Origin of the sequence: Dietzia sp. NCCP-2495 (assembly GCF_026011735.1) — a bacterium.
In the GTDB taxonomy this organism is placed as follows: domain Bacteria; phylum Actinomycetota; class Actinomycetes; order Mycobacteriales; family Mycobacteriaceae; genus Dietzia.
The window spans coordinates 1-56,936 of sequence record NZ_BRVN01000015.1 but is presented as its reverse complement, the minus strand read 5'-3'; the positions used below and the strand labels follow the sequence as shown (position 1 = coordinate 56,936).

50 protein-coding genes, 1 pseudogene and 1 riboswitch (1 of these 52 running past the window's edge) are annotated in these 56,936 nt (G+C 69.4%); of the genes and pseudogenes, 25 read left to right on the top strand and 26 right to left on the bottom strand.

Features of this window, described 5'->3' with window-relative positions; all coding sequences use genetic code 11:
* Both OPF83_RS12705 and OPF83_RS12700 read left to right on the top strand, forming a co-directional pair.
* Positions 1–291, top strand: partial view of an HtaA domain-containing protein gene (locus OPF83_RS12705; protein ID WP_264887831.1) — the 3' portion only. Its footprint begins 1,200 nt before the window's first position; 291 of the gene's 1,491 nt are visible here — the last part of the coding sequence; the start codon falls outside the window, past its left edge; its stop codon occupies positions 289–291.
* 1 nt (position 292) lies between these two features.
* Entirely contained in the window at positions 293–997 is a 705-nt protein-coding gene (locus tag OPF83_RS12700; protein WP_264887830.1) for a hypothetical protein, read from the top strand.
* A gap of 182 nt (positions 998–1,179) precedes the next feature.
* Here OPF83_RS12700 and OPF83_RS12695 read toward each other — a convergent pair whose 3' ends face one another.
* From OPF83_RS12695 to OPF83_RS12685, 3 genes are all read right to left on the bottom strand, one after another.
* The gene (locus tag OPF83_RS12695; RefSeq protein ID WP_264887829.1) at positions 1,180–1,818 is read right to left on the bottom strand and encodes a heme oxygenase (biliverdin-producing); all 639 of its coding nucleotides are present in this window, start codon (positions 1,816–1,818) and stop codon (positions 1,180–1,182) included.
* 212 nt (positions 1,819–2,030) lie between these two features.
* Complete coding sequence (locus OPF83_RS12690; RefSeq protein ID WP_264887828.1) at positions 2,031–2,801, bottom strand: HtaA domain-containing protein; 771 nt, start codon at positions 2,799–2,801, stop codon at positions 2,031–2,033.
* A gap of 233 nt (positions 2,802–3,034) precedes the next feature.
* Positions 3,035–4,183 (bottom strand): MalY/PatB family protein, encoded by a 1,149-nt coding sequence (locus OPF83_RS12685; protein WP_264887827.1) that lies wholly within the window; start codon positions 4,181–4,183, stop codon positions 3,035–3,037.
* A 205-nt stretch (positions 4,184–4,388) separates the two neighbouring features.
* Here OPF83_RS12685 and OPF83_RS12680 point away from each other — a divergent pair, with 205 nt between their 5' ends.
* The 4 genes from OPF83_RS12680 (at position 4,389) to OPF83_RS12665 (ending at position 10,806) form a co-directional block, all read left to right on the top strand.
* The gene (locus OPF83_RS12680; RefSeq protein WP_264887826.1) at positions 4,389–5,822 is read left to right on the top strand and encodes an MFS transporter; all 1,434 of its coding nucleotides are present in this window, start codon (positions 4,389–4,391) and stop codon (positions 5,820–5,822) included.
* Positions 5,819–7,936 carry a molybdopterin oxidoreductase family protein gene (locus OPF83_RS12675; protein ID WP_264887825.1) on the top strand — a complete coding sequence of 706 codons (2,118 nt, stop codon included), beginning with the start codon at positions 5,819–5,821 and terminating at the stop codon, positions 7,934–7,936. Before OPF83_RS12680 ends, OPF83_RS12675 begins: the two co-directional genes overlap by 4 nt.
* Before the next feature lie 29 nt (positions 7,937–7,965).
* Positions 7,966–9,549 carry an FAD-dependent oxidoreductase gene (locus OPF83_RS12670; protein WP_264887824.1) on the top strand — a complete coding sequence of 528 codons (1,584 nt, stop codon included), beginning with the start codon at positions 7,966–7,968 and terminating at the stop codon, positions 9,547–9,549.
* Between the two features lie 66 nt (positions 9,550–9,615).
* A complete protein-coding gene (locus OPF83_RS12665) occupies positions 9,616–10,806 on the top strand; it encodes a uroporphyrinogen-III synthase (RefSeq protein ID WP_264887823.1) in 1,191 nt (396 codons plus the stop codon).
* 136 nt (positions 10,807–10,942) lie between these two features.
* Here the strand turns inward: OPF83_RS12665 and nirD are convergent, their stop codons facing one another.
* From nirD to OPF83_RS12640, 5 genes are all read right to left on the bottom strand, one after another.
* Positions 10,943–11,416, bottom strand: a complete 474-nt coding sequence (gene nirD, locus OPF83_RS12660) for a nitrite reductase small subunit NirD (RefSeq protein ID WP_309297784.1) — start codon at positions 11,414–11,416, stop codon at positions 10,943–10,945.
* Between the two features lie 79 nt (positions 11,417–11,495).
* The gene (gene nirB, locus OPF83_RS12655; protein WP_264887822.1) at positions 11,496–14,060 is read right to left on the bottom strand and encodes a nitrite reductase large subunit NirB; all 2,565 of its coding nucleotides are present in this window, start codon (positions 14,058–14,060) and stop codon (positions 11,496–11,498) included.
* A 147-nt stretch (positions 14,061–14,207) separates the two neighbouring features.
* A complete protein-coding gene (locus OPF83_RS12650; protein WP_264887821.1) occupies positions 14,208–14,894 on the bottom strand; it encodes a DUF3239 domain-containing protein in 687 nt (228 codons plus the stop codon).
* Between the two features lie 174 nt (positions 14,895–15,068).
* Positions 15,069–16,736 (bottom strand): DNA repair helicase XPB, encoded by a 1,668-nt coding sequence (locus OPF83_RS12645; protein WP_264887820.1) that lies wholly within the window; start codon positions 16,734–16,736, stop codon positions 15,069–15,071.
* Between the two features lie 533 nt (positions 16,737–17,269).
* The gene (locus OPF83_RS12640; RefSeq protein WP_264887819.1) at positions 17,270–19,891 is read right to left on the bottom strand and encodes a helicase-associated domain-containing protein; all 2,622 of its coding nucleotides are present in this window, start codon (positions 19,889–19,891) and stop codon (positions 17,270–17,272) included.
* Between the two features lie 348 nt (positions 19,892–20,239).
* Between OPF83_RS12640 and OPF83_RS12635 the strand changes: the two genes are divergently transcribed.
* Complete coding sequence (locus tag OPF83_RS12635) at positions 20,240–20,437, top strand: hypothetical protein (protein ID WP_375546266.1); 198 nt, start codon at positions 20,240–20,242, stop codon at positions 20,435–20,437.
* 306 nt (positions 20,438–20,743) lie between these two features.
* Here OPF83_RS12635 and OPF83_RS12630 read toward each other — a convergent pair whose 3' ends face one another.
* The gene (locus OPF83_RS12630) at positions 20,744–21,367 is read right to left on the bottom strand and encodes a transglycosylase family protein (protein WP_264887817.1); all 624 of its coding nucleotides are present in this window, start codon (positions 21,365–21,367) and stop codon (positions 20,744–20,746) included.
* 13 nt (positions 21,368–21,380) lie between these two features.
* Positions 21,381–21,534: riboswitch (cyclic di-AMP (ydaO/yuaA leader) on the bottom strand.
* Positions 21,535–21,717: 183 nt separating this feature from the next.
* Entirely contained in the window at positions 21,718–22,020 is a 303-nt protein-coding gene (locus OPF83_RS12625; RefSeq protein WP_264887816.1) for a hypothetical protein, read from the bottom strand.
* A 128-nt stretch (positions 22,021–22,148) separates the two neighbouring features.
* Between OPF83_RS12625 and OPF83_RS17430 the strand changes: the two genes are divergently transcribed.
* The gene (locus OPF83_RS17430; RefSeq protein ID WP_309297785.1) at positions 22,149–22,556 is read left to right on the top strand and encodes a cold-shock protein; all 408 of its coding nucleotides are present in this window, start codon (positions 22,149–22,151) and stop codon (positions 22,554–22,556) included.
* A 168-nt stretch (positions 22,557–22,724) separates the two neighbouring features.
* On the opposite strand, the gene OPF83_RS12615 is transcribed toward OPF83_RS17430, so the two are convergent.
* From OPF83_RS12615 to OPF83_RS12605, 3 genes are all read right to left on the bottom strand, one after another.
* Positions 22,725–23,234, bottom strand: a complete 510-nt coding sequence (locus OPF83_RS12615; RefSeq protein WP_264887815.1) for a DUF2771 domain-containing protein — start codon at positions 23,232–23,234, stop codon at positions 22,725–22,727.
* Positions 23,235–23,340: 106 nt separating this feature from the next.
* Positions 23,341–24,756, bottom strand: coding sequence for an MFS transporter (locus OPF83_RS12610; protein WP_264887814.1), 1,416 nt, complete (start codon positions 24,754–24,756; stop codon positions 23,341–23,343).
* Positions 24,749–25,687 carry a glutaminyl-peptide cyclotransferase gene (locus tag OPF83_RS12605; protein WP_264887813.1) on the bottom strand — a complete coding sequence of 313 codons (939 nt, stop codon included), beginning with the start codon at positions 25,685–25,687 and terminating at the stop codon, positions 24,749–24,751. Before OPF83_RS12605 ends, OPF83_RS12610 begins: the two co-directional genes overlap by 8 nt.
* 57 nt (positions 25,688–25,744) lie before the next feature.
* Here OPF83_RS12605 and OPF83_RS12600 point away from each other — a divergent pair, with 57 nt between their 5' ends.
* The gene (locus OPF83_RS12600; protein WP_264887812.1) at positions 25,745–26,761 is read left to right on the top strand and encodes a DUF3027 domain-containing protein; all 1,017 of its coding nucleotides are present in this window, start codon (positions 25,745–25,747) and stop codon (positions 26,759–26,761) included.
* 28 nt (positions 26,762–26,789) lie between these two features.
* On the opposite strand, the gene OPF83_RS12595 is transcribed toward OPF83_RS12600, so the two are convergent.
* The 5 genes from OPF83_RS12595 to OPF83_RS12575 form a co-directional block, all read right to left on the bottom strand.
* Complete coding sequence (locus tag OPF83_RS12595) at positions 26,790–27,236, bottom strand: SRPBCC domain-containing protein (protein ID WP_264887811.1); 447 nt, start codon at positions 27,234–27,236, stop codon at positions 26,790–26,792.
* A 26-nt stretch (positions 27,237–27,262) separates the two neighbouring features.
* On the bottom strand, positions 27,263–27,604 hold the full coding sequence (locus OPF83_RS12590; protein ID WP_264887810.1) for a helix-turn-helix transcriptional regulator: 342 nt from the start codon (positions 27,602–27,604) through the stop codon (positions 27,263–27,265).
* 95 nt (positions 27,605–27,699) lie between these two features.
* A complete protein-coding gene (locus OPF83_RS12585; protein ID WP_264887809.1) occupies positions 27,700–28,206 on the bottom strand; it encodes an SRPBCC domain-containing protein in 507 nt (168 codons plus the stop codon).
* Positions 28,203–28,679: a metalloregulator ArsR/SmtB family transcription factor gene (locus OPF83_RS12580; RefSeq protein WP_309297783.1), complete on the bottom strand. Its 477-nt coding sequence runs from the start codon at positions 28,677–28,679 to the stop codon at positions 28,203–28,205. Before OPF83_RS12580 ends, OPF83_RS12585 begins: the two co-directional genes overlap by 4 nt.
* Before the next feature lie 120 nt (positions 28,680–28,799).
* Positions 28,800–29,327, bottom strand: coding sequence for a DUF2530 domain-containing protein (locus OPF83_RS12575; RefSeq protein ID WP_264887808.1), 528 nt, complete (start codon positions 29,325–29,327; stop codon positions 28,800–28,802).
* Between the two features lie 75 nt (positions 29,328–29,402).
* Here OPF83_RS12575 and OPF83_RS12570 point away from each other — a divergent pair, with 75 nt between their 5' ends.
* From OPF83_RS12570 to OPF83_RS12560, 3 genes are all read left to right on the top strand, one after another.
* Positions 29,403–30,872: an NCS2 family permease gene (locus tag OPF83_RS12570; protein ID WP_264887807.1), complete on the top strand. Its 1,470-nt coding sequence runs from the start codon at positions 29,403–29,405 to the stop codon at positions 30,870–30,872.
* A gap of 75 nt (positions 30,873–30,947) precedes the next feature.
* Positions 30,948–31,784, top strand: coding sequence for an RNA methyltransferase (locus tag OPF83_RS12565; RefSeq protein WP_264887806.1), 837 nt, complete (start codon positions 30,948–30,950; stop codon positions 31,782–31,784).
* Between the two features lie 142 nt (positions 31,785–31,926).
* On the top strand, positions 31,927–32,259 hold the full coding sequence (locus OPF83_RS12560; protein ID WP_264887805.1) for a recombinase family protein: 333 nt from the start codon (positions 31,927–31,929) through the stop codon (positions 32,257–32,259).
* Between the two features lie 131 nt (positions 32,260–32,390).
* Here the strand turns inward: OPF83_RS12560 and OPF83_RS12555 are convergent, their stop codons facing one another.
* Positions 32,391–32,783, bottom strand: a complete 393-nt coding sequence (locus OPF83_RS12555; RefSeq protein WP_264887804.1) for a hypothetical protein — start codon at positions 32,781–32,783, stop codon at positions 32,391–32,393.
* Between the two features lie 131 nt (positions 32,784–32,914).
* Complete coding sequence (locus OPF83_RS12550; RefSeq protein ID WP_264887803.1) at positions 32,915–34,756, bottom strand: alpha/beta hydrolase family protein; 1,842 nt, start codon at positions 34,754–34,756, stop codon at positions 32,915–32,917.
* Between the two features lie 99 nt (positions 34,757–34,855).
* Here OPF83_RS12550 and OPF83_RS12545 point away from each other — a divergent pair, with 99 nt between their 5' ends.
* A complete protein-coding gene (locus OPF83_RS12545) occupies positions 34,856–35,167 on the top strand; it encodes a WXG100 family type VII secretion target (RefSeq protein WP_264887802.1) in 312 nt (103 codons plus the stop codon).
* Positions 35,168–35,396: 229 nt separating this feature from the next.
* Here OPF83_RS12545 and OPF83_RS12540 read toward each other — a convergent pair whose 3' ends face one another.
* From OPF83_RS12540 to serC, 4 genes are all read right to left on the bottom strand, one after another.
* Complete coding sequence (locus tag OPF83_RS12540; RefSeq protein ID WP_264887801.1) at positions 35,397–35,726, bottom strand: YnfA family protein; 330 nt, start codon at positions 35,724–35,726, stop codon at positions 35,397–35,399.
* Complete coding sequence (locus OPF83_RS12535; RefSeq protein WP_264887800.1) at positions 35,723–36,805, bottom strand: DUF6928 family protein; 1,083 nt, start codon at positions 36,803–36,805, stop codon at positions 35,723–35,725. The genes OPF83_RS12540 and OPF83_RS12535 overlap by 4 nt, the downstream gene beginning before the upstream one ends.
* An 8-nt stretch (positions 36,806–36,813) precedes the next feature.
* Positions 36,814–38,049, bottom strand: coding sequence for a septation protein SepH (gene sepH / locus OPF83_RS12530; RefSeq protein ID WP_264887799.1), 1,236 nt, complete (start codon positions 38,047–38,049; stop codon positions 36,814–36,816).
* 282 nt (positions 38,050–38,331) lie between these two features.
* Positions 38,332–39,456 (bottom strand): phosphoserine transaminase, encoded by a 1,125-nt coding sequence (gene serC / locus OPF83_RS12525; protein WP_264887798.1) that lies wholly within the window; start codon positions 39,454–39,456, stop codon positions 38,332–38,334.
* Between the two features lie 222 nt (positions 39,457–39,678).
* Between serC and pdxH the strand changes: the two genes are divergently transcribed.
* The 3 genes from pdxH to OPF83_RS12510 all read left to right on the top strand — a co-directional run bounded on the left by pdxH (position 39,679) and on the right by OPF83_RS12510 (position 42,423).
* A complete protein-coding gene (pdxH, locus tag OPF83_RS12520; RefSeq protein ID WP_264887848.1) occupies positions 39,679–40,329 on the top strand; it encodes a pyridoxamine 5'-phosphate oxidase in 651 nt (216 codons plus the stop codon).
* Positions 40,330–40,610: 281 nt separating this feature from the next.
* Positions 40,611–41,900 (top strand): citrate synthase, encoded by a 1,290-nt coding sequence (locus tag OPF83_RS12515; RefSeq protein WP_264887797.1) that lies wholly within the window; start codon positions 40,611–40,613, stop codon positions 41,898–41,900.
* Between the two features lie 166 nt (positions 41,901–42,066).
* Positions 42,067–42,423, top strand: coding sequence for an FKBP-type peptidyl-prolyl cis-trans isomerase (locus OPF83_RS12510; protein ID WP_264887796.1), 357 nt, complete (start codon positions 42,067–42,069; stop codon positions 42,421–42,423).
* Positions 42,424–42,758: 335 nt separating this feature from the next.
* On the opposite strand, the gene OPF83_RS12505 is transcribed toward OPF83_RS12510, so the two are convergent.
* Both OPF83_RS12505 and OPF83_RS12500 read right to left on the bottom strand, forming a co-directional pair.
* Entirely contained in the window at positions 42,759–44,693 is a 1,935-nt protein-coding gene (locus OPF83_RS12505) for an acetate--CoA ligase (RefSeq protein WP_264887795.1), read from the bottom strand.
* 65 nt (positions 44,694–44,758) lie between these two features.
* Positions 44,759–46,354, bottom strand: a complete 1,596-nt coding sequence (locus tag OPF83_RS12500) for an acetyl-CoA carboxylase carboxyltransferase subunit alpha/beta (RefSeq protein WP_264887794.1) — start codon at positions 46,352–46,354, stop codon at positions 44,759–44,761.
* A gap of 119 nt (positions 46,355–46,473) precedes the next feature.
* Between OPF83_RS12500 and OPF83_RS12495 the strand changes: the two genes are divergently transcribed.
* The 9 genes and pseudogenes from OPF83_RS12495 to OPF83_RS12455 all read left to right on the top strand — a co-directional run bounded on the left by OPF83_RS12495 (position 46,474) and on the right by OPF83_RS12455 (position 56,651).
* Positions 46,474–46,809, top strand: a complete 336-nt coding sequence (locus OPF83_RS12495; protein ID WP_264887793.1) for a helix-turn-helix domain-containing protein — start codon at positions 46,474–46,476, stop codon at positions 46,807–46,809.
* Positions 46,806–47,633, top strand: coding sequence for an ImmA/IrrE family metallo-endopeptidase (locus tag OPF83_RS12490; protein ID WP_264887792.1), 828 nt, complete (start codon positions 46,806–46,808; stop codon positions 47,631–47,633). The genes OPF83_RS12495 and OPF83_RS12490 overlap by 4 nt, the downstream gene beginning before the upstream one ends.
* A 580-nt stretch (positions 47,634–48,213) precedes the next feature.
* Complete coding sequence (locus OPF83_RS12485) at positions 48,214–48,960, top strand: enoyl-CoA hydratase (RefSeq protein WP_264887791.1); 747 nt, start codon at positions 48,214–48,216, stop codon at positions 48,958–48,960.
* Between the two features lie 147 nt (positions 48,961–49,107).
* On the top strand, positions 49,108–50,742 hold the full coding sequence (locus OPF83_RS12480; protein WP_264887790.1) for a hypothetical protein: 1,635 nt from the start codon (positions 49,108–49,110) through the stop codon (positions 50,740–50,742).
* A gap of 265 nt (positions 50,743–51,007) precedes the next feature.
* Positions 51,008–51,298, top strand: a complete 291-nt coding sequence (locus OPF83_RS12475; protein WP_264887847.1) for a DUF485 domain-containing protein — start codon at positions 51,008–51,010, stop codon at positions 51,296–51,298.
* Positions 51,298–52,917 (top strand): cation acetate symporter, encoded by a 1,620-nt coding sequence (locus OPF83_RS12470; RefSeq protein ID WP_264887789.1) that lies wholly within the window; start codon positions 51,298–51,300, stop codon positions 52,915–52,917. The genes OPF83_RS12475 and OPF83_RS12470 overlap by 1 nt, the downstream gene beginning before the upstream one ends.
* Before the next feature lie 119 nt (positions 52,918–53,036).
* Complete coding sequence (locus tag OPF83_RS12465; RefSeq protein WP_264887788.1) at positions 53,037–53,606, top strand: hypothetical protein; 570 nt, start codon at positions 53,037–53,039, stop codon at positions 53,604–53,606.
* A 538-nt stretch (positions 53,607–54,144) separates the two neighbouring features.
* On the top strand, positions 54,145–55,227 hold the full coding sequence (locus OPF83_RS12460; protein ID WP_264887787.1) for an IS110 family transposase: 1,083 nt from the start codon (positions 54,145–54,147) through the stop codon (positions 55,225–55,227).
* Between the two features lie 359 nt (positions 55,228–55,586).
* Positions 55,587–56,651: pseudogene (locus tag OPF83_RS12455) on the top strand (plasmid pRiA4b ORF-3 family protein).
* Positions 56,652–56,936 lie beyond the last annotated feature (285 nt).

Genomic DNA, 56,936 nt, shown 5'->3' with positions numbered 1-56,936 from the left:
GCTGGAACCCCGATGACCGCCGGCACGGTGGGCGCAGTGGCCGCGAACTCGAGTGGTGGCTCTGCCGGGGCCAGCAGCCCCGCTCCGTCGAGCTCCGCGCCGGCGTCGGTCGCGGACCCCGGCACCACGCCGGTCGCCGCGACCCTGCCGTTGACCGACGTCGTCTACTCCAATGCTTCCGCCTCGCCCGAGGCGGGAAACACCCTCCCGCAGTGGCAATGGTGGGTCGGTGGGATCCTGCTCGCGCTCGCGGCAGGCCTCTTTTACCCGGCAGTTCTCAGAAAGGACTGATGTGACGTCTTACCCTGATAGGTTTGCCCGCGCAGCTCGACGGTGCACGGCGCTCGGCGCCGCCGCGGTGATCGCCGGCGTCGCACTGGCCCCTGCAGCCAATGCGGACGACGCGACGACCGGCACCCTGGCGGACACACTCCTGCAGACCCTCGCCTCCGCCTCCGCGGCGGGTGCCGGCGAGGCCGCGCAGGACGAATCCCAGCAGGCGCAGGGCCCACGGGTGACTCTCTCGCAGTCGGTGATCAGCGCGACCGGCGAGCACGAGATCACCGTCAACGGGACCGGCTTCACGGACGCCGGTGTCGTGGGAACCCGGCCGCCGCTCGCGGGCAGGAACCCCGGCGTCTACGTGGTCCTGGGCGTGTTCGCCGATGAGTGGAAGCCCTCCGAGGGCGCACCCTCGTCCGCTCGACAGGTCATGACGCAGCACTGGGCCGTCAACGCCGAGGACGTCGAGACGATCGGCGGCGCCGACAGGGGCGCGATTGTGTTGGGCGCCGACGGCACCTTTACCGTGACGTTCACGGTGTCCAAGGCGCTCGTCGAGGACCGGGCGGGCGAGTCCGCCGGCACCCTCGGCATCTACACGTACGCCGGCAGCGGCGCGAAGCACGCGGCCTGGGAGACCTCCCAGCCGATCAGCGTCGCCGAGCCCGCGACCGGCCCGTTCGGCAGCCTGGCAGGGCTCTTCCCTCTCGCCTGATCGGGACACCGGTCAGACAGCACTCGGCCCCGACACCCCATGAGTGGGTGTCGGGGCCGCGGTGTCACTGCGGGTGGTGGGTGGTTGAGCAGGGAGGGACGACGACAACGCCCCGGAATTCAGGGTGTTGCGGGGATCGCTAGGACCCGCCCACCTAACCCGGGGCGTTGACACGAGACGCATCACCGGACGCCGGCGGCCTCCAGGTCGAGGAAGATGCGGTGATTGAGGTCGAAGGCGCGGGTGGCGGCGTCGAGTGCCTCCTGCCGGTCCTCCTCGCTCAACGGGAGAGTGTTGAGCGCACTGCGGTAGGCGTCCTTGTAGACCTTGGGCTTGTCGATGGTGAACTCATAGAAGCTCAGTCCGTCCTCGAGCCCGTAGTGGCGGCGGACCATGGTCTTGATGATCTGCCCGCCCGACAGGTCGCCGAGGTAGCGGACATAGTGGTGCCCGATCAGCGCGGCAGCGTTGCCGGAGCAGGACCGCAGCTCGGCCACGTAGCTCTCGACAGCGGGCACCGTCGCCTCGAATGTCCGGCCTTCGCTCCTATGGAACTCCAGGTCGGCTCGCAGTGCGGCAGTGCGGTCGAGCCGCGGATCGAGGATCGGTGTGATGCGTGGATCGGCACCGACTTCCCGGCACGCCGTCTCCAGTGCCTCGTACACGGGCAGCGACTGCCGGAGGAGGGCCACCAGGCCGCCCAACGAGCCCTCCCCGCCCATCAGTCGTGTGATGAACGTGGCTGTCTCGGCGCGCTCGTGTGCGTCCATCGTGGAATCGTGAAGCGCGGCGGATAAGGGGGAGGGAATTGTGGTCTCCATGAGTTCTCCATGATGGTGAGGCGTGCCAGGTGAGAATACGTTATCGACAGCCATTAATCCATAGTGAAATGTCGAATCCAATGGGCGGTCGGCGAGTGTTATTGCGATAAGAACCGGCCTCCGAACGGGGTGGGAAATCGTTCGAGCCCAATCCCTATCCGGAGGCCGTCTTTTGTACGCGCGGAATAACGCGCTACCTCATTCGTCCGCTGTCAGAGTCCCAGGGATCCGAAGAGGGTGCCGAGCGAGCCGAAGATGCCGCCGCCGGTGTTGTCGCCGCCGTCGTCGCCATCACCGGGCTCGCCGGTGTCGCTGCACGAGGAGGTCACGGTCAGGGAGGCCGTCACCGGGTCGAGAGTCGAACCGGAGGGGTAGCTGCCGAAGACCTCGACGAAGTCGTCGCCGATGATCGACGGGCCCGAGGTGAGGGTGGTGGTTCCCTCGTTGTGGAGGTCGGGCGCGGCGGTGAGGTCGAAGGTCGCTGCGACGACCTGGGTGCCGGTGAGGGGGACGGGGGTTCCACCGGACGTGTCGAACTGGTTGCCCTCGTAGTCCAGCTTGAGGACGCCCTCGGTGCCGTTGATCTCGATGGTGGGGTTGGACAGGGTGGTGTCCAGGGCGCCACCGTGTGCGTTGAAGTTCGCGTCGCCCGTACCCGAGGCGGTCGCAGAACTGGCCGAGGTGACCGAGCCGGAGGTCACCGGCCACACGATACGGCCGTCTGCGGCCGTTTGTCCGCCTTCGAACGTGACGCCCTCGGAGGTGGTGAGCTCGCCGTGCGCGAACCCGCCGAAGAAGTAGCTGCGGAACGACTGCTTGAAGCCCCACTCGATGGTGCCGCCGGTGACGGAGTAGGTCACGTCCTCGGGGGCGCAGGCGGTGTCGTCAGCGGTGGCGACGGCGGGGATGGCGAGAGCGGACAGGCCGACGAGGGCGGCCGAGGTCAGGGCGACGGCGCCGGAGCGGGAGGCGGAGCGGAGCATGGAGGGATCCTTCGTGGTTGGTGGTGCCGGGCATCCGATGTGCCCGGGTCGGCAACCTCAAGTGAGGTGAGCCTAACCTTAACGAAAGAAGGGGAGCCTTACCTTAACTAGCGGTATGTGATTTGTGTCATACCCTGGTGTGGGCGCCGCTGGACCCATGACAGCCGACCGCCGATGTGGTCGGCATCGTCGCAGGTAGTGAGCATGTAGACCGTCGCGGAGCCGCGCCCGACTCAGTGGGCCGCGGCGACCCGGCCCATCCGCGCAAATGCCTCGGTGAGGATCTCTTCTGAGCACGCGAAGTTCACGCGCACGAATCCCTTGCCCTCGGTGCCGAACGCGGGGCCGGGGCTCAGCGCCACGCGACCCTCGTCGAGGAACACCGCGGCCGGGTCGTCGCCGAGGCCCGGGTAGGCGCGCAGATCCAGCCAGGCAACGAACCCGGCATCGGGGCGTCGCCACCGCGCGCGCGGGAGGTGCTCAGCCAGGAGACGCTCCATGAGGTCCAGGTTCGACGCCAGCGCCGCGCGCATCGACTCGAGCCAGTCCACCGAGTCGACCATCGCCGCCTCGCCCGCCAGGGCGCCGAAATGTCCCGTCGAGCCGGACAGTGCTGACCGCCTGACCGGGAACTTCTCCGGATTGCCGTTCACGACGAACGCGCACTTGAGTCCCGCCAGGTTGAACGCCTTGGACGCCGACGAGACCGCCAGCCCCACCTCGCGTGCCGTCTCGGATACGGCCAGGAACGACCGGAATTCGACGCCCGGCATGGTCAGCGGCGCCCAGATCTCGTCCGAGACCACCACGGCGTCGTACGACTTCGCGAGCTGGGCGAGCTCGGCCAGCTCGGCATCCGAATGCAGCACGCCGGTCGGGTTGTGCGGGTGGCTCAGCAGAACGCCCTTGGCGCCCTCGGAGAGAGCGCGCTCGATCCCGGGCAGATCGAGGCGCGGGTTGTCGTCGTCGTGATCGATCAACGGCACCGCCACGGGTGAGAATCCCACCCGGCGGATCCACGGGCCGAACGGCATGTACACCGGCGGTGTGTAGACCACGGGGGCACCGGCGGGGAGGATCCGGGCGAGTGATTCGCGGACGCCGACACCCACGTCGTTGACCGGGACGACCGACTCCTCGGGGACGTCGAACCCGAAGCGGGAGTAGAAGCGTGCGCAGACGCCGGCGAAGTGGGCGATCTCCTGGAAGTAGCCGGTGTCGCCGTCGGCGACCGCGGCGGCGAGGCGGTCGCGGATGGCGGGCGCGAGCAGCACGTCGGTCTCGGCGACGAAGAGCGGCAGGACGTCGGCGGGGTAGGCCTGCCACTTCTCGCTCCGGCGCTTGCGCAGCACAGACTCGGGAACATCCAGGGGGAACGGCACGTGGGGTCCTTTCGACCGGGGCGGGCAGGACTTCCAGGTTAGTCCCCGGTGGGGAAGTCGGGCCCCTCACGGCCCGAACGCCGCCGGGTGAGGACACCGTAGCGGCGCCGTCATCGCCCGTATCGCCGGGGAAACAGCGGCTCCCTACTGTCAGCGGCACAGAGCGCCGGAACAGGCGCCGACGTCGAGCGGGAGGGTCTGGGACATGACGCGATCACAGACAATCGAGAACTGGAATCCGGAGGACACCGCGCAGTGGGATGCGGGCGGCCGGCGGATCGCGATGCGGAACCTGCGGTGGTCGGTGTTCGCCGAGCACGTGGGGTTCTCCGTCTGGACGCTGTTCGCCGTGCTGGTGCTGTTCATGCCGGAGGAGGTGTACGGGCTGGACGCGCCGGACAAGTTCCTCGTCTCCGCGGTGGTCACCCTCACCGGTGCGGTCCTGCGCGTCCCGTACACACTGGCCACGGCGGTGTTCGGTGGCCGCAACTGGACCATGTTCTCGGCGTTCGTGCTGCTCATCCCGGCCACGGCGATGCTGTGGATCATGGCCAACCCGGGCCAGCCGCTGTGGATGTACCTGGCGGCCGGCGCGATCGCGGGCCTGGGCGGCGCCAACTTCGCCTCCTCGATGACCAACATCAACGCCTTCTTCCCGCAGCGTCAGAAGGGCTGGGCGTTGGGCCTCAACGCGGGCGGCGGCAACCTGGGCGTGGCGACGATCCAGGTGGTGGGGCTAATCGTGATCGCGCTGGCCGGCAACCGGTCGCCGCACTGGGTGATCGGCCTCTACCTGGTGCTGCTGGCGGTCGCGGGTATCGGCGCGGCGCTGCGGATGGACAACCTGTCGCACCAGCCGGTCGACGTGCAGTCCATGAAGGACGTCGCGCGCGACAAGGACGGCTGGGTGCTCTCACTCCTCTACATCGGTACCTTCGGCTCGTTCATCGGCTTCAGCTTCGCCTTTGGCCAGATGCTCACGATGACCTTCCTCGCGAACGGGCAATCGCCGGGTGAGGCCGCACTGCACGCCGCGCAGCTGACCTTCCTCGGGCCGCTGCTCGGTTCGCTCACGCGCATGGGCGGCGGCCGGCTGTCGGACAGGGTCGGCGGATCGCGTGTGACGTTCTGGACGTTCTGCGCGATGGCCGTGACCACCCTGGCGCTGGTCTACACCTCGACGCTGCAGTCGGGCGGCGACGGCACCCTGTCGGGCGGCGGTCTGGTCCTGTTCTTCGCCGCGTTCCTGACGCTGTTCGCGCTGACCGGGATGGGCAACGCCTCGGTGTACACGATGATCCCGGCGGTGTTCGAGGCGCGCAGCCGCGGCCTCGGGCTGGGCGAGTCCGAGCGGGCCGCGTGGTCGCGGTCGCACGCCGGTGCGTTGATCGGGGTCGCCGGCGCGGTAGGTGCGCTGGGCGGGTTCGCGATCAACATGACGCTGCGCGGTTCGTACCAGGCGTCGGGGTCGGCCACCACGGCGTTCGTGGTGTTCGCGGTGTTCTACATGATCGCCGCGCTGGTCACCCGGGTGGTGTACCTGCGCCGGCCCGGGGTGGGTGAGGTGTCGGTGATGACGACGACGACAACGTCGTCCGGGTCCGCGGTCACCGGAGACGAACCGGCGGTGAGTCGATGACGGCGATCGCGGAAGTGCAGGGCACGCCTGCCGAGCACACCCACTGCCCGTACTGCGCGCTGCAGTGCGCGATGACCGTCACCGAGGCCGACGGCGGCTCGTACGTGGAGCCGGTGTGGTTCCCCACCAACCGCGGCGGGCTGTGCCGTAAAGGTTGGACCTCTGCGCAGCTGCTCGACCATCCGGGCCGCCTGGAGACCCCGCTGCTCCGGGTCGGCGGCGAGGGCCGGCTCGAGCCGTGCAGCTGGGACACCGCGCTGGACCATGTCGCCGCGGGGATCAGGCGGGCCCAGGCGACGGGCGGGCCCGACGGGGTGGCCGTGTTCGGCGGGGGAGGGCTGACCAACGAGAAGGCGTACCAGCTGGGGAAGTTCACCCGGCTCGCGCTGGGCAGTCGGCTGATCGATTACAACGGCCGCTGGTGCATGTCGAGCGCCGCCGCGGCCGCAAACCGTAGCTTCGGCGTGGACCGCGGCCTCCCGTTCCCGGTCTCCGACCTGTCCTCGGCTCGGGCGGTCCTGCTGATCGGCGCCAACCCCGCCGACACCATGCCGCCGTTCCTCCAGCACCTCGCCACCGCCGCGGACGCCGGCGGGCTGGTGGTGGCCGATCCCCGGCTCACCGCCACAGCGCGGCGCGCACTCGACGGCGGCGGCGTGCACCTGCGCTTGCGACCCGGCACGGACGCGGCACTGCTGCTGGGGCTGCTGCACCTCGTCGTCGTCGCAGGGAGACTCGACACCACCTACATCGCGGCGCGCACCACCGGTTTCGACGAGGCGTGGGGCCACGCGGCGGCGTGGCTCCCCGAACGCACCGAACGGGTGACCGGCGTGTCGGTGGCGCAGCTCGAACGCGCCGTGGCGCTGCTGGCCGACGCGCGCGACGCCGACGCCGGCGCCTACGTCCTCACCGCCCGCGGCGCGGAACAACACGCGGACGGATCCGACGTGGTGGGCGCGGCCATCGCACTGGCGCTCGCACTCGGCCTGCCGGGCCGGCCCCGCGCCGGATACGGCACCCTCACCGGCCAGGGCAACGGGCAGGGCGGGCGCGAACACGGGCAGAAGGCCGACCAGCTCCCCGGTTACCGGTCCATCGCCGATCCGGCGGCCCGCGCGCACGTCGCCTCCGTGTGGGGCGTCGAGCCGGAGGAGCTCCCGGGCGCGGGCGTGTCGGCGTTCGAACTGCTGGACTCGCTGGGGCGGGAAGGTGGACCGTCGGCGATGCTGCTGCACGCCTCCAACCCGGTGGTGTCCGCTCCGGACTCGGGCCGGGTCCGCGAGCGGCTCGGCGCGCTGGACATGCTCGTGGTGTCGGACTTTGTGCTCTCGGAGACCGCGGCGCTGGCCGACGTGGTCCTGCCCGTGCCGCAGTGGGCCGAGGAGGAGGGCACGCTCACCAGCCTCGAGGGGAGGCTGCTGCGGCGCCGCCGGTCCGTGACCCCGCCCGACGGCGCGCGCGACGAACTGTGGATCTGGCGCGAGCTGGCGCGGCGGCTCGATCGCGGACCGGAGCGGTTCCCGGTCGACCCGCGCGTGGTGTTCGACGAGCTGGCCCGCGCCTCCGCCGGCGGGAAGGCCGACTACTCCGCGATCTCGTGGGACCGGCTCGATGCGGGCGAGGCGCTGCACTGGCCATGCGGGGCCGACTCGCCGGACGGGACGCCGCGGCTGTTCACCGAGCGGTTCGCCACCGAGGACGGGCGCGCGCGGTTCGCCGTGGCCGCCGTCCGGCCGCCCGCCGAAGCCCCCGACGCGGCGTTCCCGCTGTACGGCACGACCGGTCGCGTGCTCTCGCACTACCAGTCCGGGGCGCAGACCCGGCGGGTGCCCGAGCTAGTCGCCGCCGAGCCGCGGGCGTGGGTACAGGTGCATCCGGTCGTGGCGGCCGGGGCCGGGCTCGACGACGGCGACGCCGCCCGCGTCGTCTCCCGCCGCGGCGCCGTAGAGGTGGCCGTCCGACTCGACGAGGACATGCGCACCGACACCGTCTTTCTGCCGTTCCACTTCGGCGGGACTGGGCGGGCGAACATCATGACGCTGCCCGAGCTGGACCCGGTGAGCAGGATGCCCGAGTTCAAGGTGTGTGCCGTCCGGATCGAGGCGCTGTGATTCGGGGGCGGTTGACGGTGGCCGGGCCCGTGGCCGATGCGAGTGCCGCCGGTGCGGCTCGGCCTGGGGCGCCGCGGCGCGTGGTGATCGTCGGCGCGGGCATGGCGGCCGCGCGTCTGGCCGAGGAGTTGCGGGCCGGGCAGCCCGACTCGGCGGCGCTCGAAGTGACCGTCCTCGGCGCCGAGCCCGACGAGCCGTACAACCGGATCATGCTCTCGCACGCGGTGGCGGAGGGCGGTGCGAACGCGGGCGGTGCCACGGCGGGCGGAGCGGCGATGTCCGCTGTCGCGCGGCTCAAGCCGACCGGCTGGTGGGAGCGCAGCGCCGTGGAGCTACGCACGTCCGCGCAGGTCATCGCCATTGACCGGGCTTCGCGGGAGGTGATGCTGGCCGACGGATCGCGCATTGCCTACGACCACCTGGTGCTGGCGACCGGCGCGCAACCGAGGATTCCGCCGATCGCCGGGATCCGGGTGGAGCGTGCGGAGAGCGTGGGTCCGGACGGCGCAGCCCTCGCCCCGGGCGCCTTCACCCTCCGCGACGCCGCCGACGGCCGTGCCCTCACCGCGCATCTCGCCGCGACGCCCGGTCCGGTCGCGGTGGTGGGCGGCGGGTTCATCGGCCTCGAGGTCGCCTGCGCACTGGCCGCGGCGGGCCGCGAGGTCACCGTCGTCCATCCGCGTGACCGGCCCATGAACAGCGTCCTCGACGCGGGTGCCGGCGCCGTGCTGGTCCGCGCGCTCGCCGCGCTCGGCATCCGGGTGAGAACGCGTGTGCGCGCCACCGTGTGGGATGGGCGCGGGTTGGTACTGGATGACGACGACGTCGTTGTCGCCTCCACAGTCGTTCTGACCGCCGGACAGGCGGCTCGTACCGACCTCGCGCGGGACGCCGGCCTGGAGGTGGGCGACGGCATCGTGGTCGACGACGAGCTCGCGACCAGCGATCCCGCGATCAGCGCGATAGGCGACTGCGCCGAACACCGGGGCAGCGTCGGCGGGGTGGTGGCCCCCGCGTGGGAGCAGGCGACCGTGCTGGCCGCGCGGCTGACCGGCGACGATCCCGGTGCGCGGTATGTGGGCGCGACGCAGGTGACCAGGCTCAAGGCGTTCGGGCTCGACGTGGTGGCGCTGGGCGAGTTGGCGTTGGGGGAGCTGGCGGGCGGCGACGTTGGCGGAGTGGGCGCTGGCCGCGCGGCCGAGTGCGACTGCTGCCGCGTGGAGTCCACCACGATCAGCGAACCCGCCCGCGGCCGCTACGCCCGCGTCGACGTGGCGGGCGGGAAGGTCGTGGGCGCGGTGCTGGTGGGGCATCCTGAGCCGGTCGGCACGCTGACCCAGCTGTACGAGAGTGCCCTGCCCGTGCCCGACGACGTGGTCTCGGTGATTCTCGGTCGGGCCGAGGCGGTCTCGGCAGCTACGCCGGCGACCATGCCGGCCGCGGCCGTGGTGTGCCGATGCAACGGGGTGAGCAAATCGGACCTCGTCGCGGCGTGGGGTGACGGCGCGCGGGATCAGGCAGGGCTGGCCGAGCGGACGCGCGCGGGGACCGGGTGCGGCGGGTGCGCGTCGGCGGTCGAGGGGATCTGCGGCTGGCTCCGCGACGCCAGTTGAGGGCGGGCAACATGCCTGCCAGGCGGGTGAAACACGGCGGAAACACAGGTGGGCCATGATGGGGGCGTGACCGACGTAGAGGACCCCGCATCCGAGCCCGGCCGACCCGCCGCTGAAGCGTCTGGCGATCCGGCCGGCGATCAGGCCGGCGCGCAGCCGTTGCTCGGTCGGACGATCGCCGTGACCGCCGCGCGCCGCGCCTCCGAGCAGCGCACGCTCCTCGAGCGCCGCGGCGCGACCGTGCTCCACGCACCCGCGATGCGGATGATCCCCATCGCCGAGGACTCGATCGTCCGGGAGGCCACCGAGCGCGCGCTGTCCACGCCCGCCGACATCATGGTCCTGAGCACCGCCGCCGGGATGCGCTGGTGGCTGCAGGTCTGCGAGGAATGGGGCCTGGCGGAGGATCTGGTGGGACTCATGGCGCGGGTCCCGATCTATTCGCGCGGACCCAAGACCACGGGCGCGATCCGGGCCGCCGGCCTGCGAGAGTTCGCTTCCGCCGCCAGTGAGGCCAGCCCGGAGTTGCTGGAGATGCTGCTCGACCGCGGCGTCGCCGGTCAGACGGTCTGCGTCCAGGTGCAGGGGTCCGGGTCGAACTGGAATCCGATGCGATTCCTGCTCGACGGCCTGCGGGAGGCGGGTGCCGAGGTGATCGAGGTGCCGGTCTACCGCTGGGAACTGCCCGAGGACCTCGACGCACTGGACGACCTGGTGCGCACCATCGCGCGCGGGGGAGTGGACGGCGTGACGTTCACCGCGGCGCCGGCGATCAGCGCGGTGCTCGAGCGGGCCGGGGCGATCGGCGTGTACGACGACCTGCTCGAGGCGTTGCGCGGCCCGGTGGCCACGTTGTGCGTCGGACCGGTGACAGCGGCCCCGCTCGCCGAGCTGGATGTGCCGTTCACCGCTCCCGACCGGATGCGGCTCGGGTCCCTCATGCGGCACACCACCGACGAGATCGCGGCCAGGACCGCCCCGATCCGGATCGCGGGGCACGACCTCACGGTCTGCGCAGCGTCCGTCTTGCTCGACGGCGAGTTGGTCGATCTCTCTCCCGCGCAGGTCGCGTTGCTGCGTGAATTGTCCAGGCGCCCCGGGGCGTGCATCAGCCGGTCCGACCTCCTGGCCGCGCTTCCCGGTGACGGGTCGGACCCGCACGCCGTGGAGACCGCGGTGGGCAGACTGCGCCGCGCACTCGGCGTGCCCGACCTGGTCTCGACCGTCATCAAGCGCGGATACCGCCTCAACATCTGACGACATCAGCAGAGGACCAGCGCACCCTGTGCGGGAGTGCGCTGGTCCTCTGCTCTTCGGCTCCGGCGGGGTTGAGCCGGGCCGGCGGAGGGCCGTCGATCAGGACGACGGCCGGGTCTCAGGCGACTGCCAGGTCTCAGGCCGCGAGGGTGTGACGGATCGCGGCCTCGGTCGCGACGAGCACCGTGCCGTCCGCGGCGACGCGGGCCGGGAACACGGAGACCCCGTGCTCGGGATCATCGATGCCTCGTCCGTCGGCGAGCGAGTACGCCTGCTTGCCGATGGGGGAGATGACCGCGGGGACGCCGGAGCGGTCGCCGACCAGGCCGCGGCTCATGACGGCGGCGCGGGCGACGGGGTCGATATTGCAGACGGCGTAGACGGTGCCGTCGATCAGGTACACCGCGACCTGCCGGCCGTCCGGGAGCAGTGCGGCGACGCCGCGGCCGCCGATGAGCGATTCCACTGGGCAGACGGGGATCTCGCCGCGGAAGGTCGAGGTTCGGGGCGCCGAGGACCGGTGCGAGGTGCCCAGGGGCGCCGAAGTCCCGGACGTCGAGGCGCGGCGCGCCGAGTCGAGGTCAGTGGTGGGGTTCAGTGTCGAGGTCATGACGGTTCTCCTTCGGGGATGGAACGGAAGGTGGATGAAACGGTGAGCGGATAGATCGGGAAGCGGATGGATCGGGAGGTCAGACCCGCGCCGGCATCGCGGGCGAGCCGAGCAGGACGGGCACCTTGCGGCCGTCGCGCTCCTCGAACTGCACGGTCGGGTCCGGCGAGCCGGGCGCGTTGACGAACGAGACGAAGCGCGCGAGCTTGTCGGGGTCGTCGAGCACCGCGGACCACTCGTCTACGTAGCCGGCGACGTGCGCTTCCATGCGGCCCTCGAGTTCGGCGGCCAGTCCGAGGGAGTCGGAACACACGACGTCCCGGAGGTGGTCGATGCCACCGTCGAGCCCCTCGAGCCACGGCGCGATCCGCTGGAGTCGGTCGGCGGTACGGATGTAGAACATCACGGTCCGGTCGATGTATCGGATCAGCTGGTCGTCGGTCAGATCCCCGGCGAGCAGGGTGGCGTGCCGGGGCGTGGCGCCGCCGTTACCACCGATGTAAAGGTTCCAGCCGGTCTCGGTGGCGATCACGCCCACGTCCTTGCCGCGGGCCTCGGCGCATTCGCGGGCGCAGCCGGAGACGCCCATCTTGATCTTGTGCGGCGCCCGCAGTCCGCGGTAGCGGTTCTCGAGGATCACGGCCATGCCGACGGAGTCCTGCTGGCCGTAGCGACACCACGAGGTGCCGACGCAGCTCTTGACCGTGCGCAGCGACTTGCCGTAGGCGTGACCGGATTCCATGCCGGCGTCCACGAGCCGCCGCCAGATCACGGGCAGATCGTCGACGCGCGCGCCGAACAGGTCGATGCGCTGACCGCCGGTGACCTTGACGTACAGGTCGTGCTCGCGGGCGATCTCGCCGATCACGATGAGCTGCTCGGCCGTCACCTCGCCGCCAGGCATCCGCGGAACCACCGAGTAGGTGCCGTTCTTCTGAATGTTGGCGAGGAAGTGGTCGTTGGTGTCCTGGAGAGAGGCCTGCTCGCCGTCGAGGACGTGCTCGGAGCTGGTCGAGGCGAGGATCGAGGCGACGGTCGGCTTGCAGATCTCGCAGCCGGATCCGGTGCCGAAGCGGCGGATCAGCTCGGCGAACGAGCGGATGCCGGTCACGGTCACCACCTCGAACAACTCCGCCCTCGACTGCTCGAAGTGCTCGCACAGGGCGGTGGACTGCTCGATCCCCTCGGCCTCGAGCACCTGCTTCATCAGCGGCAGGCACGATCCGCACGAGGTCCCGGCGCGGGTGCAGCCCTTGAGCGCGGCCAGGTCGCAGGCGCCGCCGCAGATCGCCTCGCGCAGGTCGCCCTTGCTCACCGCGTTGCACGAGCAGATCTGCGCGTCGTCGGGGAGCGACTCCACGCCGACGCCCACGTCACCGCCGGCGGTGGCGGGGGTGAGTAGGGACAGGGGCGACGACGACGGCAACGTCCGCCCCAGCAGTGGCTTGAGCAGCTGATAAGGTCCCGCGTCTCCCACGAACACCCCGCCGAGCAGGGTCTGGGAGTCGGGGCTCATGACGAGCTTGGAGTAGGTCCGTGCGATCGGATCGTCCACCACCACCTCGAGGCAGTCCGGAGTGGCTGCGTGGGCGTCGCCGAAGCTGGCCACGTCGACACCCAGCAGTTTGAGCTTGGTGGCGAGGTCGGCACCGGTGAACTCGGGGCCCTCGTCGGTGGAGTCGGCGTCGAGGGCACTCGCGATGCGGGCGGCCGCGACCTCGGCGGTGGCGTAGCCCGGCCCGACGAGTCCGTAGCAGGTGCCCTCGATCGCGGCGCACTCGCCGATCGCGTAGATGTGCGGGTCCGAGGTGAGGCAGCGCCGGTCCACGAGGACGCCTCCGCGCTCGGCCACCTCGAGTCCGGCGTCCCGGGCGAGGTCGTCGCGGGGGCGGATGCCGACGGAGAACACGACGAGGGCTGCGTCAATGACGGTGGTGGCGGGCTCGTTGTCGTCGTCGGCTCCGGTCAGGGACACTCGCACGCCGGCGTCACCCGGCTCGATCACGGTGCTCACCACACCCAGGTGCACGTCGATCTCGCGGTCGCCGATGAGGTCGCACAGCAGGGCCCCGCCGCGGCCGTCGACCTGGGCGGGCATGAGCCGGTCGTTACGCTCTACCACGTGCGGCCGCAGGCCGAGCTCGCTGAGTGCGTTAGCGGCCTCGAGGCCGAGCAGTCCGCCGCCGATCACCACGCCGTGGGCGCCCTCGCCCGCGCGGTCGGCGTCGGCGCGGAGGGCGTCCAGATCGTCGAGCGTGCGGTAGACGTGGCATCCGGGCAGGTCGTGGCCGGGAACGGGCGGCACGAAGGCGTATGAGCCGGTGGCCAGGACCAGTGTGTCGTATGTGAGCTGCTCACCGGAGCCGAGCGTGACGGTGCGCGCGCCGCGATCGATCGCCGTGACGCTCAGGCCCGAGCGGACGGTGACGCGCGGGTCGGCGGTGTGGCGGGCGTCCTCGAGGTGGAGGGACGGCCGCTCCCACGTGCCGACGTAGGCCGAGAGGCCTACCCGGTCGTAGGCGGGATCGGCCTCCTCGCCGATCACCGTGACGGTGACGTCGGCGCCTGCGTACCGCGAGCCGAGGGTGGAGACGAAACGGTGGGAGACCATCCCGTGTCCGACGACGACGATGTGCTCACTCATTTGAGGGTCCTCCTTCTGGCCTATGCGGATCAGGCTAGGAAGACCGTGTTGCGGCTCTGTGGCGGTGGATCACGGGTCTGTGACGTTCATTTCACACCGCGGCCGGGGGCGTGTGCAGGCGCGTGGGCGGCGGCCGACTCCGGATGCTCAGTCCAGGTCGAGCACGTTGGTTGGAAGCGCCGCGACCTCGTCGTAGCGGTCCATGTTCTGCCGGAGCTTCTCCCATTCGCCGGTGGGGATCTCCTTCTCCACCCGCCGCAGGACGGCCTTGTCGGAGGTGGCCCAGGCGACGGGCATCGGCGAGATGAAGTGGTAGGTGTTGTCCGTGCTGCGGGCGCTGCGATTGCCCACCACGGCCACGCAGGGCACGCGTTCGCCGACCTTCACGTCGTGACCCTCGAGCTTCTCGCAGCTCCGGACGGTCAGCGCGGGCAGACTGCCGGCCCGGCGGTCGACGGCCCGGTCGACCAGCGCGAGCAGGGTCAGGCCGCGCGGCCGGACGTCGGCGATGATCGCCGGGACGAGTTCGGACGTCGCGTAACTCTCCTGCATCGAGCCCATCTTGCGCGGGATATAGACGATCATCGCCAGAGAACCCAGTGCGAAGAGCGCGGCCATGGCGCCGACGATCCAGCCCCACGAAGCCATGCCGGAGAGCACCACGGTCGCGACGCCGGCAGCCAGGACCACCACGCCGAGGATCGCGGCCGACCACTGGAGCCGGCGGACCTCGAAGAGATTCTCGTTGTGCTTGCGGACCCACGCGTCATCCACGGGGATGTCGGTGAGTCGGTACTGCTCGTGCGGTGCGCGGGGGGTGCGATCGGCGGCCATGGGCACCAGTATCCCAGGCGGATACGACACCCCGCGCGTGGCCGTCGTCGGTGGGGCACGAGAGTCATGCCGCGTGGCCTGCACCGGCGCCCCATGCCGCCTCAGACCACCTCGGGGGAATTAGCCCTCCTCGGGGTTTAGCCCACCCTGGGGGACCTGGCCACCTCGGGGGAACTAGCCCACCTCGGGGATCTCCGGGCCGAGGATGTCGTCGGCGTCCACGATCCGGTACGCGTAGCCCTGCTCGGCGAGGAACCGCTGGCGGTGGGCGGCGTACTCGGCGTCGAGGGTGTCGCGCGAGACCACCGAGTAGAAGTGCGCCTGCCCGCCGTCGGACTTGGGGCGCAGCAGCCGACCGAGCCGCTGCGCCTCCTCCTGCCGCGAGCCGAAGGTGCCGGAGACCTGCACGGCGACGCTGGCCTCGGGCAGGTCGATCGAGAAGTTCGCCACCTTGGACACCACGAGGGTGGAGATCTCACCGTTGCGGAACGCGTCGAACAGCTTCTCGCGCTCCTTGTTGCTGGTGGAGCCCTGGATGACGGGCGCGTCGAGCTCGTCGCCGAGTTCTTCGAGCTGGTCGAGGTAGGCGCCGATCACCAGCGTCGGAGCGCCCTCGTGGCTGGCGAGGATCTTCTTGACCACGGGGATCTTGGTGCGGGCGGTCGAGCACAGCTTGTACTTGTCCTCGTTCTCCGCGGTCGCGTACATCATCCGCTCGTTCTCGGTGAGCGTCACGCGCACCTCGACGCATTCGGCGGGCGCGATCCAGCCCTGTGCCTCGATGTCCTTCCACGGCGCGTCGTACCGCTTGGGGCCGATGAGGGAGAACACGTCGCCCTCGCGCCCGTCCTCGCGGACGAGGGTCGCCGTGAGACCGAGACGACGACGACTCTGCAGATCCGCCGTCATCCGGAACACGGGCGCGGGCAGAAGATGCACCTCGTCGTAGATCATCAGTCCCCAGTCGCGGGAGTCGAAGAGCTCCAGCGCGCGGTGCACACCCTTGGTCTTGCGGGTGATCACCTGATAGGTGGCGATGGTGACCGGGCGGATCTCTTTGCGCTCGCCGGAGTATTCGCCAATCTCGTCCTCGGTGAGCGACGTGCGGGCCAGCAGCTCACGCTTCCACTGCCGCCCGGCGACGGTGTTGGTCACCAGGATGAGGGTGGTGGCTTTGGCCTTGGCCATCGCGGCGGCACCGACCATGGTCTTGCCGGCGCCACAGGGGAGCACCACCACGCCGGATCCGCCGGCCCAGAAGGAGTCGGCGGCCATCTGCTGGTAGTCGCGCAGCTCCCACTCCTCCTGCTCGGTGGACAGCGCGATCTCGTGGGCCTCGCCGTCGACGTATCCGGCCACGTCGTCGGCGGGCCAGCCCACCTTGAGCAGTTCCTGCTTGAGGCGGCCGCGCTCGGAGGGGTGCACCACCACGGTGTCCGCGTCGATGTCGGCACCGAGCATGGGCTTGATCTTCTTGTGGCGCTTGACCTCGGCCAGCACCGCGGGGTCGAGCGAGACCAGGGTCAGGCCGTGGACGGGGCTCTTGACCAGCTGGAGCCGGCCGTAGCGGTCCATGGTCTCGGCGATATCGACCAGCAGCGGCTGCGGAACCGGGAACCGGGAGTAGGTGATCAGCACGTCGACGACCTGCTCGGCGTCGTGGCCGGCGGCGCGCGCGTTCCACAGGGCGAGCGGGGTGATGCGGTAGGTGTGCACGTGCTCGGGGGCGCGTTCGAGTTCGGCGAACGGGGCCAGTGCCTGGCGGGCGTCGTCGGCCTGGTCGTGGTCGATCTCCAGCAGCACTGTCTTGTCGGACTGGACGATAAGCGGTCCACCACTCACAACTGGCCTCCTTGAAAACGCATCCGCCGGGCCAGCCGAGGCCCGACTTGTCCATTGTCCTGGAAATCGCGGGCCGCGTCGGGTCGGGCATCGTGTCGGGCCTCTGGCCAGCACTTGGGGGCCTGCGCTCGGGCCAGCCCTGAGCAGCCGCCGCTTCGACCCGCAGATGACCCGCCCAACCTCCCGACGCCAACCGGACCCAGCGCCGCCTATCGGACCCCACGCCGCCAATCGGACCCCACGCCGCCAATCGGACCTCACGACGCCAACCGGACCCCACGACGCCTATCCAATTCGCCTACGCCTATGGAACTCCATGGGTTTAGACGAATCGGATGGGCGTCGTCGGGTTGGACGGGCATTTCCCGCAGCTGCGTCGCCGGCGGGGCTGCGGGTTCCCGGTCTACGGCCGCGATTCACCGCGCGCACCGGCTTAGCGCCACCGCGATTCACCGCGCGCAGCCACGCAGCCACGCAGCCACGCAGCCGCACAGAGCAGCCGCGCCCCGCTGGCGACGGCCGCAGGCTCACGCTCAGCGCGTCGGGTCGACGTCTGCCACGGAGATCACCCGGTGCAGCGGCAGCGTGACGGCCTCGGCCGTGTCGGGCTCGATGCCCTCGATCCGGCCCCCACCGACGGAGGCGGGCACCACCAGTCGCACCGTCGAGCGGCCCTGGGCGTCGACCACCGACACGGTCACGGCGGTGCCGGTGGAGGCGGCCTCGTGCAGGCGGGCGATAGCGGCCTCTCCGGTGTACGCACCCGCGCCGTCGGAGCCGGAGCCGGAGCCGCCGCTGCGGGCCGAGCGCACGCGGTCGTTGGCGCGCATGGCCGTCACGGCGGCGCGCAGGTCGGCCGGTCCGGGCACACGGGCGGGGATGCGCGGGGTGCGTCGGGTCGGGCTCGGCTGGACGCGGGCGACGGGCCTGGTCAGCGCGACCACCGAGCCGGAAGTGTCCTCCACGACGGGCGCGTAGCCGTCCTCGCGCAGGGCTTCGACCAGGTCGAGGGGCCGGGCCTGCGAGATGAGCACGGTGGGCGCGACCATTCGCAGCGCGCAACTGTCGGCGGCGGGGGAGCCGAGGACCTGGGCGATGAGCGAGGGGTCATCGCAGCGGAGGAACGACATCGCCGTCCCCACGCGCAGCCTGCCGTGCCGCCGCGCGACGTCCTCGACGAGGTAGTCCAGCGACTGCGGCACCGGCGTGATCGAGGTGCGGGCGAGCAGGTCGCGGAGTCCGGAGGCGGTGCGTCCGGCGTCGAGGGCGCGACGGAGCGAGGTCTCGGTGACGCGGTAGGTGGTGGCGGCGCCGGCTGATTCGACGTCGGCGAGCAGCGCGAATTCGGCGGCGAGGTCGGGCACGAGCGGTCCGGGCGCGAGGATCGTGAGGTCGGCCTGGACGATCACCTCGGAGACCGCCTCGGGGAGCGCGGCCGCGAGGATCGGCTCGAGGTCCTCGACCGTGGGGCCGGTGTCCTCGGTCCCGACGCCCGCGCCAGGAGCCCCACTGCCGACGCCCGCGCCTGGAGCCACACCACCGACGCCCGCGCCTGGAGCCACACCGCCGAGCGGGGAACCGGTGCTGCCGGCCAAAAGCCTGGCGGCGCTTGTCGCGGTGGTGACGACGACGAGGCCCATCCTGCGTGCCTCCGCCACCGTTTCGGTCACGGGCGTGGCACCTGCGCGCGAGAACCAGAGGGGGGAGAACCAGCGGACTGCTTCGTTCAGCTTTGCGTCACCGGGCTCGGCCGCGGGGTCGAGCGCGGCGAGTGCGCCCAGGACGCGGGTGCGTTCGGTGGTCGGGGGCGGGCCGATCGGGTCGCCTAGGACGGGGACGGTGCCACCGCCCTCGAGTTCGGCGCCCACTCGCCAGGGCGCTCGGGGCATCTGCCACCAGGCGAGGACGAGTTCGGCCCAGCGTCGGGCGGGTTCGCGGGCGGACCAAATGTCGGCTGCTTCGGTGGGGGCCCAGACGGAGTCGTAGGCGATGTCGGCGACGTCGGTGTCGCCCACGGCGATGAGCCCGGCGGCGGCGAGCACCTCGAGCAGGAGGGGGAGTTCGTCCGGGTCGAGGTCGGAGGCCTTGGCGAGGCGACGCATCTCGCGCACGCCGACGCCGCCGGCCTTGAGCGTGGCCAAGGGGACCGTGGACAGGGCGGTGAGGACGGCGTCGCAGCGGTGCAGCAGATCGAGCGCGGCGACGCCTCCCGACGCGTCCGCGCTGGTGGCGGACCCGCTGGTCTTGCTCGCCGAGCCGCCGGCGGCTTTGCTTGCGGTACCCCCGGAGGCCTTGCTTGCGTTGGCGCCGCGTGTGCTGCCGCTGGATGCGGTGGCCTCAGCCCAGGTGGGGAGGTGCAGGAGCGTGGAGCCTGCCGCGCGGGCTCCGTGGCGGGCGCGGTCGAGGGCGTGAGCGCGCGGGACTACGGACTCGCCGGTGGAGGCGTTGGCGCTGGAGGCGCCGGTTGAGGCGTTGCTGGAGGTGCCTGCGGAGGCGGTGTTGGGGGAGGCGGTGTTGGTGGAGGCGGTGTTGGTGGAGACGACCTCGGCCAACCCGGCGTCGGCCAACTCCCGGGCAGCGGAGCGGACGGACTCCGACGCGTCGGCACCCAGCGCACCTACCGGTGACCGGCCACGGGCGATCGCCTCGAGGATCCCCGACGCCGGTGCGGACAGTCCGGCCCACGCCTTCTCGAGCGTCGGCCCCGCGGGTTCGCCCGGATGAGGCGCCACCACCGGTGCCGTCGCGATGGCCGACGCGGTGACCGGAACCATCCGGACATGATCGGTATCGCCCCAGAGCAGAGCGAGATCCCGGAGTCGGGTGAGGGCGGAGTGGAAGGCGGGCTCGTCGTCGTCGACCTCGAGGCGTCCCGCGAGCGCACCCACCGGGACGGCCCCGGAATCGGCGCCCACCGCGGCGGCTGCGGCGAGCACGAGCAGTTCGGGCCAGGTCAGCGTGCCCAACGCCCGCGCCGTGGACGCCGGCAGACGCAGGCGCGAGGCCAGGACGTCGAGCGTGGCCGGGGCGGGTGTGGCGACGTCGGGGCGGAGGGTGCACAGGCGGACGAGGGCGTCGTCGGACAGTCCCGCGAGCCAGGCGGGGAAGCCCGGATCGCCGGCGCTGGGGCGGGACGTGGCGCGGGAGGTCGACATGATCCGTCCCAGCCTAATGACGTCGGCGCGCGCGTGCGTCGGGTGCCGATGCGTGGGTGCGGATGCGCAGGTGCGGGTTCGTCGGCGGGTGCGAGGTCCAGCGACGTTTGGTCGACGATAATTGCGAGAATTTGCAGATTCTCGCAGCAGATGTCTACCAAACGCAGGGGCTGGCGGTCCGGGTGTGGCGGAGGAGCAGCGCCGGGCTTTGCGGAGGAGCAGCGCCGGGCTTTGCGGGGGAGCGGCGCGAGGCTTTGCGGGGGAGCGGCGCGAGGCAGGGGTGAGCACTGGTGCAGGTAATCGACCCAGTTGCTGACTAAACCCGCGCGAGGTGAGACAATGCGAAGCGTGGCTGCCAAGAAGAAACTGACCTATGACAACCCGGGATGGCCCGACGCCTCGTTCGGCGAGCACCCGGTGACCGAACTCGCCGCGCTGGTCGCGGGTGGACTTTCGCCGTTCGGCGAGGAGCGCTTCCCGCTCCCGCAGGAGCGACTGGGGTACATCCACCCGGTGACCAGGGTCAACAAGACCGTCAAGGCCTGACGCGGCGCCGACCTTTAGCAGGCAGGGCCGTCACTTCCGATAAGGGAGTGGCGGCCCTTTCTCGTGCGCGCGGGAGCGAATGCGCGGAGGTGACAGCGCCGGAGCGACGGTGTGGGAGCGAATGCGCGGAGGTGACGGCGCCACGCGACGGCGGAGGCGCGGGTGCGTGGTTGCGGCTGAGCGGAGGCCACCGCTCAAATGCGAGACAACCCCGGTTCCCGCCGTGAGGCGAGAGGTCCGGGGTCGTGTCGTGGGCGACTGTGCGGTCGGCCGGTCAGCGGCCGATGCGAGTCGTCAACCGGGTGATCAGTTGACGTGGGTCGCGAAGAAGTCGTCGACGAGCTGCTGGTTGGCAGCGTAGGCAGCGTCAACCGCGTCCTGGTTGGCCTCGTAGGAGGGTAGGATCGGCAGGACGACGCCACGGGCCTCGGCGTAGGCGTGCAGCGCAGCAGCGTGGTCGGCAGCCGAGGCGGCCTCCTCAGTCGGGGTCTCCTGGGCGATCGGGGCCGGGGCGGGCTCCGGGTTGCTCAGGTCGCGCGGGGTCGGCGCCGAGTTCAGGCCGAGCTTGGCCGAGCAGGCGGGCCATGCGCCCCAGCCCTGGCCGGCGAGGGTCTTCTCGGCGATCGCGATCTGCTGCTCACGCGTGGCCTGGTTGGCGGTCGGCGCGTACTGGGTGCCACCGTAGGCGGCCCAGGTGCTCGGCGAGAACTGCAGGCCACCCTGGTAGCCGTTGCCGGTGTTGATGGCCCAGTTGCCACCCGACTCACACTGCGCGAGACGATCCCAGTCGGAATCCGGGGCGGCGCTGGCGGCCGGGGCGAAGGCCAGGCCGGCGGCCGAGAAGGCGGTACCCGCGATGACGGCCTTGACGGCGGTCTTCGACGCAGAGGTGGTGGTGGCGGCGCGGTGGCGTCCGGTGTACGAGGTCATGTACGCGTCAGTCCTTTTCACTCAGTGCCTACGAGGTGAGCTGTCGGGTTCGGACGAGTGTGTCCGGCCGCACCAGGCGGCTTCACCCCAAGGCGACCTTCCGGCCGCCGGGCCCGTGGTGGGCCCTGTCGGGTCCCCCGTCTCCGCCCGGAATTGGTTTCTTGGTTGCATCGGCCGCAGGGCGGAGTTCGGTTATGCGTCCGATGCCAACTCGCTGACGAGTCTGCAGCAAAGAGTAGCGGTTCGATGCCGGATCGTCACCATTCCGAAATAAAACCAGGTCGCACAATAAGCAACGCCAAGTCGTTATCTGGCTGTTACCTGGGAAATCGCACAGGTCGTGGGATCAGTCACACCTTGGGCGGGCGGGACCCCAGGATCGCGTACAGCAGGCCCAGAAGGAATCCGACCGGCGTGGACAGCATCGCGGCCAGGTACAGGATCGTGGGAGCGTCCCGCCCGAGGATGAACGGGGCTGCGGCGGCGATGATCGTGAAGACGACGCCGATCACGAAGATCACGATCGCCGTGATAAACAGTCCGCGTCGGCGAGGCCGGGCCTGCGCCGGCGGGGCCCCGGCGGGAGTCTGTGCGTCCGCGGCGGGGGCCCAGGGGTCGAGGCTGCTGTCATCTCGCTGATCGTCGGAGGTCACAGGGCGAGGGTACCGCCCCGGACGGAGCGGGTACCAACGCGGACGATCTCGTGCTCACAGGTATTGTCGAGGCTTCAGAACAGGTCGTGGAGGCGCGAGGACGCGCCCCGGTCGAGAGGTGGATCGCGGTGCCCAGCGGCAAGGTCAAGTGGTACGACGCGGAAAAGGGATTCGGCTTCCTGTCCCAGGAGGGCGGGGAGGACGTCTACGTACGCGCCGATGCGTTGCCGGCGGGCGTCGAGACCCTCAAACCGCGCCAGCGCGTGGAATTCGACATGGTCTCCGGTCGTCGCGGTCCGCAGGCCCTGCGAGTGGTGGTGCACAACGAGCCCGCCGCTCCCACCGCGGAGGAGCGCACCCCGCGCAGTGGCCCCCGCCGCTCGGCCGATGAGCTCCACGGCATGGTGGAGGACATGATCAAGGTGCTCGAGTCGACCGTCCAGCCTGAGCTGCGTCGTGGTCGTCGTCCTGATACCAAGATCGCCGGACGCGTCGCCTCGGTGCTCCGTGCCGTCGCGCGCGAACTGGACAGCTAGACCCGAACTGGACAGCTAGACCCGAACTGCTTGACCCGAACTGCTTGATCCCGACCACCACGGTCACAACACTCGGCCGGCCGATCCCTGAATTGGGACGGCCGGCCGAGGTGTTTGTGCGGGGGCCGGGTAGAGGAGCGGCGGGCGTCGGTCAGAGCGAGGAGGCGATCAGTCCTCGTAGACGAACGCCACCGACCACTCGCCGTTGAGGATCGACGTCTCGCCCTGTGCGTCGAGGACGAGCGGCACCGAGCGGACGGCCAGGCCCTCGATGCGTCCCTGCTCCTCGGTCGTCACGGGGATCAGCAGCTGGTTCTTGCTGCCCGCCTCGACCGTGTACTCGCTCGTGCCGCCGGAGCGGACCTCGAAGACGTTCAGCGTGGACTCGACCAGCTCGGGTGAGAGCCGGACGGTCAGGGTGTGCTCGCTGGTGACCGTGAACTCGGGGACCGGGTTGGTGAAGGAGTTGCCGTCGAGGTCGGTGGCGGTGAAGGGCAGTGCCGAGACGGAGTCCCTGTCGGAGGCCACTGTGATCTTCGGCAGTGCGCCGAACCGCGATTCCGATCCCTGCCACGCGCCGAGGATGGCGGCGATCATGATGAGCATCCACGCCAGGATTGCCCACGTGACGGGGCGGACGCGGGGGGTGGTCGACTCGGATTCGTTGCGGGAGCTCACGGCTTCATTGTGCCGCGCTCGTCGTCGTCGTCCCTAAATGGGGGATCGGCGCAGCCGCCGGGGACGGCCGCGCGCCCCGGTACCACGGCGCGGCGCGCGCCCAGCGCTACTGCCCCGCGCTCCCGCCGGGGAACCGCGGCCGGTTCCCGCCCAGGCCGGGGACGAGCGTCGTTCCGCGCGCGGTGAGCAGGGACTGGGCGAACATGAGCGCGCCGACGACCGCGACCACCGAGAAGCCGACGGTGAAGTCGGGCGGCAGCAGCACGCCGAGCGCGCCGCCGAACACCCACGCGAGCTGCAGCGCGGTCTCGGAGCGGCCGAAGGCGGAGGAGCGGGCGGCGTCGGGGATGTCGGTCTGGATGGACGAGTCGAGCGCGACCTTGCCGAGCGCGCTGGCGATCGCGGCGATGAGCGCGAACGCGGCGGCCGCCCAGATGGTGCCGAGGAACGCGGCGACGATCGCGGTCGACAGGGACGCGCCGGCGGCATAGGTGGCGATGCGGGACGGGCGGCCGAGTTCGGTGCGCGCGCCCACGGCGTTGCCGACGAACGTGCCGATGCCGCCGGCCGCGCCCGCGATCGCCAGCAGCCCGGCCTGTTCGATCGCCGACGCGTTCTCCTGCGCCTTGGCCACGAACGCCAGGAAGAGGGTGAGGAAGCCGGTCATGAACCGGATCATCGACTCCGCCCACAACGTGGCAAGGACGGTGCGGCCGAGCGGGCGGGTGAGGACGGCCTTGAGGCCGCGGGCGACGGCACGACCGGAGCCGCGCTGGATCCGCAGGGTGGCGGACTCCTCGTCGGCGGACGCCTCGGCGTGCGCGGGGATGGTCATGGCGACGTACGCGGCCACGAGCGCCACCGCGGCGAGCAGCCACAGCGCGGCATGGGAATCCCAGAGCCAGGCTACGCCCGCGGCGAGCGCGCCGGCCACGACGCTGCCGCACACGTGCCCGAGGATCGTCAGCCGCGAGTTGGTGCGCACGAGGTCCAGCGCCGGCGGCAGGACGTGTGGCGTGATGGACGCCTTGACCACGCCAAACGTCTTGGACAGCACGAGCATCGCCAGCGCCAGGGGATAGAGGAGCCACGAGTCGAAGTTCAGCGCGAGGATCACCGCCAGCACGGCGCGTGCGGAGAAGGTGAGGGAGACGGTGAGGCGGCGGCCGCTGCGCAGGCGGTCGAGCGCGGGTCCGATCACCGGGGCGATGAGCGCGAACGGCGCGACGGTCACCAGGAGGTAGAGGGCGACCTTGCCGCGGGACTCGGCGGTGGCGGCGGAGAAGAACAGGGTGTTGGCCAGGGCCACGGCGAGGATCGCGTCGCAGGCGAAGTTGGCGACGGTGGCGTAGCTCAGGGGCGCGAGGCCGGAGCGGTCGGCGCCGTCGGCGTGGAACACGCGCCGCGCGCCGCGGCGCACGGCGGCAGAGGCGCGGCGGCCGGGGCCGGGAGCGGGTGAGGGACCACCCGCCGGCGACGCTCCTGCCTGCGGGTCGGTGTGATTGCCGGTGGCGTCAGCCAACGAGCCGCACCTCGTACATCGTCGGCCACAGCTTCCCGGTCAGCAGCACGTTCTCCGAGCCGGGCAGGGCGGCGATCCCGTTGAGCACCGCGTCAGGGTTGGCGGGGCGCGGCTGCTGCAGCGCGGAGGCGTCGTAGATCGCGGTCACGGCGCCGGTGGCGGGGTCGATGCGCACGATCTCGTCGGTCATCCACACGTTCGCCAGGACGGCGCCGTTCACGCACTCGAGCTCGTTGAGTCGCTGGACGGGGGTGCCGCCGGCGGTCACGGCGACGGTGCCGGTGGGCTCAAAGGTGGCGGGGTCGCGGAAGGTGAGGGTGTCGGAGCCGTCGCTCATGACCAGGCGTGCGCCGTCGTGGCACAGGCCCCAGCCCTCGCCCTCGTAGGGCACTTCGCGGCGGACCTCGAGGGTCTGCGGGTCGCGGTCGTGGGCGACCTGCTTGCGCCAGGTGAGGGTCCAGACGGTGTCGTCGGTGACGGCCAGGCCCTCGCCGAACTCGTCGTCGGCCATCGGGACGGAGACGGTGGGCTCGCCGCCGGCGAGTGGGCGGCGTTGGACCTGGGACTGGCCGTACTGGCCGGTGGATTCGTAGATCTGGTCGTCGACCACCTGGAGTCCCTGGGTGAACAGGGAGGGGTCGTGCGGGAGTTCGCGGACCACGTCGACGGTGCCGCGGGCCGGCTGCGGCTCGTCGGGGCCGACCGTGACGCCGCCGTCCCCGGTGCCGGAGGACTCGGTGCCGGAGGACCCCGTGCCCGAGGATCCGGTGCCTGAGGATCCGGCGGGCATCGACGACGACGCGAGGGCCGTGTCGCCTTCCGTCGCGGCGGGTGTCCCGCCCGAGGGGTCGCCCTGTGAGCAGGCGGCGAGGGAGCCCAGCAGCGTCACTGAGAGGACGAGCGGGGCGACGGGTCGGAGGGCTGCGCGCATGTGCACAGAATGCCGCACAACGGGTCGGAACGTGACCTTGGTCCTCGGATGCGCATAATGGGAGGGGTGAACACCGAGGTAGGCACGGATCAGCAGGCGGGCGCTCAGGGCGCTGGCCAGGCGTCCGCCGTCGCAGGCGAGGGCGTCGAGTCGGGCTTCGATGCCGCGCTGCGGGAGCAGTTGGCGCAAGGTTCCGAGGTGGCCCGCCGGGCGATCGCGGAGTTCGCGGGCAGCGGTGTGGGGGAGTACCTCGGCTCCGTCGTGGAGGAGGATTTCACCACCACGCATCGTTTCGTCGCCGATCTGACCGGGTACCGCGGGTGGTACTGGGCCTGTGTCCTGGCATTGGTGCCGGGCGGCGAGCTCACAGTCGACGAGATCGCGCTGCTTCCCGGCGACGAGGCGCTGGTCGCGCCCGAGTGGGTGCCGTGGGAGAAGCGTGTCCGTGCCGGTGACCTGGGGGCGGGGGATCTGCTACCCCCGTCCGACGACGACGAGAGGCTCGTCCCCGGTCACACCCTCACCGGAGATGATCGCCTCGACGAGCTGACCGGTCCCATTGGCCTCGGCCGGGAGCAGCACCTGAGCCCGGAGGGCCGGGCGATGGCGGCGCAGCGGTGGGCGGCCGAGCGTGGTCCGGATTCCGAGATCGCCCGCAGTGCAAAGCACAATTGCCACACCTGCGGTTTCCTCCTTCCGCTGGAGGGCCAGCTGAGCAGGATGTTCGGGGTGTGCGCCAACGAGTATTCGGCCGATGGCCAGGTGGTGCACCTGCAGTACGGCTGCGGCGCGCATTCCTCGGTCGAGGCGCCCAAGTCCACCGCGTCGGAGATCCCGGAGGCGTACGACGACTCCGCCGTGGACGTGGTGGTGCTCCCGCAGCAGCTCCGGGCCGCCGCCAAGGCGCGCGCCGAGGCCGAGGCTGGAGAAGCCCCGGCGACGGAAACCCCGGCCGCGGAGAGCGCCGAGGCCGCTGCCGCGGAGGCCCCAGCTACGGAAGCTCCGGCCACCGAAACCCCGGCTGCGGAGAGCGCCGAGGCCCCGGCGGCCGAGCAGCCCGACCAGGACGCCTGACGGGCCTCGGCCTGCGGGCCTGCCGTTCTCAGCTGGCGGCGAGCACCTCGTCGAGGACCTCGAACGCCTCGGTCCAGCCGCCGAACACCCCGTGCTCGGCATCCGGGTCGGCGTCGAGTCCGAGCAGGTGGAACGTCATCTCCGTTTTGCCGTCCGGGGTCTCGGCCAGGTCGACGGTGATGACGGGCATCGCGTCGGGCTCGTCGTCGGGCGAACCCCAGGTGAAGCGCAGGCGTGACGGTTCGTCGATCTCCAGGTATTCGCCGGCGGTGGGCCAGCGTCCGCCGGTGGGGTCGATCATCAGGTAGGCGTAGCGGCCTCCGACCTTGAGGTCGATCTCCACGGACTCCTCGGGCACCACGACCTCGTGCGGGTGCCACCACTTTGCGGCCATCGTCGGGTCGGTCCAGGCCTGCCAGAGCAGGTCTCGTGGGGCGTCGAAGGTGCGGGTGATGGTGAATTGCGGGGTGGACATGATGGCTCCTTCTCGTGAGGTGACGGTTACTGGTTCCGGTCGCGCTGGAGTCCGGCGAGCACCTCGTCGAGGCGGTCGAAGCGGTCCTGCCAGAGGGCGCGATTGCGCTCGACCCAGGCAGTGGCCTCGTCCAGGGGCTCGGGACGCAGTGAGCAGATCCGCCACTGGGCGTGCGTGCTGCGTTCGATGAGCCCCGCGGCCTCGAGGATCTTGAGGTGCTGCGAGATCGCCGGCGCGCTGATCTCAAAGGGTTCGGCCAGCTGACCGACCGTCGCCGGGCCCGTGGACAGGCGCTCGAGGATTCCCCGCCGGACGGGGTCGGCGAGTGCCTGGAACACGCGGGACAGCGGATCATCGGCCCGGGCCATTTCGATACCTCCTTAATTAGTCGATTGCTTAAATATGCGCCAGAATCCGGCGCCTGTCAATGGTCTGGAGGCGACGGATTCTTCGTGAGGTGGTCTTACATGCCCTCGAGCACGTCGCCGAGTGCGCGCGGGATGTGGTTTGCCCAGCCGCCGCCCATGAACTTGCGGGAGAGTTGCTGGAATTCGTCGTCGGCATCGAAGCCGTCGTGGAGCAGGAACACCCGGGTGCCGGCGCCCTCGGGCTTGAGGGTCCAGCTGACGGTCCAGTCGGTGGCGCCGGGGTTCTCGGCGTCGGTCCAGCTGATCTTCAACAGCTCCTCGTCGACCAGTTCCAGCACCTCACAGGCGATCTTCCCGGAGAAGTTCGTCGCCTCGATGGGCTGGGCGGTGAAGGTGAACTGGTGGCCCACGACGGGCGCGAAGGTGGTCGGCATCAGCCACTTCTCCATCAGTTCAGGCGTGGTCAGGGCGCGCCACACCTTGCTGGGCGGGTGTGGGTAGAAGTGGTCCACCTCGACGCGCGTCGGGTCCTGGGCGTCTGCGTCCGCCGTGCTCGTCGAATCTGTGCTCGTCGGGTCGGTGTTCTCGTGGTTCTTGGTCATGCGGGGGAGCCTTTCTCGGGGTGGGAGGTAGTGCTGGGTTTGTGGTTTGTGGCGCCGGGGCGGGGGTCGGTGTCGGGTGGGGAAATGTCGCTGCGGCGGGCAGTGCTGCCGGGTTGGGAGGCGTTGTCGTTGTCGTTGTCGTCGTCCATCTCGTCCAGGACGTCACCCAGCGCCGACAGTCGACCGCGCCAGAACCGCTCGTAGGGGCTGAGCCAGTCGACGAGGCCGGCCATCGGCGCCGCCGAGACCCGGTAGTAGCGATGCCGACCCTCCGCCCGCTCCTCGACCAGCCCCGCCTCGCGCAGCGCGCGCAGGTGCCCGGAGACGCTGGGGCGGGACATGTCGAACTCGTCGGCCAACTCGCCGGCCGTGCGGTCGCGGTCGAGGAGGAGGTCTAGGAGGTCGCGGCGCGTGGGATTGGCGAGGGCGTCGAAGACCTCGTCGAGCGCGCTGGTCTTGAGTCTTCGTGGCATCGCCGACAAAGATATGTAGGAAACTTCCTACGCGTCAAGGGGTGGGTGAGAAGGGGCAGGTCAGGGGGCAGACGGGCGTTGCCGCGACGGGGGCCGGCGCGAAGCAGCTGACGAGGCGGGCTATGGCTGGTCGAAGTCCAGGCCGACCTGGGCACCCTTCGCGCCGCGGAGCACGGCCCGCCGCTGCAGCGCGTACACCGCCGTCCCCATGGCGCCCACGCCCACGCCGACCGCGCACAGGATCACGGTGCGCATGTCGCCGTCGAAGAACAGCATGTTCCCCAGCAGCGCGAGCGTCCAGATGAGCGTGCCGATCAGGACGATGGGCCGCGGGTCCAGTAGGTAGGTGGGGATCGGCGGCACGGCGCGCTCGATGGTGGTGCCGGGATGGGCGGCCTCGGCGGCGGGATCGGCGGTGGGATCCGCGTCGGGCGCGGCGCCGGGAGTGGCGGCGGGTGCCTGTGAGTGGGCTGAAATCTCCGCCGCGTCGGGGGACCGTCCGGGGGGCATCGCACCCGGGTCATCGGGGTGGGTGGAGTGTGACGACGACGACGTCGACTCACCCCGCAGCGACCCGAGGGCCTGCTCGGGACGGTGCGGCGGCTGCTCACGCGGCTGCTCACGCGGCTGCATCGACTCGTCCTCCATGACCGAAACGCTACCGCAGGCCCGGACAGGGTTACTCTGTAGCGGTTCCTCATCCCTCGCCAGGAAGGTCGTCTGATGACGCAGACCGCCGGGGCCGCCTCCACGCCCCCCGCCCAGATCGGTGCGCTCGATCGCTATTTCAAGATCAGCGAGCGGGGCTCGTCGGTGTCCCGCGAGATCCGCGGTGGGCTGGTCAGCTTCTTCGCGATGGCCTACATCATCATCCTCAACCCGCTGATCCTCGGATCCGGGACCGACGTTGAGGGTAACCAGCTGTCGATCGTCGAGATCGCCGCCGTGACCGCGTTCACCGCCGGCGTCATGACGATCGCGTTCGGGGCGATCGCCCGCTACCCGTTCGCGTTCGCGACCGGCCTGGGCATCAACTCGCTGGTCGCCGTGACCATCGCCCAGCAGGTCACCTGGGCCGAGGCCATGGGCCTGGTGGTGATCGAGGGCATCATCATCGTGATCCTGGCGATCACCGGATTCCGCACCGCCGTGTTCAACGCCGTGCCGCCGGAGCTCAAGGCGGCGATCGCCGTAGGCATCGGCCTGTTCATCGCCATGGTCGGCGTGGTGGACTCCGGCTTCGTCCGCCGCATCCCGGACGCCGCCGGCACCACCGTTCCCGTCGGCCTGGGGATCAACGGCTCGATCGCGTCCTGGCCGACCTTCGTCTTTGTCTTTGGCCTCCTGCTCTGCGGCATCCTGGTCGCCCGCCGGATCCGCGGTGGACTGTTCATCGGCATCGTGGTGACCGCGATCGTCTCCGTCATCGTCGAGGCGATCGCCAACGCCGGGCCGTCCTTCGTCGACGGCGAGCCCAACCCCACCGGCTGGAGCCTGGCCGTCCCACAGTTGCCCGATTCGCTCGGCGGCATCCCCAACCTGTCGCTCATCGGCGAGGCCGACCTGATCGGTGCCTTCACCCGCATTGGCCCGCTGGCCGCCGGCCTGTTCGTGTTCACCCTGCTGCTGGCCAACTTCTTCGACGCCATGGGAACGTTCACCGGCCTCGGCAAAGAGGCCGAGCTCATGGACGACAAGGGCAACCTGCCCAATATGAAGGCCGCGCTGGTCGTGGAGGGCTTCGGCGCGGTGGCCGGCGGTCTGACGTCGTCGTCGTCCAACACGGTCTTCCTCGAGTCGGCCTCCGGTATCGCCGAGGGTGCCCGCACCGGCCTGGCGAACATCGTCACCGGCGGCCTGTTCCTGCTCGCCATGTTCTTCACGCCGCTGTACGAGGTGGTGCCGGTCGAGGCCGCAGCGCCCGCGCTGGTGATCGTCGGTGCGCTCATGATCTCGCAGATCACGCAGATCGACCTGACCAACTTCGCGGTGGCGCTGCCGGCGTTCCTCACGATCGTCGCCATGCCGTTCACGTACTCGATCGCCAACGGCATCGGGATCGGGTTCATCGCCTGGGTCGTGATGGCCACCGCCACCGGCCGCGCCAAGACCGTGCACCCGATCCTGTGGATCGTGGCGATTGCGTTCGTCGTGTTCTTCGCGATCGGCCCGATCACCGACGTGCTGGCCTGATCCGTCGAGTGACGAGCCCCGCGACGTGAACCCCCGGACTCGCGCCGTGACCCTCCGAACCCGCGAGGCGCCCGCATGCGCGTCGTAGACGTCACGGACCCCGCCGACCCCGCGTTGGACGACCTGCGGGACCTCAACCGTTCCGACCGTCGGCCCGACCTGCCCGGAGGTCGCGGCCTCGTGATCGCCGAGGGCACGTACGTGGTGGGCCGCATGCTGCTCTCCCGGTTCGACCCCCACGTGATCCTCGGCACCGACATGCGGCTCGAGCAGCTGCGCCGCGAGGCCTCTGCCGAGGGCTGGGACGCCGATGAGCGGGCCGGGGACGCCGTGTACCTCCGGGCGTCGAAAGACCTGATCAGCGAGGTGATCGGGTTCAAATCAAGCCGCGACATCCTGGCCGCCGCGCACCGTCCCGAGCCGCTGAGCGTCGAGTCGGTGGTCGACGGCGCACGCACACTCGTGGTGCTGGAGGGCGTCAACGATCCCGAGAACCTGGGCGCCATCTTCCGCAACTGCGCCGCGCTCGGCGTGGACGGCGTCCTCTTCGGCGCATCTGCCGGCGATCCGATGTACCGCCGCGTGGTGCGTGTGTCGATGGGGCATGTGCTGCGCCTGCCGTTCGCGCACCTGCCCGGCACCCCCACCACCTGGCAACGCTCGCTCGAGGACTTGCGCGAGCAGGGTTTCCGCACGGTGGCTCTCACTCCTGCCGCCGACACTCCGCTGGCCCGGGCCGTGGACGCGGAGAAGGTCGCATTTCTGCTGGGTGCCGAGGGGCCGGGGCTGACCGAGCACGCGATGGCTGCGTGCGACGTGCGGGCCGCGATCCCCATGACCGACGGCACTGACTCGCTGAATGTGGCGACGGCGGCCGCGGTGGCGTTCTACGAGCGGGCGCGCGGGCGCTGACTCGCGGCCCGAGTCCGGGCAGCCCCAAATGGACAGGCGCCCGCACCCGAAGGTTGCGTCAACCTAGGGTCATCTGTCGCATTTGTTGACGAAATCAAAGTGGGGTCATGTATTCAACCTGACGATTCGGTGAGGGGAAGGCATGACGGGTCAGCGTGTCGGATACATCCGGGTGAGCACGGTGGACCAGAGCGAGGCCCGACAGCTCGACGGCGTGCCGGTTGACGAGACGTTCACCGACAAGGCCAGCGGGCGTGACCGGAACCGGCCCGCACTCACGGAAATGATGAAGTACGTGCGTAATGGCGACCGGGTGCTTGTGCACTCCCTAGACCGGCTGGGGCGCAACGAGGACGAACTCCGGGCGCTCATCGACGAGCTGAACGATCTGGGCGCGGACTCGTGTGCGTGGCGGCGGGGTGGCGCGGCAGCGACGCCCATGCATTCGGTGGTCGGTTGCGCGGTGTGCTGTTGACGGTTCTGGGTGGGTGTAGAACCTGGGGCTTGACGTTCTACGTCTTGTGTCCGATCTGGTGGGCTGACCACGGGCGTGTGTGTGCCTTGCGTCATGGACGGGACCGGTGAGCGGAGGCTTGTGTCCTGTGGTTACCGGCGTGGCTCGCGGGTCAAGCCCTCGCGGCACTTGGTCTCGCCGTCGTAGCTACTGCCGCCGCGGCCCTTGGCGGTGGCCTCCATCGACGAGACGGTGACCATGTCGCCGAAGTCGTTCATAAATTGAACCATGGCATTGCCGCCTTCAAGTGGCATGGACGATGCTGGCAGGAATCCGTGTTCGGCCAGCGTGGACTCGATCTGTGGCCATGTCTGTGCCGGAATGTAGTGTCCGGGAGCGAGGTATTGAGGACCGGAATAGCGTCCGTGGTTTTCCTCATCGCATCCGATGCGGGCGCCGTCGCCACTCGGCTCCCAGGCTTCAGGGGGGATGACCTGGTGCAGGACGTTCGCCAGTGCATCCAGCGAGGCATTCAGCGTGGACACGCTCTCATCGAGCGATGGTTGTGGCCTGCTCATCGGGGTCCCATCCGGTGGAGGATCTGTGTGTGTGCCGGTGTCCGCGCAGGCCGTGGTCACGCACAGCGTTGCCGCCACCAGCGCGATGATTGTCCGCCTCATCGGATCGCGTTTTCCGGATACCCGGCAACAACGGCTGCGAGGTTGAACTGGGACGTCGTCAGTTCCTTGGGGAACGCACTATGCGCGCCGACCTTGTAGCCCGGATCTGTTTTCCGCATTTCCGCTTCGTGGCCTTCCCAGTCGTACCGCTGCTCGGTCATACCGTTCGGGTACGTTACCTCCGCGGTCTCGGTGGATAGTTCTGTCATTCCCCAACTCTGCGGACTGTTGCCGAGTCCGAGTGTGGTGGCCTGGCCGATTCCGCCGATCGGGCCCGAAACAATGTCACCGTCGTTCTCCATGTAGAACGCCCGCGACTCATCAAGGCCCATCGACTCGAGGTCAGCGTATTGATTCGGGTTGTAGAGAGGATTGTTTGTATTCATCTTGAGCAACTCGAGCTCGGTCTTGTCCAGTTGTGGAGCCATATCTGGCACTCCAGGACTGCCATACAGAGTGAGGCTGTCCACGGGAGTCACGGTGTCGTTTGCAAGTTGCTGGGCGGCGATTCCCGCGGTCGTCGACCCGTACGAGTGACCCATGAGCGACAGATTCAGGTCCGGGTCGCCGTTGGCGGCCTGCACCCCACGAACGGTGTCGGACAGTGACGTGGCACCGAGTTCGGCGGCCTGCGGTGTGGCCACCCGGAAATCGCCGTACTTCACCACATCCTGGGGCGCTTGGTATCCCATGAACGCAATCGTCGACGTCGCGCTGTCGGGATCGATGCGTCTGGTGGTTTTTCGAAGCCCTTCGGCATCGCTGACCATCGCGCTGACGCTGTCGTGCACGTTGGTCGTGTAGCCGGGAGTGGTGATCGCGACATTATCCGCCTCGTCTGGGTTCCCCAGTGCGATAGCGGCCTGCAGCTGTGGGTGCGAGTCGTCGTACTCCAAAAGAAGTGCATCGTCAGTATCGAGGGCACGGTTCAGTCGGTTGAGCTCCGTAAGGTGTCGTTCCGCCTTCTCGGCCTTTTCCTTCAGGTCGCGGGCGTCGCTTCTGAGGTGGCCGGCACCGGGCCCGCCTATAAGTCCTCGATGCTTTTCGAGGAAGTCGTCGTACGCGCGGCGCGACTCCTCCGCCGTAACCGCGGCATCGGAGATGTCCTGTGCTAGCGCATCCTGGTTGAGCGAATCCCTGGTCGTGGAGTCGATACCGGGAAGGTTGCGGATCGCGTCGCTCCGCTGCCTGAGGACCTGCTCCTTTTCGTCAGCGGACAGCGATTCCCACCAGATATTGACGTGGTACGGGTTCGTGCCCGCTGGCGGTGGCTCCTCCACACTCATCTGCGAACGCACGGCTTCGTCAACGGACGTGGCGCCACCATCGTCGGTAGCTCCCTCGTTGTATCGCGACAGGCCATCGGCGGCGTCGCGCTCAAGGAATCGGCCCTTGTCCACGATCTCGGAGACAGTCTGCTCAATATCGATCCGGGCAGCTTTACGCAGCGCCTCCTCGTCGTCGGACCGATCAACACCCGGAGCAAGGTCGATCAGGGTGCCGCTGTCGGAGATCGAGAACGAGTACTTGGCGGCAAAAGTCTCGACTCCGACGATGATCTCGTGAAGCGCGCTGACCCCGTCGGCTACGTGGGAGGCGATTCGCCGGATCGCTGTGGCCTCTGCAGCCAGATCCGTCACGACGTCGCCGAGCCTGGTGATCGAACTGGAGGCTGCCTGTTCACCCTGAGAACCCGACCACGAAGCACCCCAATCCGAGTTCGACCGGAGATCCTCCTCGATGTGCTCAAGCGCGGTGACCCTGGAGGTCATGGCGGTGGCAAGGGTCTCGGCGTCCGCAGATTTCCACCGTGTGATCTCCCCGTACGACAATCCCACGCCCGCATCCCCCCTTAGCCGAAAGCAAGGTTAACATCGCCATAGACGCTGCTCCGCACCAATTCTGGTGAGGTCGACTAACGATCACGAAAGGAACCCATGGGACCGGGTCCGCTCCACGTCAAATCCGGAACAGTTCGCTCGCACGGTCAGAATCTCACCTCCTCAGCAGAAGACGCCTCCGCCCAGTTGGCCTCAACCCGAACCGATGCTGGCACTGCCGAGCCAGGCTTTCCCGGCGAGGCCGCTGGCCCCTTCCGGGCCATGGTCCGATCGCTCGCCAGCAAAGACAGCGCTCTGGTGCGCTCGATCGACGAGACAGGCAAAGGCGTCGAAGGAGCTGCCGGCCGTTACGAGTACTGCGAAGACCAGAACGAGGACGTGCTCCGCAACATCCGGATCGAGTTCTAGGTGAACTGAGCACGCAGGTTGTGTACGCGGTGTGTTGCTGATGGGTCTGCGCGGGCGCGGTGTAGACGCTGGCGCGTCATGTACCGGCGCAGGAGCAGGTGCTGCCGAAGCGGCGGAATCCGGTCCCCGGAGGCGCAGTGGAATCAGATGGGCGGCGTGGGGTTGGACAGATTATCTCGCCGCGTCCGCCGCGTCCGCCGCGTCCGCCGCGTCCGCCGCACCCGCCGCGTTAGCGGGGCGCGTACATGATCACGCTGACGCCGATCAGGCAGAGGAGCGCGCCGGTGATGTCCCAGCGGTCGGGGCGGAAGCCGTCCATCGCCATGGCCCAGAGCAAAGAGCCGGCCACAAAGACGCCGCCGTACGCCGCGAGGATGCGCCCGAAGTTCGCGTCCGGCTGCAGGGTGGCAACGAAGCCGTAGGCACCCAGCGCGAGAACGCCCAGGCCCATCCAGATCCAGCCGCGGTGCTCGCGGACGCCCTGCCAGACCAGCCACGCGCCACCGATCTCGAGCAGCGCGGCGAGGGCGAAGAGCAGGACCGACTTGCCGACGGTCATGTGGTCTCGGGGTCCTCCGGCGCGTCCGCAGCGGAGGGAGCGTCGGCAGCAGACGGCGCGTCGGTAGTAGAGGGCGAGGGGGTTGCCGAGCCCGGGTCGGAGTCCGGCGCCCAGACCGGGCCCATCTCAGCGCGGCGGGCCTCGCGGGCCTCGCGGAGCCTGTCGGCGCCTCGCCGGACCATGCCACCGAACCGGCTGGCGAGCTGGCCGGCGCCGGACTTCAGTCTGTCGCGCGTGGATTCGCCGGACCCGTCGACATCGCCGGAGGCGCCAGAGTCGCGGGAGAAGCGACGCGAGACGCGGCGGGCGGTGGAGGGGAGGCGCTCGTAGTCGTCGTCGTAATAGGGCGAGTCCCCCGCGACATCGTCGGGGGCGTCGCCGGCCTCGCGCCGCGCGGCGTCATTGCGTTCCGCCCGCCCCGGGATCCCTGCCAGGTGAAACGCCGGACCGGTCGGCGTGTGCTGCCGGACCTCGCGCCGACCGTCCGTGGCGAAACCGTCGACGGGCACGTCCAGGCCGCCACGCTCCAGGTCGAAGTCCAGCCAGGCGCGGTGTGCGGCGTGGAAGAGCGACGACGACGAGAAGGGGAGTGCGAGCGGATTGTCGTCGGCGCCCTCGAGGGGGAACTCGCCGGCCCAATACGGGCGTTCGAACGGCTGGGGGATGCCCTCGTCCTCGACGATCCGGTCATCCGCCGCGGCGAAGGAGCGCACCAGCTCGCCGGATTCCCAGCGTGCGAAGCCGTGGACACCGGTCTCCGGGTCGTGGGAGAACGCGAGCACGACGGGGGCCTCGACGAGGCGGAGCCACACATCATCGGTCTTGGAGGGGAGTACGGGCCCGTCGAGGGGCGTCTGCACCACGGTCAGGCCCGGGAACGAGCCGATATAGATCTCGCCGGGGCCGGCCGTGGCCGAGCGGTTGAGCGGGAACGTGCCGAGCGAGGCGACCGTGACCGTGGGGTGCAGCCGCGACAGGAGGCGGCGGGCGAAGCCGGGGTCGGACTTGGTGCCAGAGGTGAACAGCGCAGAGGGATTGTCGGTGGACAGGTACCAGAACGTTGCGACGTGGCGGCCCATGGTCAGTCTCAGTCGTCCTTGCTGCGAACGCCGAGGAGGACGTCCTCCCACGACGGCATGGTCGGGTGGCGGCGCGACGACGGCTTGCGCTCCGGCTCGTTGGGGGTGGGCTGGAGGAAGTCGTCGTCGACGTCGGTGCTCTTCGCGTCGGCGTCCTTCCTGGACTGCGCGCCGGGTGCCTTGTCGCGGACCCCGTCGCGGACCTGGTCGCCGGCGCGGCCACCGGAGGCGCCGGCGGAGGAGGGCAGTGCGCCGTCGATCCCGCCGAGGGCGGCCGGGAGTCCGGAGCCGCGGCGGCCGGTGCGCGGGTCGGCGCCCTGGTCGGAGCGGTGCTGGCCGGAGCGGCGCGGATCAGAGCCCTGGTCGGAGCGGCGCGGATCGGAGCCCTGGTCGGCGCGGCCCCCGTCTGCGCGGCGATCGTCGGCGACCGAGCCCGGCTGCGTGATCGCGGCCGGCGGGACGGGCGCGGGGATGCCGGCCGGACCCGAGGGGGACTGCGACGCAGGTGCGGGCGGCACGGCGGCGGGACCAACCGGGGCGGAGCGATCCGGGCTACCTGCACGGTCGGCGGAGATCGGCGTCGGCGCGGGCACCGAACGGATCGGCGGCGGCGACGCGGGAGGCTCGGGCTGCGAGGCCACCGTGCGCAGGGGGGTCGACCGCGACGGGTCGAGGATGCGCTCGGCCTCCTCGTTCAGGGGGCGGGCCGAGCCACCGTGGGAATCGGGGGTGAAGGACCAGGTGGCGTGGGCGTCGTCGGACAGGCCGGCGGGCCAGGAGATGCGCACGATCCAGCCGGTGCCGCGCTCGCGCCAGGCGTCCCATTTCACCAGGTCCAGGTCGATGCCCCAGGTGTCGAGGGCGGCGTGGACCTTGTCGTCGAGGGTGTCCAGTGACGGGCCGTCCGGCATCACCGGGTGGGCTCCGCGCGCCATGTCTGCCGCATTTGAGCGCTCGAGCAGGACGGGAACGGCGAAGCCCTCGATGCGGGACAGTGGAACCCCGGCGTCGGAGGCGACCTGTTCGGGGGAGGCGCCGTGCCGGATGCGGTCCTGGATCTCGCGTGGACGCAGCGTGCCGGTCACGGGTGGACGGCCGGCTCCGGTGTCGGCGAGGAACTCGCCCCGCGCCGCGGCACGGAGGCGGTCGTCGAGCGGCAGTGAGTACTTCTCGCCGGAGTCCCGGTCCTCGCATTCGACCTGCGATGACTCGGCGTTGACCCCGATGATCCTCAACTTCCGCATGCCGCCTCCTGACTGCGTGTGGCACCGCTGCCGCCTCAAGTGGTGTACGGCAAGGGGCCTGGGCGTTGGAGCACATGGTAGGGCAGTGGCGTACACCGGACACGCGGACGGGCCGGACGACCAGAGGAAAACTACAGATGTCGCGACTGGTGTGTCCAGTGTGGCGTGTGGGAACCCCGTGCGCCGGTTCGGCACCCCATACGAGCCGGGCCCGGCCGGGCTGATTCGCTCGACCGGGCCGGTCCCGGCGCAACGCCGAAGCGTCACGCCCAGTGGCTCACCTCAGGACAGCTCGCCCACCACGTAGTCGATGCTGCGGGTCAGCTGCGTGATGTCCTCGGGGTCGATGGCCGGAAACATGCCGACGCGCAGCTGGTTGCGGCCGAGCTTGCGGTACGGCTCGGTGTCGATGATCCCGTTGGCGCGCAGGGTCTTGGCCACTGCGGCGGCGTCGATCTTGTCGTCGAAGTCGATGGTGCCCACGACCTGCGATCGGTGGGCGGGCTCGCCGACGAACGGGGTGGCGAACGCGGACTTCTCGGCCCAGTCGTACAGGCGCGAGGACGAGTCGGCGGTCCGCGTGACGCACCAGTCGAGGCCGCCCTGGTCGTTCATCCACTCGAGCTGGTTGGCGAACATCAGCAGGGTCGCCACGGCGGGGGTGTTGTAGGTCTGGTTCTTGGCGGAGTTGTCCACGGCGGTGGGCAGGGACAGGAAGTCCGGGCACCAGCGGCCGGAGGCCTTGATCTCCTCGACGCGCGCGAGGGCGGCGGGGCTCATGATGGCCACCCAGATCCCGCCGTCGGAGGCGAAGCACTTCTGGGGGGCGAAGTAGTAGACGTCGGTGTCGGCGATGTCGACGGGCAGCCCGCCGGCGCCGGACGTGGCGTCGATCGCGACGAGCGCGTTCTCGGAGCCGGCCGGACGCGTGACGGGCAGCATGACGCCGGTGGAGGTCTCGTTGTGGGCCCAGCCGATGAGGTCGACGGACGGGTCGGAGACGGGCGCGGGCGCGGTGCCCGGCTCGGAGGACACGACGATCGGGTCGCCCAGGAACGGGGCGGCGCCGGTGACCTTGGCGAACTTCGAGGAGAACTCGCCGTAGGTCAGGTGCAGGGACTTCTCACGGACGAGGCCGAAGGCGGCGGCGTCCCAGAACGCGGTGGTGCCGCCGTTGCCCAGCACGACCTCGTAGCCCTCGGGGAGGGAGAAGAGGGAGGACAGGCCGTCGCGCACGCGTCCCACGACGTCCTTGACGGGCGCCTGGCGGTGGCTGGTGCCCATCACCGAGGTGGCGGCGTCGGACACGGCGGCGATCTGCTCGGGGCGCACCTTGGACGGGCCGCAGCCGAAGCGGCCGTCTGCGGGCTTGAGGTCGGCGGGGATGGTGGGCAGCTGATCGCTCATGCGTGGGGTGGCCGTTCCTTGTCGGGGGATATGTCGTCCCCATGGTAGTCGGGGCGGTCAATCCGCCGGAGTAGCGTTCCGGCTATGGAGGATTCCGTGCAGGATCAGGCTCCCGGATCTGCGTCCCACGACCACGCCGCGCACCTCGACCATGCCGCGCATCTCGATCACGCCGCGCACCTCGATCACGCCGCGCACCTCGAGCCGGCCGACTTCGATGCGATGCGCGTCGGGTACGGCCAGCACGAGCGCCTGGACGTGGCTGATCTGGCGGACGGGTGGCTGCCCCTGTTCGCCGCGTGGCTGGAGGAGGCGGGTCGCCGCGGGGTGCGCGAGCCCAATGCGATGGTGCTGGGCACCGCCACCCCGGAGGGACGTCCGTCGACGCGCACCGTCTTGTGTAAGGGCGCGGACGAGCGTGGGGTGAGGTTTTTTACGACGACGACGAGCCGCAAAGGCTCCCAGCTGGCCGCGTCCGGCTTCGCGTCCGTGACTTTTCCGTGGTTGACGGTCGAACGGCAGGTGCATCTGGAGGGGCCCTGCCATCCCCTGAGTAGGGAGGAGTCCCTCGCGTATTGGCGCACGCGTCCGCGGGGGTCGCAGGTGGCGGCGTGGGCGTCAGAGCAGTCGCGTCCGGCGGCGTCGGTCGCGGAACTGGAGCGGTTGTACGCCGAGGCGGCGGAGCGGTTCTCCGGCGACGGCGTGGTGAGTGTGAGCGCGGCGGACGAGGTGCCGATGCCGGATCGCTGGGGCGGCTACCTGCTCACTCCGGAGCGGGTCGAGTTCTGGCAGGGCGGCCGCGACCGCTTCCATGACCGTGTGGAGTGCAAGCTCTCGGACGGTGAATGGTCGGTCACCCGACTCCAACCGTAACGCGGGCGAGGGTAGTCCCGTAACGCGGGCGAGGGTAGTCGCGATCACATGTTCGCGATGCTCCGCGACTCGTCGACCGTTCCCCTGAGACCGCCCTGAAATACGCCTGAACTGCTGCGGACGTGACGCTGACACGTGTCGGGCAGGGGAGCGTGCCGGGTTCGTGGGGGGACCGTGGCTAGGGACCCTTCGTAAGCGTGGTGGACCTCGCGGTAGGCTGTGTCACAGCACATTCGTGGCGGGAGTCGTCCGCCGGGACCAGTCGTCGGAGAGGTAATCGCGTGACCGCAGGCTCGAACGGTTCGGACCGCAATGCAACACTGTCGTATCCCGGCGGTGAGCTGGAACTCGACGTTGTGGATGCCACGTGCGGCAGCGACGCCGTCCAGCTCGGCCCGATGCTGGCCGAGACGGGTATGACCACGCTGGATGTGGGGTTCGTCAACACCTCGTCGTGCACCTCGTCGATCACCTACATCGACGGTGGTCAGGGCATTCTCCGGCACCGCGGGTACCCGATCGAGCAGCTCGCCGAGAAGTCGTCGTTCCTCGAGGCCTCGTACCTGCTGATCTACGGTGAGGATCCCACCGAGGCGCAGCTCGCCGAGTTCACCGACCGGATCATGGGTGAGGTCGCCCTGCCGCAGGCCATGAAGCCGCTGCTCCAGGCGTTCCCGCAGGATACGCATCCGATGCCGGTGTTCTCCGCTGGTGTGAGCCTGTTCGGCACCCATGGTGACGACCTGGATATTGACGATCCCAAGGCTGTCGACCTGGCCACCGCGCGTCTGCTGGGCCGTGGCCCGACGCTCGCCGCCGCCACGCAGCGCATCCGCGCCGGCAAGGAGGCCATCGAGCCGGATGCCTCGCTCGGGTACGTGGGCAACTTCCTGCGCATGACCTTCGGGCCGGAGTACGAGCTCACGGACGAGGTCGTCAAGGCCCTCGACATGCTCCTGCTGCTGCACGCGGATCACGAGCAGAACTGCTCCACGTCCACCGTCCGCATGGTCGGCTCGTCGGAGGCGCCGCTGTACGCCTCGATCACCGGTGGCATCAACGCGCTGTACGGTCCGCTGCACGGTGGCGCCAACCAGGCTGTTCTCGAGATGCTCGAGCGGATCCACGCGGAGGGCGGCGACGCCACCGATTACATGGACCGCGTGAAGAACAAGGTCGACGGTGTGAAGCTCATGGGCTTCGGTCACCGCGTCTACAAGAGCTACGACCCGCGCGCGAAGATCGCCAAGAAGCACGCGGACGCCATCCTGTCGCAGAGCAACGATCCGCTGCTCGAGATCGCCTTGAAGCTCGAGGAGACGGCCCTTGCGGACGACTACTTCGTCGAGCGGAAGCTGTACCCGAACGTCGACTTCTACACGGGGCTGATCTACCGCGCGATGGGCTTCCCGACCGAGATGTTCACGGTCTTGTTCGCCCTCGGCCGCATGCCGGGCTGGATCGCTCACTGGCGCGAGATGCGCGAGGATCCGTCCACCAAGATCAATCGTCCGCGTCAGGTCTACATCGGAGAGACCGAGCGCGACTTCACCCCGATCGGCCAGCGCTGATCTTCAGCCCGATGACCGGGGCGGCCAGCGCGCCGCCCCGTTTGTCGTCTCCGGACCGTTTAGTTTCGTCCGCACAAGTATTTCCACCGGCCACCGCCGGGCGGAGAACACTATCGGTAGGCACGAGTCACGCCCGCCGACCCCCCGAACTCCAGGAGGAGTAACCATGGAGAAGCCCGAGATCGACCTGCCCGAGGGTCCCGCACCCACCGAGCTCGTCGCTGAGGACATCACGGTGGGCGAGGGCAATGAGGCCGTCGCCGGAGGCAACGTCACCGTCCACTATGTGGGCGTGGATTTTGAGAACGGCGAGCAGTTCGACTCTTCCTGGGATCGTGGCGAGTCCATCACCTTCCCGCTGAACGGCCTGATCCAGGGCTGGCAGGAGGGCATTCCGGGCATGAAGGTGGGCGGTCGCCGCAAGCTGACCATCCCGCCGCACAAGGCCTACGGCACGTCCTCGGCCCTGCACCCGCTGGGCGGCAAGACGCTGATCTTCGTGATCGACCTCCTCGAGGCCTGATCGCCTCGGCCCCGGGGTCGCCTCGACGCCCCGCTTCCGCTCACGGAGGCGGGGCGCCGTCGTGTCCGGGCCGCAGTGTGACGCCGAAACAGTGAAAACGGATGCTCGGGCCAGGCTGCAAGACATCCCCCTGCAGTGGCAAGACCTCAATTGCGAAAAACCGGCTGATTCTCGTTCGAGATGTCAGGCAACCCGCCGGCGATGTCTTGCAACCGGCTCCGAGCGGCGGCCGACCGGCTCCGAGCGGCGGCCGACCGGCTCCGAGCGGCGGCCGACCGGCTCCGAGCGGCGGCCGAGCTGCGCCACCGCGGTGCCACCGCGGCACCGGGCGAGCGCTACTTCTCGCCCCGCAGGAACGGCGCCAGCGCATCGAGCACGGCCGGGTCCTCGATAGTTGACGGCACGGGCACGTCGGACTGCCCGTCGGCGATCTGCCGCATCGTCTTGCGCAGGATCTTGCCGGAGCGGGTCTTGGGCAGTCCCTGCACGACGGTGCAGTCGCGGAAGGTGGCCACGGCGCCGATCTCCTGCCGCACCATCTCCACGAGCTCGGCCCGCAGCTGCTCGGGATCGCGCACCTCGCCGGCCTTGAGCACCACGTATCCGACGGGCCGCTGCCCCTTGAGCTCATCGCGCACACCAATGACCGCCGCTTCGGCCACTGCGGGGTGCTTGGCGATCACGGCTTCCATGGACCCGGTGGACAGGCGGTGTCCGGCGACGTTGATCACGTCGTCGGTCCGGCCCATCACGAAGACGTACCCGTCGGAGTCGATGTACCCGCCGTCACCGGTCGAGTAGTAGCCGGGGAAGGCGGACATGTACGAGGAGAGGAACCGCTCGTCGTCGTTCCACAGTCCTGCGAGGGTGCCGGGCGCCATGGGCAGGCGGATGGCGAGGTTTCCTTCCTCGCCAGCGGGGAGCTCGTTGCCCTGGCCGTCGAGTACCACGAGGTCGTACCCGGGCACGGGGACGGTGGGGGAGCCGGCTTTGAGGGGCATGGGGTCGAGGCCGCGGAGGTTGGAGGCAATGGGCCAGCCGGTTTCGGTCTGCCACCAGTTGTCCACGACGGGCTTGCCCAGTACGTTGGTCGCCCACTGGTGGGTGTGGGGGTCCAGGCGTTCGCCGGCGCAGAACAGGGTGTGCATGGCGGAGAGGTCGTACTTCGCGACCTCGGACCCCTCGGGATCCTCCTTGCGGATGGCGCGGACGGCCGTGGGGGCGGTGAACAGGGCGGACACCCCGTGCTGAGACGCCACGCGCCAGAACGCGCCGGCGTCGGGGGTGCCGACGGGCTTGCCCTCGTAGATGACGGAGGTGGCGCCCACCAGCAGCGGGGCGTAGATGATGTAGGAGTGGCCCACCACCCAGCCGACGTCGGAGGCGGTCCACCACACGTCGCCGGGGCGGATGCCGTAGATGTTCCACATGGACCAGGCCAGGGCCACGGCGTGACCGCCGTTATCGCGCACGACGCCCTTGGGCATGCCGGTGGTGCCGGAGGTGTAGAGGATGTAGAGCGGGTCGGTGGCGGCGACCGGCACGGGGTCGGCGGGGGATACGTCGACGACGACGTCGTCCCAGTAACTCCACGTGACGCCCGGTGTCTCGGGGAGCGTCTCGTCCGGGAACTCGGTGTGCCGCGGCGCCACGATGACCGTCGACGGGGTGTGGCTGGACAGTTCGAGGGCCTTGGTGACCATGGGGAAGTAGGGCACTTTGCGCGTGGGCTCGATGCCGCCGTGGCTGGTGACGAGGACTTTCGGGCGGGCGTCGTCGATGCGGATGGCGAGCTCGGGCGCGGCGAATCCGCCAAAGACCACGGAGTGGACGGCGCCGAGACGGGCGCAGGCGAGCATGGCGATCGCGGCGCGGGGCACCATCGGCATGTAGATCACCACGCGGTCGCCCTTGCTCACGCCCTCGGCGGCCAGGGCTCCGGCGAACGCGGCGACCTGCTCCTGCAGCTGCGAGTAGGTGATGGTCTCGGTGGTTCCCGTGACGGCGGAGTCCCAGATGTAGGCGGGCTGGTCACCGCGGCCCGCCTCGACGTGGCGGTCGACAGCGTTGTAGCAGGTGTTGAGCTCGGCGCCGGGGAACCACGAGTAGAAGGGTGCGCGGCTGCCGTCCACGGCGCGGGTGGGCGGGGTGGTCCAGTCGATGTCGCGGGCGGCGTCGAGCCAGAACGCGTCCGGGTCGGTGATCGACTGCTCGTAGGCGGCGGCGTAGGCCGACGCTCCGGTGGCCGTGTCGGCGGTGATGTCCGTCATGGCGTGTACCCCTCACATGCTCCGGATGCGGCCGCCGACCATCTCGCGCGACCCTGTGACGGGCTTCACTCTAATCGCAGGCCGAGCTCCCGATAGCGAGACATCCGCTCGGCATACCTCCGCTCAGGGGGACGCCGACGCACCTCCACCAGGGCGGTGGCCACGGCGTCGGCCATGCGGTCGCAGAACGCGTCGGGCTCGTCCGCGGCGTCGGGCAGTTCGGGGACCACCACGTCGACGATCCCAGCGTCGTGTAGGTCGGCGGAGGTGACGCCCTGGGAGCGTGCGACGTCGGCGGCCCGGTCGGTGGAGTGGTACAGAATCGCGCTGGCGCCCTCGGGTGGGAGCGGGGCGAGCCAACCGTGGTGGGCGCACAGCACGCGATCCGCCGGCAGCAGTGCCAGCGCGCCGCCGCCGGTGCCTTGGCCGAGGATCACCGAGACCGTGGGCGTGGGCAGCGTGACGAGGTCGGACAGGCTGCGGGCGATCTCGCCGGCCAGGCCGCCTTCTTCCGCTTCGCGGGAGAGTGCCGCGCCGCGGGTGTCGATGAGCAGGACCAGCGGGACGCCGATTTCGGCGGCGATGCGCATGCCACGGCGGGCCGAGCGCAGGGCGGAGGGGCCGAGCGGGTTCTCGTGGATCTCGGCGTCGCGGTCCTGCGCCAGCACCACGGCGGACTGGCCGCGGAAGCGGGCCAGCGAGAGCAGGAGGGAGCCGCTGTCCTCGCCCTGGCCGGTGCCGGAGAGCGGGACGCGGTCGGGCGCAACGCGCGCGAGGAAGTCGCGGGCGCCGGGCCGGTCGACGCGGCGGGAGCGGGTGATGGAGTCCCAGGCGTCGGGGCGCTCGGCGGCGGCACTAGTCGCGGTGTCGCCCTCCCTGGCAGCAACGCTGGCCGCTGCCCCTCCCGCAGCGGTCCCTCCCGCAACCGGCCCGGCGTGCGCGTCCTCGGTGTGCGGCCCCGGCTCGTCGACGGCCGGCGGGTCTTGGCACAGCACCCGCAGGGCGCGGGACGTGAGGTCGCGGACGCCTTCGGGCGGCAGGACGCCGTCGATCATCCCTCGCTCAGCGAGGTTCTCCGAGACCTGCACGCCCTCGGGGAACGGGGCGTCGTAGAGTGCCTCGAAGACCCGCGGTCCGAGAAATCCGATGAGCGCGCCCGGTTCCGCGACGGAGACGTGCCCGAGCGATCCCCAGGAGGCAAAGACGCCGCCGGTGGTGGGATGGCGCAGGTAGACGAGGTAGGGCAGGCCGGCGGACTTGTGCTCGGCCACGGCGGCGGAGATCTTGACCATCTGCAGAAAGGCGATGGTGCCCTCCTGCATGCGGGTGCCGCCGGAGGTGGGGGAGGCGAGGATGGGCAACTGCTCGGCGGTGGCGCGCTCGATCGCGGCGACAATCCGCTCGGCGGCCGCGATGCCGATGGAGCCGGCGAGGAAGTCGAACTCGCAGGCGATGATCACCACGCGCCGGCCCTCGAGCGTTCCTTCCCCGGTGATCACCGACTCGTCGACACCGGACTTCTCCGCGGCGCGCGCCAGCGAGTCGGCGTAGCCGGGAACGGCATCGACCTGCGCGGACTTCAGCGGCGCCCCGTCCCAGGACCGGTATGAACCGTCGTCCAACACCAGGTTGAGGATCTGCCGAGCGCCGATGCGTGCCATGTCTGCAATCGTACGGTGGGGTCTTCTCACCTGCGTGTGTGACTGCTCGCGGGCTAGAGCATGGGTGTAAAGCGCTACACGGAATCAGTTCCAAAACAGTGATTCAGGAGGTGGTTCGAATGGCGACGGCAGTCTATGGCGCAAAGATCGCGGCGGCGCAGACGTCTGCGAATCTCTCCCAGCGTTCGCTCGGCGAGCGCACTGGGATCTCCCAGCCGACCCTGAGCCGGATTGTTCGCGGGGAACGCACCGCCACAATGCCCGAGCTCATCCGGATTGCCGAAGCCACCGGCGTGACGGTCGCCTATCTGGCGGGCTCGGCTGCCTCCGATCGAGTCCAGTGCGCTGCTCGAGCGTCCGACTGGTCGGACATGGCCCAGATGTACGAGAAGCTGCTCCACTTTGTTGAGCTGGACGATTATCTCGACGACCAGGCGATACCTGCCAGCTCATGACGAAGTCAGAAGGGCAGTCGGCCGAACACGCCGGGGAGCAGGCGGCAAGGGAATTTCGCACCGAACACGGGCTCGGCGTTCAACCGCTGGGAGATCTCGCGGCGATCATCGAGCAGTCGACCGGATGTGATGTGGCCGTGCTCGATGTCGCTCGAGACCAGCACGGATTGACCATGCGGGACCCGTCACGCGGTGTCACGTTCATCGGAGTGGCCCGCACGCGTCATCCGATGAGACAACGGAGCACATTCGCCCACGAGCTCGCACATGTCATCTTCGGCGACTGGGATTCACGAGAAGAACTCTCCATCAGATCTCCGGCGGAGGTCCGTGCCGACGCCTTCGCCCGCCACCTGCTGGCCCCGGTAGAAGGTCTGACAACTCACCTGGGCCAGCGTGCGACGTTCACCGAGGCCGACTTGTCGGCGGTGGTGCAGCGATTCCTGGTGTCACCGCAAATTGCCGCCATCAACCTGGAACGCGCCGGATACATCAGCGCGGCGACCAAGAAGGAGTGGCTGTCCCTCTCGACGCCGACCCTCGCTGCCCGCTACGGGTGGAGTGAACACTATCGATCCCTTCAAGACGATTCGGACCGGCCACGGCCGCCCCGGAAGCTGTTGGCTCGAGCGATCGCCGGGTACTCCGAAGGGGTTGTCAGTGCGCAGACCATCGCCACGCTGCGGGGGATAGGTGCTGAGCAAGTGGAAGCGGAATTGGCGGCCGCGGGAATTATTCCAGGTGGGGGCGACGATGCGGCTATCGCCCCGGCCACTCTTCCCGACGTCAGCATCGACTTGAGCGATCTCGACAGCGGAGAGTGAAGGGACGGGACTGAATGACTCCGCGCCCGATCATGGACGCTGGCCCGGGCCTCAACTTCTTTGCGTCTCACAGTGAACGGCTGCAGTTCGGCACTCTCGGGGCCCTCTGCATACCGGAGACCGTCGAGCAGGAAATACGTCAGATGGCCAGGCAGCCTCGGTTCGATCCTGCTGGACGCGTCATGAATAAGCTCCCCGCGAAATACCTGGAGGTCTTTCCCGACGACGCGACTGACGAGTACGAGCGTCGAAGGAGAGCAATCGCCTGCGTCGACTCAAGGATCGCGGGGAGGCGGTGGGAAGCATCGGCCTCATCGGCACACTCACTGTGCTTGAACGCGCCGCTGGCGGCCAGTCCCTCCCTGACAAGGCGGCACTCCGAAGCCTTTACGACAAGCTCCGGAGGCTCGATGATGGTCTGCCCCGTCTCGAGTCGACCGAATTGTTGACTTTGCCCTGCTGGCAGGGTGCGCTGCGCGATACGTGGCTACCGGCAGGCTGAATGGCGGTATGTCTCGGCACGCTGCGACAACTGCAGGCCAAGTCCCGAGCCGCCGCCTGCCGAAGTATCGTTTCCACCATGATCGTCTCGAACCGCGACGGCGCCGTCGTCACCGTCACTCTGGACAACCATGACAAGCGCAACGCCCTCGACGCCGGGGTCTGCACGGCGATCCGTGAGGCGGTCGAGGCGGCCGCGGCGCTGGCGGAGGCGGACGATCCGGTGCGGGCGATCGTCATCACCGGCGCCGGCACGGCGTTCTGCGCGGGCGCGGATCTGTCGGGCGGCGTCTACAACACGGCGTTCTACGACGCGCACGCGGAGATGCTGCGGACGATCGAGTCGGTCCCCGTCACGGTGATCGCGGCGATCAATGGCCCGGCGGTCGGTGCCGGTGTCCAGCTGGCGCTCGCCGCTGACCTGCGCGTGGTGGACCCGAGCGCGGTGTTCGCGGTGCCGGTGGTCAAGGTGGGCCTCGCGCTGGACAACTGGACCATCAAGCGCCTGTCCAACGTGGTGGGAGGCGGCCACGCGCGGTCGGTGCTCATGACGGCGCGCCCCGTGGGTGCGGAGGTCGCGGCGCAGATCGGGCTGGCCAACGAGATCGGCGGTCTGGATGCGGCGATGGACCTGGCGCGGGAGATCGCGGGATTCGCGCCGCTCACCCTCCAGCACATCAAGACCGTGATCAACGACGACGACGCGCGACTTCTCCCTCGGGACGAGCACACCGATCTGCAGCAGCGTGCGTGGCATAGTGAGGACATGGCGGAGGCTCGTGCGGCCCGGCAGGAGAAGCGTCCGCCGGTCTTCCGGGGTCGGTGAGCCGGGTAATCCTTACAGGAGGATGAGGGGACGTCCCTGTCTCGCGGGCTGAACAGGTACTATTCCAGCGCCCGGCCTGGCTTGTATATACGTGTTCTCATCGCGTGTCCGCTGGGTACCGCGTGAGACTAGAAAGGCCGCACGTAGATGGCCAGGCACAGTTCGGCGCCGCAGAGTTCCAATCAGACGGCTCGCAAGGTCGTCCTCGTAGGTGCCGCGATCCTCGCGGTGGTGCTGGTGATCGGCTTCGCCGTCTCGGCCCTGTCCAGGTCGGGGATCGGTGGCTTCTGCGGCGACGAGCAGACGATCAGCGTGGCGGCGGAGCCGGATATCGCCCAGCACGTGCGCGACCTGGCCGAGGACGCGGACGGCTGCTACTCCTTCGAGGTGGAGGACATCAGCTCGGCGGATTTCGCCGCCCGGGTGACGGACCGCCAGGTGCTGCCGGACCTGTGGGTGCCGGACTCCGCGGTGCGTCTGGCCCAGGTCTCGCGTGATGTGCAGATCCCGTTCGAGACGGTCCTCAACTCCCTCGCGTCGACGCCGGTGCTCATCGCGTCCAAGAACGCGCAGGTCGACATGTCCACGTGGACGGCGGCACTGGCGACCCCGGGCCTGTCCATCGGCGATCCGGTCCGCTCGGGTGTGGCAGATGCGCCGATCCTCGCGGCGGCGTCGGAGGTCGAGAACATGCGCTCGAACCAGGAGGCGCTCTCGGCGTCGGTCGCGGCGCTGGCGCAGGGTCAGGCGAGTCGGCGGGAGGCGCCGCTGTCCTCGCGCGAGATGCTCGATGCGGTGGCGGCGTCCAGCGGTGCCGCGGTGGTAACGGAGCAGCAGGCGGTGACGTTCCAGGGCGAGGTCCCGGATTCGGGAGTCGTGCTGGGGGCGCCGGCGACCGGCGCGGTGTTCCTCAGCTACCCGCTGGCCGTGACAGCACAGGATCCCACCCGTCGGACCGAGGTGACTGAGGCTGCTCAGGCGCTGCGCGATGCCACCGCGGCGGTCGATGTCGTGTCCACCCTCTCCGCCGACGGTTTCCGTACCGCCGACCGCACGCCACTCGCCGACGGTGCGGGGATCGGCGAGACCGAGGCGCTGGTGGTCCGCGACCCGAACCGCCTCTATTCCGAGCTTCAACGTTGGCGCCTGCTGGCGATGCCGGCCCGCTCGCTGGTCCTGGTGGACACCTCCGGGTCGATGGGTTTCGTGATGCCGGGCTCGGCGGCCACGCGCATCCAGGCGCTGGTGGAGACTGCCCGTACGGGTCTGGGGCAGTTCCCGGACGACGCGGCGCTGGGCCTGTGGGCCTTCGGCGGTGCCGCCGGCCAGGGCGGGATGCCGTACGCGGAGGTGTCACCACTGCAGCGGCTCGACACCCCCGTGGACGGCGTGCCGCACCGCGACGCACTCGCCGGCGCGCTGGGGGCCCTGCCTGGCCTCGTGGGCGGCGAGACGGACCTGTACACCACGGTGCTGGACGCCTACGACATGGTCCGGTCCAGTTACGACCCCAACATGATCAACTCGATCATCGTGATCTCGGACGGTGCTAACGACGCGGTGTCCCCGCTGAGCCGGGACGAGTTCCTGGCCCAGCTGCGCGAGCGCGTGGATCCATCTCGACCGGTGATCGTGGTGACGATCGGTCTGCTGGAGGACGCCGATCCGGAGATTCTGGCCGAAATCAGCCGGACCACCGGCGGCAGCAGCCACATCGCCCGGACGCCCGCGGAGATCGTCCAGGTGTTCGCCGAGGCGATCGGCCAGCGCGGGGGAGCCTGAGCCAACCCCGTTCTGAGGTGACGGCACCCCCACCGATGGGGGTGCCGTCACCTTTACTTTTCAGCGATTCATCAGCAATCAGCCGTTCACCTTCGGAATCACCTGTGCTGCGTGTCACACTTTTCCTCATCACTGATCGTGAGGCACGTCACTTTGTGTGCGTGCGACAGCAAATCGAAACGGAGGACCTGCAGTGTCCAATCCTTCTGACCCACCACCGGTGGGGGACTCACGCCGTACACCCACGGCCGACGAGTTCGTGGCCATGCAGAACAGCGCCGAGTTCCAGGAGTTGCGCGGCCGCTTCCGCTCGTTCGTGTTCCCCATGACGGTCGCGTTCCTCGTCTGGTACTTCCTGTACGTGATCCTGTCGATCTATGCGACGGGCTTTATGGGAACGAAGGTCTTCGGCAACATCACGTGGGGCCTGATCATCGGCCTCGGCCAGTTCGTCACGACCTTCCTCATCACGGCGCTCTACATCCGGTTCGCCAACAAGGAAGTCGATCCCCGCGCGGAGTCCATCCGCCTCGAGCTTGAAGGTGGGGTCGCCTGATGGACTGGTTGATCAACATTCGTGAGCTGGTGCCGGGCGAGCAGGTGGGCAGCACGCTGCTCAACATGGTCGTCTTCGGCATCTTCATCGTCATCACCATGGCGCTGGTGCTCCGGGCGTCCAAGTCCACCAAGTCCGCGAAGGACTTCTACACCGGTGGCTCGAGCTTCACCGGCCCGCAGAACGGTTTCGCCATCGCCGGCGACTACCTGTCGGCGGCCTCGTTCCTCGGTATCGCCGGCGCCATCGCCATCGACGGCTACGACGGCTTCCTGTACTCGATCGGCTTCCTCGTGGCGTGGCTCGTGGCCCTGCTGTTGGTGGCCGAGCTCATGCGCAACACCGGCCGGTTCACCATGGCCGACGTGCTGAGTTTCCGACTCCAGCAGCGGCCGGTCCGCATGGCGGCGGCGCTGGCCACGCTCGCGGTGTGCCTGTTCTACCTGATCGCCCAGATGGCGGGCGCCGGTGGCCTAGTGGCGCTGCTGCTCAACATCCACGACTCGACGGGCCAGGCGCTGGTCGTCGCGGCAGTCGGTGTGCTGATGATCGTGTACGTCCTCGTGGGCGGCATGAAGGGCACCACCTACGTCCAGATGGTCAAGGCTGTTCTGCTCGTCGGCGGCGTGCTGATCATGTGCCTGCTGGTCCTGGTGGCCGTCCGCGGCGACTTCTCAGCGCTGCTGGGTGAGGCCGTCAACCGCGCGGGCTCGGACCTGCTGTCCCCGGGTAACAAGTACGGCGCCTCCGAGACCACCAAGCTGGACTTCATCTCGCTGTCCATCGCGCTGGTCTTCGGTACTGCGGGTCTGCCGCACGTGTTGATGCGCTTCTACACGGTGCCCACGGCGAAGGAGGCCCGCCGCTCGGTGACGTGGGCCATCGCCCTGATCGGTGGCTTCTACCTGTTCACCCTGGTGTTGGGCTTCGGTGCCGCGGCCATGGTCGGCCCGGACGTCATCAACGACGCTCCCGGTGGCGTGAACTCGGCGGCCCCGCTGCTCGCCTTCGCTCTGGGCGGCGAGATCTTCCTCGGCATCATCTCGGCGGTCGCGTTCGCGACGATCCTCGCCGTGGTGGCGGGCTTGGCGATCACGGCGTCGGCCTCGTTCGCGCACGATATCTACAACGGCGTCCTCAAGCACGGTCAGGCGTCGGAGGCCTCGCAGCTCAAGGTCTCGCGCATCACGGTGGTGGTGATCGGCATCCTGTCGATCGTCATGGGCATCGGTGCCATGGGGCAGAACATCGCGTTCCTGGTGGCGCTGGCGTTCGCGGTGGCGGCCTCGGCCAACCTGCCGACGATCCTGTACTCGCTGTTCTGGAAGCGGTTCAACACCACGGGCGCGCTGTTCTCGATGTACGGCGGTCTGATCAGCACGCTGGTGCTCATCGCCCTGTCGCCGGCGGTGTCGGGCAGTGAGACGTCCATGATCTCGAGCGTGGACTTCTCGATCTTCCCGCTGTCGAACCCCGGCATCATCTCGATCCCGCTGGCATTCCTGCTGGGCATCGTAGGGACGTTCCTGGGGAAGAAGGACGAGTTCCCGCTGAAGCAGTCGGAGATGGAGGTCCGTTCGCTCACGGGTGTCGGTGTGGAGAAGACCATCTCGCACTGATCTCACCGCTCGTTCGGGCTCGATTGACCGCCCGGTCGTCCCTTCGGGGAGGGCCGGGCGGTCGGTTTTGTGGTGGGGAGCGGTTACAGTCGGTACTCCAGGTAGCCGATGGGGAGGCGATGCAGCAGATGTATCCGGGACAGGACGACCAGACCCGACGCATGGGGCAGCAGCCCGAGTCTCGTGCCTACTCGCAGGTGGGTGGGGGACAGGCGTATGACGGCGACTACGCCGCGTCTGGTTACCCTCCCGAGTCGCAATACGGTGGCGCGCCGGAGCGGCGGCGTGGCCCGGCGGTGGACATGGGCAAGTTCGTCGGCAGTGTTATTGCCACGGCGGTTGTCGCGGCGATCGCGGGCTGGTTGATCGCATGGGTGGTGGAGGCGGTATTTAACCGTTTCGGCCAGCCGTGGGCTAATGGTGGGAATACGCCGACCATGTACGCGATCTATGGGGCTGTGGCGGCGATCCTCGCCGGCCTGCTCTGGTACCTGCTGCTGGTGGGCACGGCCAACCCACGGCAGTTCTTCTCGTGGACAGTGGGGCTCCTCATCGTGGCCGCGGTGGTGCTGCCGCTCCTGCTGACGGTGCCGTTCATCGACGGTGTGGCGGCGGCGATCGTCAACCTGTTCATCGGCCTGCCCATCCTGGCGCTGACGAGCGCGTTCTCGGGAACGATCCGGACCTGACGCTGGGGCGTGGACGGGTTGTAGCGAGGCAAGCACGGAGAACTCTCTACCCCCGACTGTGGGCTAACTGGGCACCGGCAGTGGTGTCATCCTTTTGGCGCCTACGTCCGGAGTAAGGCACGAGCTTTCGCGATCGTGCGTGTCGCCGAGCAGCTCGGCGTGCACCGCGAGGCGTTGCGGACCTGGGTCCGCAAAGGCTAGGCCGAGGGCCAGGACCCTTCATCGGTGTCCGCCGATCGCGATGCCCGACTCACGCAGCTGGAGAAGGAAAATCGTGAGCTGCGGCGAGCGAACACCATCCTCAAGCAGGCGTCAGCTTTTTTCGCTTCAGTACCAAAATGATGGTGCCCGGTGGGGTTGGCTCGTTTTTTCGCTGCCGTAGACGGCTTGTCCGCGATGTGCCGCTCCACTGGGTGTGCATCGCTGATCAAGGCCGTGGCCTTATAGGAGCTTGCTCGCTCGTCCTGCCCGACTGAGGCGTGCCCGACCTCGGTTGGCGATGCCGAAGTGCACGATACGCAGCAGGAGGAGGTCCGCGGTGGCTGGAATTGATGCCCACAAGAACTGGCACACGCTCGTCGCTGTCGACGAGGTCGGCAGGAGGATCGATGTCCTCACGGTCGAGGCTCGGGCGGCTGGGCATCAGAAGATCATGACCTGGCTCGAGCAGTTCGAGGAGGTGAGCATCGCGGTCGAGGGCTGCCGGCACCTGACGCGTCGCCTGGAAGCGGACCTGCTCGACGCCGGGCACAAGGTGGTGCGAGTCCACACCCGGCTGATGGCGGGTATGCGCCGGTCGGGTCGTGAACCCGGCAAGTCCGACCCGATCGACGCGGAGGCCGTGGCGCGTGTTGCTCTGCGGGAACGCGACCTGCCCACGGCCGAGTTGCCGGGGCCGGCGCGGGAGATCAAGTTACTGTCCGACCACCGTCGCAGCCTCGTCGCTCGCCGTACCGCACTGCAGTCCAAGGTCCGCTGGTTCCTGCACGAGATCGACCCTGACCTGCAGATACCGTCCCGGGCGCTGCGTCGCTACCATCGCCTCGATGAGTTGATCGCCTATCTGGGCGGCCTGACCGGGGTGGTGCCGGAGATTGCCCGCGACATTCTGGAAGACATCCGGTCCCTCACCCGGCGGATCAACGAGATCGAGAGCCGGCTGAGCAAGCTGGTGCGCGCCGATCATCCGCACCTGCTTGACGTGCCGGGCCTCGGGGTGCTCGGAGCGGCCATGATCATCGGCGAGACTGCCGGGGTCAGGCGGTTCAAGTCCAAAGACGCCTACGCCCGTTTCAACGGCACGGCCCCGATCCCAGTGTGGTCTGGCAATAAGGTCCGCGTCAGGCTGTCCCGAGGCGGCAACAGGCGCATCAACGCCGCGCTACACATGGCCGCGGTGACCCAGCTGCGGCTCGGCGGCGAAGGCACCGACTACTACGACAAGCTCATCGCCGCCGGCAAGACCCGCACCGAGGCATTGCGACTGCTCCGCCGCCGGATATCGGACCGGGTCTTCGCCGCGATGCGCGCCGACGAAGCACGGCCCGTGCCCGAGGCCACGTCGCCGCCTCCAACTGCAGCGCCACGCACTCCGATCCCTGCACTTCAGGCGGCGGCGTGAGCGGAGCTTGACATAGGAGCATCTCAGTGCATCCGTGACCGCCGCCGCGTCGACGAGGGACACCTCCGCCGTGGCAGTGCAGGACTACGTTTGGCCGTTTCGACCGCGCTGGTTTCGCGCAGGCCTCGACCCCGGCGCGGGCTCGCCCTCGGGCACGAGGCCGGGAAGGTCGAAGAGTCCGGGCTCGACATCGTCCATGGCCGGTGAGCCTACTGCTCCGGACTCGGTTCCCGCTGTGGGGCCGCCCCGGCAGGCCGCTCGCGTCTCGAATCGTTGGCGAGGTGACTCCTTCACCAGACCTCCCGCACGACTTCGGCGACCTTCCTGCAGACGAGCTCATCCGAGCGCTTGTCGACACGATGGGCCGCGCCGGGGTCTCGCCCGAGCAACTGGTGGACGTACTCGCCGGTGGCGGGGATCCCCTGTCGACCCTGGGCATGGGTGCGGTTCCCCCGTCGCCCTGGAACCGCCCGGCCGTGAACCGGCGGCATCCGAGGCGTGAGATTCCGGTGACGTATCGCGTGAAGGTAGAACTGGTGGACTCGTCCCCGCCCATCTGGCGGCGCCTGGATCTGCGCAGCGACCTCATGCTGCCGCGGCTGCACCTGATCCTGCAGGAGGCCATGGGGTGGACGAACAGTCACCTGCACGAGTTCATCCACGCATCGTCGCGCCAGGACCGCGACGCCGAGCACTTCGGCTCCAAGGACTACCCCGACGCCGGCGAGATGGGCGAGCTCGACGAGGCCGACGTGCGGCTCGACGAGCTGGCGCACAACGCGGGCGACAAGTTCCTGTACTGGTAGGGCCACGACCGTGACCCCGACGACGACCACGACGACGGCGAGGTCCTTCCGGACGCAACCGTGGTGGCCGGTCGCCGGGCCTGCCCTCCGGAGGACTGCCGGGGGACCTGGTCCTACAACGCGTGGATCGCGGGCGACATGAACCCGGATGGCTGGGAGCCCGAGTTCGTCGAGTTCTGGGCGGAGTGGGACGCGGAGGCCTTCGACCTTGCCGACGCGCAGCGGCGAGTGGCCGCGGTGGCCGACATGCCCGGCACTTTGCGGGAAGTCCAGGCGGACGAGGCCGCCAAGCTGCAGATCCTGCTGGAGCGGATCGGGGACGGGGTCACGCTCACCGCGGCCGGGTACCTGCGGCCGACGATGGTCGAGCAACTGATGGTCGACACCGGCTGGGATCGTCTGTGGATCGGGAAGAACAATCGTGAGGATCTCACGTTCCCGATCTGGCAGCTGCGGGACTGGGCCCGTGCGCTCGGACTGGTGCGTAAGTACAAGGGCGAGCTGCGGCCGACTCGCAATGGGGTCGCGCTGCGGAACGACCGTGAAGCCCTCGCCGAGCTGATCGCACGGAGCCTGCCGCACGACCGGCTCTACGGCAGCTCGATGGACTGGTTCTGACCCGGCTGGCACGGACCTGGCCGGTGCCGACCCGACCGGGTTCGTGCGGCCTGGTCGTCCGGCTCCAATCCGCCGAGATCGTAGGAGAACCGGTGCTTGCCGTGGCGGCCCTTGCCGTCGTCGTCCTCGTTGCCCGGTCCTGAGTTGGACTGTAATGACCGCTCAGCTTGTGTGCCCGGTCGGCATGGCGGGATGACCTGAAGAAGACCTCCGTGTGAGGTGTGGAAGCGACCAAGCAAACACACGCACAACGGAGGTCTTCGTGTCCCACGCTAACGCCACCCT

What these genes read in the sequence shown, in the direction of transcription:
- OPF83_RS12560 (WP_264887805.1), top strand. Translation starts at nt 31,927, where the DNA reads ATGACGGGTCAGCGTGTCGGATACATCCGGGTGAGCACGGTGGACCAG.
- nirD (WP_309297784.1), bottom strand. Translation starts at nt 11,416, where the DNA reads ATGACCTCGACACTGAACCCCACCACTGACCTCGACTCGGCGCGCCGC.
- OPF83_RS12485 (WP_264887791.1), top strand. Translation starts at nt 48,214, where the DNA reads ATGATCGTCTCGAACCGCGACGGCGCCGTCGTCACCGTCACTCTGGAC.
- nirB (WP_264887822.1), bottom strand. Translation starts at nt 14,060, where the DNA reads ATGAGTGAGCACATCGTCGTCGTCGGACACGGGATGGTCTCCCACCGT.
- OPF83_RS12585 (WP_264887809.1), bottom strand. Translation starts at nt 28,206, where the DNA reads ATGACCAAGAACCACGAGAACACCGACCCGACGAGCACAGATTCGACG.
- OPF83_RS12535 (WP_264887800.1), bottom strand. Translation starts at nt 36,805, where the DNA reads ATGGGCCGCCACGTCGCAACGTTCTGGTACCTGTCCACCGACAATCCC.
- OPF83_RS12565 (WP_264887806.1), top strand. Translation starts at nt 30,948, where the DNA reads ATGCGCGTCGTAGACGTCACGGACCCCGCCGACCCCGCGTTGGACGAC.
- OPF83_RS12650 (WP_264887821.1), bottom strand. Translation starts at nt 14,894, where the DNA reads ATGGCCGCCGATCGCACCCCCCGCGCACCGCACGAGCAGTACCGACTC.
- OPF83_RS12570 (WP_264887807.1), top strand. Translation starts at nt 29,403, where the DNA reads ATGACGCAGACCGCCGGGGCCGCCTCCACGCCCCCCGCCCAGATCGGT.
- OPF83_RS12545 (WP_264887802.1), top strand. Translation starts at nt 34,856, where the DNA reads ATGGGACCGGGTCCGCTCCACGTCAAATCCGGAACAGTTCGCTCGCAC.
- OPF83_RS12640 (WP_264887819.1), bottom strand. Translation starts at nt 19,891, where the DNA reads ATGTCGACCTCCCGCGCCACGTCCCGCCCCAGCGCCGGCGATCCGGGC.
- OPF83_RS12595 (WP_264887811.1), bottom strand. Translation starts at nt 27,236, where the DNA reads ATGTCCACCCCGCAATTCACCATCACCCGCACCTTCGACGCCCCACGA.
- serC (WP_264887798.1), bottom strand. Translation starts at nt 39,456, where the DNA reads ATGAGCGATCAGCTGCCCACCATCCCCGCCGACCTCAAGCCCGCAGAC.
- OPF83_RS12540 (WP_264887801.1), bottom strand. Translation starts at nt 35,726, where the DNA reads ATGACCGTCGGCAAGTCGGTCCTGCTCTTCGCCCTCGCCGCGCTGCTC.
- OPF83_RS12630 (WP_264887817.1), bottom strand. Translation starts at nt 21,367, where the DNA reads ATGACCTCGTACACCGGACGCCACCGCGCCGCCACCACCACCTCTGCG.
- OPF83_RS12480 (WP_264887790.1), top strand. Translation starts at nt 49,108, where the DNA reads ATGGCCAGGCACAGTTCGGCGCCGCAGAGTTCCAATCAGACGGCTCGC.
- OPF83_RS12490 (WP_264887792.1), top strand. Translation starts at nt 46,806, where the DNA reads ATGACGAAGTCAGAAGGGCAGTCGGCCGAACACGCCGGGGAGCAGGCG.
- sepH (WP_264887799.1), bottom strand. Translation starts at nt 38,049, where the DNA reads ATGCGGAAGTTGAGGATCATCGGGGTCAACGCCGAGTCATCGCAGGTC.
- OPF83_RS12605 (WP_264887813.1), bottom strand. Translation starts at nt 25,687, where the DNA reads ATGCGCGCAGCCCTCCGACCCGTCGCCCCGCTCGTCCTCTCAGTGACG.
- OPF83_RS12590 (WP_264887810.1), bottom strand. Translation starts at nt 27,604, where the DNA reads ATGGCCCGGGCCGATGATCCGCTGTCCCGCGTGTTCCAGGCACTCGCC.
- OPF83_RS12470 (WP_264887789.1), top strand. Translation starts at nt 51,298, where the DNA reads ATGGACTGGTTGATCAACATTCGTGAGCTGGTGCCGGGCGAGCAGGTG.
- OPF83_RS12475 (WP_264887847.1), top strand. Translation starts at nt 51,008, where the DNA reads ATGCAGAACAGCGCCGAGTTCCAGGAGTTGCGCGGCCGCTTCCGCTCG.
- OPF83_RS12690 (WP_264887828.1), bottom strand. Translation starts at nt 2,801, where the DNA reads ATGCTCCGCTCCGCCTCCCGCTCCGGCGCCGTCGCCCTGACCTCGGCC.
- OPF83_RS12580 (WP_309297783.1), bottom strand. Translation starts at nt 28,679, where the DNA reads ATGCCACGAAGACTCAAGACCAGCGCGCTCGACGAGGTCTTCGACGCC.
- OPF83_RS12680 (WP_264887826.1), top strand. Translation starts at nt 4,389, where the DNA reads ATGACGCGATCACAGACAATCGAGAACTGGAATCCGGAGGACACCGCG.
- pdxH (WP_264887848.1), top strand. Translation starts at nt 39,679, where the DNA reads ATGCGCGTCGGGTACGGCCAGCACGAGCGCCTGGACGTGGCTGATCTG.
- OPF83_RS12575 (WP_264887808.1), bottom strand. Translation starts at nt 29,327, where the DNA reads ATGGAGGACGAGTCGATGCAGCCGCGTGAGCAGCCGCGTGAGCAGCCG.
- OPF83_RS12495 (WP_264887793.1), top strand. Translation starts at nt 46,474, where the DNA reads ATGGCGACGGCAGTCTATGGCGCAAAGATCGCGGCGGCGCAGACGTCT.
- OPF83_RS12510 (WP_264887796.1), top strand. Translation starts at nt 42,067, where the DNA reads ATGGAGAAGCCCGAGATCGACCTGCCCGAGGGTCCCGCACCCACCGAG.
- OPF83_RS12505 (WP_264887795.1), bottom strand. Translation starts at nt 44,693, where the DNA reads ATGACGGACATCACCGCCGACACGGCCACCGGAGCGTCGGCCTACGCC.
- OPF83_RS12600 (WP_264887812.1), top strand. Translation starts at nt 25,745, where the DNA reads ATGGGAGGGGTGAACACCGAGGTAGGCACGGATCAGCAGGCGGGCGCT.
- OPF83_RS12695 (WP_264887829.1), bottom strand. Translation starts at nt 1,818, where the DNA reads ATGGAGACCACAATTCCCTCCCCCTTATCCGCCGCGCTTCACGATTCC.
- OPF83_RS12500 (WP_264887794.1), bottom strand. Translation starts at nt 46,354, where the DNA reads ATGGCACGCATCGGCGCTCGGCAGATCCTCAACCTGGTGTTGGACGAC.
- OPF83_RS12465 (WP_264887788.1), top strand. Translation starts at nt 53,037, where the DNA reads ATGCAGCAGATGTATCCGGGACAGGACGACCAGACCCGACGCATGGGG.
- OPF83_RS12675 (WP_264887825.1), top strand. Translation starts at nt 5,819, where the DNA reads ATGACGGCGATCGCGGAAGTGCAGGGCACGCCTGCCGAGCACACCCAC.